We start from the raw sequence: 57,671 nt of genomic DNA, 5'->3' as shown, positions 1-57,671 counted from the left end.
AGAAAGCACTGTCGAAATCCCCTTATGGAAGTCCGGTCAGGACGACGGCGGAACGATCGAGGTGGACGACTTGGTCAGCGGCAGCCGGTTCTCGCTTACGGGGAAGTGGCAGACGCTGAGGCTCGATCCATCATATTTGCCATTCGCCATCTGGCGCGTCAGGACAGGAGAAATTTGATATGGACGACGTGTCAATGGGCGAAAGCGCCACGAAGACCGCCAGCGACACCTTGTGGTACAAGGACGCTATCATCTATCAATTGCATATAAAGTCCTTTTACGACGCCAATGGCGACGGGATAGGGGACTTCGAAGGTCTCTTCGAGAAGCTCGATCATATCGCAGCGCTGGGCGTGACGGCGATATGGCTTCTGCCTTTCTTTCCCTCACCCAGGCGCGACGACGGGTATGACATTGCAGATTACGGCAGCGTAAGTCCCGATTATGGGACGATCGACGACTTCCGTAAGTTCGTTGCCGCGGCCCATGATCGCAACATTCGCGTGATAATGGAGCTGGTGATTAATCACACCTCCGACCAGCATCCATGGTTTCAAAGAGCAAGGCTCGCCCCTGCGGATAGTCCGGAGCGCAATTTCTATGTTTGGTCGGACACGGACCAAAAGTTTCCCGAGACCCGCATCATTTTCATAGACACCGAAAAGTCCAACTGGACGTGGGACCAGACGGCCGGGGCGTACTATTGGCACCGTTTCTATTCGCATCAGCCTGACCTGAATTTCGACAATCCGCTCGTCATGAAGGAGCTCCTGTCTGTAATGCGCTTCTGGCTTGAGACGGGTATTGATGGCTTTCGTTTGGATGCGATCCCTTACCTCGTCGAAAGGGAGGGAACGATCAATGAGAATCTGCCGGAAACACACGCGATCTTGAAGCGTATTCGAGCGGCGCTCGATGAAACCCACCCAGGGGTCATGTTGCTCGCCGAAGCCAACCAGTGGCCTGAAGACACCCGTGAATATTTTGGGGAGGGAGACGAGTGCCACATGGCGTTCCATTTCCCACTTATGCCCCGGATGTATATGGCTATCGCTAAGGAAGACCGCTTCCCGATTACCGACATCATGCGGCAGACGCCAGATATTCCTGACACTTGCCAGTGGGCGATATTCCTTAGAAATCACGATGAGCTCACGCTCGAGATGGTGACGGATGCAGAACGCGACTATCTCTGGGATACCTATGCGTCTGACAAGAGGGCACGTATCAATCTGGGCATCCGTCGCCGCCTCGCACCGCTGATGGAGCGTGACCGCAGACGGATTGAGCTAATGAACGCGCTTTTGCTGTCGATGCCCGGCACGCCCGTTCTTTACTATGGTGACGAGATCGGAATGGGTGACAACATCTATCTCGGCGATCGCGACGGCGTTCGCACACCGATGCAGTGGTCTCCCGACCGCAACGGCGGCTTTTCGAAAGCCAATCCTGCGCGGCTCGTCTTACCGCCTGTATCGGACGCTCAATACGGCTATGAGGCTCTCAACGTCGAATCCCAGACCTCTGACGCCCACTCATTGTTGAACTGGACCCGCCGCATGCTAGCGCTGCGCGGCCGCCACCCGGCCTTCGGCAGAGGATCGCTACGCTTTCTCACGCCTGAGAACCGACGCATCCTTGCTTACCTTCGTGAGCACGAAGGGGAGGTCATCTTATGCGTCGCTAATCTATCAAGAGTACCGCAAGCCGTCGAACTCGACCTTTCAGCCTATGAGGGGCGGGTCCCAGTCGAGCTAACGGGAATGTCACCTTTTCCGCCGATCGGACAGCTCACCTACCTTCTTACATTGCCGCCATACGGGTTTTTCTGGTTCCAGCTCACCGATCAATCGGACGGTCCAGCGTGGCGCACAGCTCCGCCCGAGCAACTTCCAGATTTTCACACAGTTGTTATTCGCCGCAGCCTGATGGAGCTCGTGGATGAACCCCAGCACGAGCGGGTGTTGAGTGGCGATATCCTACCAGCATATCTGTCAAGGCGGCGCTGGTTCGGTGCCAAGGACCAAGCACTTCAATCGGCAAGACTGATTTCAGCCACCCCGATCCCCTTTGCCGACGGCGTGGTGTTAGGCGAGCTTGAAGCGACCCTACCTGACCACGTCGAGAGCTATCAGCTCCCGCTTGCCGTCGAATGGGACGACACCACGACCAATATCCTTGGCCAGCAGCTTGCCTTGGCAAGAATCAGACAGGGGCGGCGGGTCGGGTTCCTAACGGACGGCTTTACTGTGGATTCGATGGGACGGGGGATCGTTGAGGGCCTGAAAAACCGGTCGATGATTACCGGTCGCTCCGGCACGATCGAATATATTGGCACCGACCATCTGGACCGCCTTGATATCACCGACCAAATGGAAATCAGGTGGCTCTCGGCCGAACAGTCCAACAGTTCGCTCATTATCGGCGACGTCGCGATGATCAAGCTTATCAGGCACGTGTTCGAGGGTATCCACCCCGAAGTTGAGATGACGCGCTTTCTCACCGAACAAGGATATGAGCATACTGCGCCCCTGCTCGGCGAAATAGCGCGCACCGATGGCGAAGGTCGCCGCTCGACCCTCATCGTCGTTCAAGGAGCTGTCCGCAATCAAGGTGACGCGTGGAACTGGATGCTGGCCAATCTGCGGCGCGTCGCAGACGAAATTGTAACGACGGAAGCCGACCTTGAGCTAGCCGACGACCAACTAGACCCTCTCTTAAATTTCGTTGCCATGGTCGGCCAACGCCTCGGAGAGCTGCATGTCCTCCTGGCCAAGCCGACTGATGATCAATCCTTCGCCCCACGGCATGCCGAGCCGGCTGACGTCGCCGCGATCAAAAAGGCGGTGACCGGCGAGATCGTGTATGCCTTTTCAAAATTAGAGGAACTGAACGACACGGGTGATGACGCGGTCGACGAAGGCGTTCGTAGCTTGCTTGCCCAGAAGGACCAGATACACGAGCTTGCTGCCCAGTGTTCCGAAAAATCTGCGGGGACGTTGCTGACACGTGCACATGGTGATTTTCACCTCGGCCAGATCTTGGTATCGGAAGGCGACGCTGTCATTATCGACTTCGAAGGCGAACCCGCACGAAATCTTGCGGAGCGTCGTGCCAAGACGTCTCCGCTGAGAGACGCGGCAGGCTTGCTTCGCTCGCTTGACTACCTCGTAGCGACAGCAAGCCTTGAGAACGACGCCGTGTCAGATCATCAAGACGAGCGTCGGCGGCTGGTCATCCGCCGGTTCGGCAGCGCCGCTGAGAAGTCGTTTCTCGAAAACTATACCAAGGCGCTTTCGGACTCACGCGACCTGCCAAGCGATCCGGAAACCGTCAGCGAACTTATCGACATTTTCCTCTTAGAAAAGGCGGCTTATGAAATCGCCTACGAAGCGCGAAATAGGCCCAAATGGCTGCCAATTCCGCTTTTCGGATTTTCGAAAATCGTTTCACGTTTGCAGGAAGGTCGCGCATGATGGAGCCGTTGGTGGAAGTAACATCGGATCTCGATCCAAGCGAACTTGCTGCAATCGTAAAGGGCGCGCACGGGGACCCTTTCGCAGTTCTCGGTCCCCACTTGGCATCAGATGGCAGGGTAAAAATCCGTACCTTTGCGCCTGGAGCGATCGGGGTTGAAGTGATCGACCGTGGAGATGGATCGGTTTTGGGGGTGTCCTCGCTTGCTCACGCGCAGGGAATGTTTGAGGCGGCTCTGTTGGGAGAGGCGCCATACAGACTAAGGGTCCTTTGGCCTAACGGCCCCCAAGAGACGGACGACCCATACCGCTTTGCTCCGCTGTTGGGTGACCTCGATCTGCATCTGATATCACAAGGAACTCATTACCGCCTTTCGTCTGCACTCGGCGCCAACCCGCTTGTCGTTGAGGGGGTCACAGGCGTTCGTTTCGCAGTCTGGGCGCCTAACGCGCGTAGGGTTTCTGTGGTCGGAGACTTCAACAGTTGGGATGGTCGACGACATCCAATGCGACTGAGGCGTGACGCCGGAGTCTGGGAACTTTTTATTCCGGACCTGACGGTTGGGGATCGTTACAAGTTTGAGATCCTCGATAGTCAGGGCAACCTACTCGCTCAGAAAGCCGACCCTGTGGCACGGAGTGCCGAAGCTGCGCCATCGACTGCTTCTGTCGTGGCCTCACCTGAGCCCGTCAGATGGCAAGATGCTTCCTGGATGGAAAAACGCGCGACGACTGATGTCATGGACCGACCAATGTCCATCTATGAGGTTCATCCGGGATCGTGGCTGCGGGAGATGTCTGACGGCGGAAGGTCGCTTGATTGGTTCGAGCTTTCGCAGCGACTGGTGCCATATGTCAAAGAGATGGGCTTTACCCATATCGAGTTGATGCCGATCATGGAGTACCCGTTTGGCGGATCGTGGGGATATCAGCCCTTGGGACTTTTCGCGCCGACCGGAAGGTACGGCACTCCCGAGGACTTCGGATATTTCGTCAACCGCTGTCACGAAAACGATATAGGCGTTATTCTAGACTGGGTTCCGGCCCATTTCCCAAGTGACGTTTGGGGCTTGGCTCGCTTTGACGGCACCGCACTGTACGAGCATGAGGACCCACGAGAAGGGTATCACCATGATTGGAATACTCTGATCTATAATCTCGGGCGATCCGAGGTTAAGAACTTCCTGATTGCTAGCGCTCTCGAATGGCTGGAACGGTATCATGTCGACGGTCTGCGGGTCGATGCAGTAGCCTCAATGCTGTACAGGGACTACAGCCGTCCGGAAGGGGAGTGGATTCCCAACCGATTTGGCGGTCGAGAGAACCTGGAAGCGATTGAGTTCTTCAAGCACCTCAACAGCATCGTCCATGAACGCCATCCGGGCGTGTTGATGATTGCCGAAGAATCGACAGCCTTTCCAAAAGTAACCGGTTCGCCTGCTTATGGAGGATTGGGTTTCGACATGAAGTGGAACATGGGGTGGATGCACGACACACTTCATTACATGTCGGATGACCCGGTCTATCGGAAGTATCACCATGGCTCCATGGTGTTCGGGATGGTCTACGCCTATGATGAGCGGTTTGTCCTACCGTTCTCACACGACGAGGTGGTGCACGGCAAGGGCTCGATGCTGGGGAAGATGCCCGGTGACGACTGGCAAAAGTTTGCAAACTTAAGAGCCCTTTTCGCCTTCATGTGGGGCCATCCAGGCAAAAAGCTGCTGTTCATGGGTTGCGAGATCGGTCAGCGAAGCGAATGGAACCATGACGGTTCGGTCGAATGGGATTTGCTTGACGATCCTCGTCATCGAGGGCTCCAGAGATTAGTCAGAGATCTCAACCGAGTGTATTCGCATTTTCCGAGCCTTCAGCACGGTGATCTGCATTCAGATGGGTTCGAGTGGGCGGTCGTCGACGATTCTGAGCAATCAGTTGTAGCTATGATCCGGTATGATGAGACGCGAAGCACCGCTTGCCTGGTTGTTTCGAACTTTACCCCCGTGCCTCGCCACGCCTATAGGATAGGCGTGCCGTTCGAGGGCCTATGGCGCAGACTTTTGAGCACCGACGATAGCGTCTACGGTGGGTCGGGAGTGGATACGCTGGACGCCACCGGCCAACCCGTTCCCGCTCACGGTCGTGCAGCTTCAATCGAGACCGATTTACCGCCGTTATCAACGCTTATCTTTATCAGAGAGTGATAACTGCTGCTTGCGCCGAGGTAGACGGTCCAGTGATTTCCTTGCGCGCAGGGCCATTCGCTTCAGCTTCGTCTGTCGCATCCTGCGATCTCATCGTTACAACAGGTGCGTCCTCGTATTCAGGTCATGGTTGTGAGGCTTCCAATCTAATCGTGCCCCAAATAGTGAAGTCATTGGCCGCCATGCTGCAGCCTTGGACTTTGGATGTGCATGCTAAAGCGGCGGGCGGCGGCTTTCAGGCTTTGCTCATGTCCGTTTACGAGGAAACTTCGAAAGTGGTTGTTGGTCGCCATTTACTGGATCGGGGGTACCTGACGCCAGTGCGTCACACGAACAATCAAGGAGAGGGCCGAAGAACCGACGCCCAGCATCGGCTCTCGGCGCCTGGATAAGTGACGACTAAAACGTTTGCTCAACGTGGTCAAAGGCGTAGTCGCCAGTGCTACCCATATGTCGGCAAACCTTGGTGGCGTCACCGGCTTGCCCGGCGTCTTAGATCGTCAGGCGCGCTCAGTTGAGTGTCGCTAAGTACACGGCGGCTTTCGTTTTGGAACTCAAGTCTATTTTAGAGGTTGTTAGCAACCATTCACCCGTTGGAGACTGCCAATGACACCGTCCGTAGCGCTTTTCGATGGAGCCATATCACGGATCGATAGGGCCGCGGCGTTGGCACTTGCCGCGGAGTTCAGGGTCGCAGCACTCGGGCGCATCAGAGGTGAGATATCTTCAACGTTCGATGCAATCGCAAAAGCTAGGCGCCAACCGTTGCCCAGCACGCAGACATTTCCAACGAGCATCTCCAGCGCCGCCGTCGGGTGAAGTTGTCTTTTAACTCGGTTCGGTAGCAACGATGTCCTTCGGCCTTGCTGCGTCGCGGCCGTAATTGGTTTTCGCTGCCATTTGAGGCGCGACGACACATTTGGCAGAAAGAGAAAACCATGAGATCGAAACTTGACCGGCTTGCGGACGCACACGGGATCGGCCTCACAAGGCCAGACCCCGAGAACGCGGAGGTGGCAATCACTGAGGCTACCAAGCGGAAAATTCTTGCAGCGTTGGGGGTGGATATTGACCGCGGCGGCTGCGAAGCGGCGTCAAACACGGCACCCGTGCAATCGATGGCCAAGCCTACACCCAAGTCCTTTTTACCTGCTTGCTTGAGACGAAACCGTCTTTGGGGGATAAGCCTGCAGCTCTACGAGCTTCGTTCAGCGCGCAACTGGGGCATAGGCGACTTCGAAGATCTTGTGCAAATGATCACACTAGCCGGTTCCCTTGGCGCTGACTTCGTCGGTCTTAATCCACTGCATGCACCGTTTCTGGCCGACCCAAATCGATGCAGCCCTTATGAACCGTCGAACCGGCAAATGCTGAACCCACTTTATATAGCAGTGGATAAGGTCCCAGGTTTTGAGAGCGACCCAGAGCTAGATGCGCGATTGGGAGAGTTGAGGCGAACCGACCTCGTAGACTATGTAGGCGTCACCGAAACGAAGATCACGGCATTGCTTGATTTGTGGAAGAAATTTCGAGCATTGAGGGGAAAATTGACGAGTGAATGGAAGAAATTCAACGCTTTCGTTGAAGATGGAGGTGAAGTTCTTCGACGGCACGCTTTGTTCGAAACCTTGTCGTCGCACATGGGCACGCTGGGAAGAGGCACGGGCTGGCAATCATGGCCACTCGAATACCAGCGCGCCGATTGCCCAGAGATTGTCGTGTTTGCCAAAGAACATGCAGAAACGATCGACTTTCATATGTGGCTGCAATGGCTTTCTCATCAGCAATTGACCAGTGCCGCAGACGCTGCTCGCAAACATGGCCTCCGGATTGGCCTATATCTTGACCTAGCTGTTGGCGAAGCGGTCGACGGGTCAGCCACCTGGAGCGAACGTGAAGCGTACATCGCCGATGCTACTATAGGGAGCCCCCCTGACCCGTTCGCAACAAAAGGACAGGACTGGCGCTTGGCAGCCCTTCATCCCGCGGCAATAGCGGCAGGAGAGCGTGCACCTTTCCGGCGCATGCTTTGCACAGCCATGCGTTATGCGGGGGCCATCAGGATCGATCACGCAGCGGCTCTGCGACGACTTTTCCTCGTTCCAGTCGAATGCACGCCGGATCAAGGGGCTTATGTCGACTATCCGCAGAACGAACTGTTGCAGATCTTGTCCGAGACCTCCAAAAAGTTTCGGTGTCTCGTCATCGGGGAGGACCTGGGGATCCTTCCCGACGGCTTGCAAGAAAATCTGGCCGCGGCTCAAGTTTTGTCCTACCGCATTTTATCCTACGAGCGTGACGAGCACGGGTTCAAGCCCGCGGATACGTATCCTCGGCTGTCGATTGCGTGCATTTCCACTCATGATCATCAAACGTTGGCTGGCTGGTGGCGTGGCGCGGATATCAAGGCCCGACTGCAACATGGGATTGTGCCCCCAGATTTGACCAAGACCCACCTTGAAGAAAGGCGTCACGAACGCGAGGATCTCTGGAATGCACTCGACGATGCTGGCACACATCCATCTGCTGAACCGCCACCACCGACCGCCAGCGACAGCAAGTTGGACGATTTGGTCGTGCGTGCTCACAAATTTATTGCCAAGACTTCATCATCGCTCGTTTCCGTTCGGTTAGCCGACATGACTGCCGAAAGGCGTCCTACGAACATTCCCGGCACGAGCAACAGTTACCCGAACTGGAAACCAAAGTTGTCTCTCGACTTGGATCATCTAACCGGCCAACCGCTGCTGTTAAGGATCTGCGATGCGATGCGCGAGGAGCGATCGACGTCTTAAGTTGGTAAACGCTTCTGAGCAGATCGGCTGGCCGAGCTCTGCGATAAACTCGATGGTGCTCGACCGGCGTCCCCGAGACAGGGCTCCGGGGCGGCCAGCCGCTTCACGTGCCCGAGTTCCTTGACGTTCATTATGCCCTGAACTGCGTTCTCCTTGACGAATATCCCGGAGCCAGCAGTCGAGAGTCTGGTGAGAATAACGCCCCGTGGACGCAATGTCGTGAACCAGAAGGCCACCGCGCACAAGCCGGCGAAGCATGCAATCGCAGTCAAAGAACCAACTGATCTTATTCTCGGCAGGCAAACGTCCTACAGTCGTGACTTTGCAGCCCGAGGCTGGTTAACAGTCTCGAGCGCATTCGCTATTGTCCAGGCAGTTCTTCGGTATGCGTCGGACCGGCCGGGAGCTTTTCTTCGGAATGCTCCCTGTCCGCAGCACGGATGGGTGCTGTCGCGAAGGATGACACGTAAAGCGATACCCCAACGGCAACTGCCGCAAAGAGGAAAGCCGCGCCGATCGAAAATGCGGCACGCTTCGGATCCTCTTTCATCATTCCAAAAGCCAGTGCAAATCCCAGCAGGGCGGCACCGCCTACAACAGCGACAAGCCAGATATAATTCAAGGCCATTCTCCACTTTGTGCGACACCAGGGGCCCAGAGCACTTCGATCGGAGCCAATGCGCTCATCGCTACTGGCGTGGATTTGACGGGCTGCATTGTTGCCCTCTCAACGCGAAGGGTTGCTCGGGCTTGGGCAATCTCACCGGCCGGGCAGCGACTGCTAGCGAGCGCGCGACGTCACGGACGAGCCGGCCTTGCCACCGCCGTCCGCTCCGGCTTCCCCGTTGACGTTCCTCCTTTGCTCGAAGTCGGAAATTGCCTGCTCCCAATGATCAGCATGTCGGCCTTCGGGGCGACCTGCTTGCTCCCACAACGAGTAAGCACGCTGGCTGATCCACTCGTGACGTTCGCGCTCAAGGTCAGACACTGTTTGACCATGGCTTAAGGAAAGGCCAGTTCCGCCGGCTTGCCTCGTCGTCTCTTCGTCAAGACCAGGGGCTGTGCCTGGCTCTTCGCCCGAGGACTTTTCCGCTCGTTCCAGGTGCGAATGCTTTTTTGGTGTGTTCACGGGATTTCGAACCTTTTTCATTGGCATTCCTGTCCATTTCTTGGTGTACGTTAGAAAAGTGACCCACAGCAATCGGGCGGACGTCCCAGCGGGATCGTGCTCAATGGGGTCCGCCCCTTTGGAAAAGGGGGCCGATTTCCGTTCGTTGTTGAACCAATCAACCTCGATAGGTCCCTGTTGTTCCCAAGAAAAGCGCCTACGACGTTAACGTGTCCGGCTTTGAACCTGAAGCTATCCTGGGTCTTACATAAGCAACATCTTCACGAGCGATCCATTTGTGCGCCCTTACTGGAATTTGGCCTTCGTTTGGCTCAAGCAAGGGTTTGATTGGCCCAGAACTCAGCTTGCAAATGCAGTGGATCGTGGAGGCGGGGCTCCTGCACGGGCGCAACTTGTGCAATCCAATTAATCTGGCCGTCGCCGCTTTTTACCGCAATTGTGGGGCGGATCCAGCAACTGCGGCTGACGGAACAATTACTTGCCGGTGCGGTTTGCAATGCATCCGTTCTCAAACGACGAGAGATTTCAAGATGAGTGGATCGAAACAGCCCGGAACCGATGATAGCCGCGTCTCAGATGGTGCGGACAAGCGACGTGAAGAACTCGCGGGACAAGCCGCCAAAGGACTACGCACGGCATTGCGCGACCAGGTTTCAAGCCCGGACGCGCAGTCAGCCACGGATAAGTTGAAGAAAAGCCCGTCGTCTGAAGCGCTGGGCTCTTCTGCAGAAGAAGCAGTTGAAGACGGGGAAGGTGCAGGCAAGCAATAACCCTTTGCCAAGCGGAAAGGCAGCTGCAAACAAAATCCGGATCGGCTTGGTTTCGCAGCTGGCATGCTCGCGGGATGGACCGTCATTGTCGTTAGCAACGTCCCGCCGCCAAGCGCGTGAGGTACGGCCGACCTGCGCTTGGACCGCTGCTTGCCTTTCAGTTGTTAATCCCTTCGCGTTGAGACGGCACACTCGGCAAGGGAAAAACAGTTCCCGCTTTCAAGCGGAAGAAAATTGTAAAACGGAGGTCGACGCGCGCAAGACGTCGGATCCGCGTGAAGAAGGGTTACCGACCTGATTGCTGGGCCGGCGTTCATGTTAACGCCACGGTAACGGACAGCCGACCCAGCACCAAGCGGCGAAGGGCCGCTGCAACATAAGACCCTTCGCCATGCCGACGGGGTTGAACCGGAAGTCTCCCGCGCCGACCTGACTAAAACCTTGATGAAAGACCAGAGTTCCAAGTCTCTTTCGCCAATCTGATGCGCCGGCCACCTGCGCATCGCGCCTCTGCGGCCGTCGGCAACGAAAGCCTTTCGCCGCTCTCCGTCGGCGAGCAGCTTACGCACGCAGTCGACACCCGGGAATTTTATGCCGGCCGGAAGCTCCCCTAGTGGAACAAATGCACTAGCTCTTGGTTGGCATTAGACACTGCTAAAGAAGGAGAAGAAGATGCCTCCGATGTCTCTCAACACCCGGATCGAGAAAAGACCGGCAACTTCGAATAAGCTGACTCCCCGCTCGAAACCAAATGCTTTGCGGAACGCACAGGTGATACCTCCCTATCGAGTTGACCTGACGTTGATGCCAACCACGCTCGATCAAATAATTACCCGACCTCTCGTTGGTCGGGACCACTGATCGCTTTACATGGCAAAGCCCAGCATAAACCGCGTGTCACACAGGTACGTCTATTGCTCGATCTCGATCCCCACGAACTGGGGCGAACCGGAGCACCAGATATGACGGAAGTTCTAGGACGAGTATCATTCGCCCTCCCGCTCAGCATGACTTCGCGGTTCCGTAGCTCGGAAGCCAGTTGAACATTAAATGCCATTTGTAGACGTCTGCAAAAACGATGCCCTCGGGATAACCCGCAACTCTACGATCGAAAATTGTTCAGGCGGTGTTCGACGCGCTGGCGATTGCCCGAGGTCAGTCGGTTATGCCACGGGCAAGTTTCTGCCGTCGTATGGATTATTCGACATGCCCATTCGCCACCAGGGTGTCGCCAGCGCTTTTATCGGGCCGATGACGGACTTCCTAGCGATCTGGTTCGCAAGTTTGGTAGAGCTCCTTCGAGACGGATGCTTTTAGACGACACGATCATGCTCTCGATGGAGAGCCACCTCGGGCGAAGCGCCAACTGCAAGGCCATCTACTTCCAAGAAGCGCGGCGGGCGTTGTGCCGAGATTTGTGACTATCCGTTTAAGGCCTGCGGCTCGTTGTAGCGGCACAACTCTTTCTCAGGCGCTACTCCCCGACAGAACGCTGGATTGATGCCGAACCTAAAAACACCTTTTTCGTTTCGCCTCGTTGGCCGCCACTTTTCAAGGAGAATGATTTGCCCATCATTGCCACCGCGGGCTGGTCCATTCCAAAAAATATCGCTGACCGATTTGCAACGGGAGGAAGCAGTCTCACCAGATATGCCTCGGTACTCAATGGGGTCGAGATAAACTCGACCTTTTATCGCAGGCACAAGAGGTCCACCTTTGCCCGATGGGCGGACGCTGTCCCGGACAGCTTTCAGTTCGCGGTTAAGATGCCGAAAGACATCACCCACGCCCACGCGATGAAATGCGTTGCTGGCGCCTTCAGCACCTTCATTGAAGATATTGAGCCGCTCGGGAAAAAGCGGGGGCCGCTACTTTGCCAAATGCCGCCATCTCTCGCATTCGACGCTGGAATCGAAAGCGCGTTCCAGGCAATGCGAGACTGCGATGATGGCCCGATCGTCGTCGAGGCCAGGCATGAGAGCTGGACGTCGGCCGATGCATTGAAGCTGCTGAATACCTACGCTCTTGATCGAGTTTTCGCAGATCCTTCCCCCGTCTGGAAAGCGGATGAATTTGAAACCCCGCCAAAATACTTACGACTGCATGGCAGGCCAAAGATCTACTATTCCAGCTACACCGCAGATGAAATCAGATCGTTCTCCGACATGGTGGCGTCCGACGGCTGGTGCGTGTTCGACAACACTGCCGCGGGCGCGGCGATCGATAATGCTCTCACCGTGCTTGAAGACCTCTGACGATCGAGCGCGTCCGCATGGTACTTCCACCTCCTAAACTTCCTGGGATGCCTCCTTGCGGCCCGCCATGAAACGCGGTGGCGTCCAGTCGTCGTAAAGGTTAGAGGTCACTAGCGTAACCGGCACCCGAGATACACAGAGCTTTGAACAAGCCGACGGTTGGACTCGGTCTACGAGAGCGGCACGCTTCTAATGAAAGATAAGTGTGGCCGGTAAATCCTGTCTCGACGATCAGAGCGTCAAATCCTTTGAGTTCCAGCCAGCGGGCTGGCGCGTAGAGGTCGCCACTTCTTGGCGCTGTGTCCTTGGCCATGCCGTAAAACGGTAAGAGGACCAAAGGCCGCCGTCATCGTGATGGGCGGCCTTCGCTGTGAACCCTCAGTTGTTGTGGGCTGCGCAGGCTTCGTCTTCCGGCGTGGCGTTGCTCTTGCCACCCTGTGTCTGAAGCTTCCCGGATCCCGCGCTGCTGGCCGGATTGGCACACTTCGTTTTGTCCATCTTCATTGTGCTTCCGGTGGACGTCTTATCCACAGCCTTAGGTTTTTTCATGTCGGTGGTCGCGCCACCGCCAGTATCACCGTGGTTCTTGTCAATTGTCGAGCCAGCCGGCGCGGGGTTGGACTGAGCGAAAGCGGTGGTCGACATGCCAGCCACCAAGAGTGCCGTGGCGATGATCTTAATACGCATTGCAATTCCTCCTCAGGATTTTGCGTTTTCGACCTCAGCTTAACAACGGCTCGTTTACGTTGTTCCCAGTTTCAAAGGAAAATCTCGGAATGCTGGAATGACTAGGCTCAGCCTGGGGTTTGGCGTAGACGTGGAAGCATGGAAGGACGTTGAGCCGACATTGGGCGACGTGAGGTCATCTATAACTTATCCAAAGTGATTGCTTTCAATCGCGTCGCTCGCGGTGTGACCTCATCTAGATATGAAAACCGCGGATCGTTCGGTTCATCCATATAGACCACGGTGATATCTCGATTGACGGTTCGCTGTCGAACACAGCTCTGCCTTTTTCACCTGCCGACGTCAGTGACCGAAGCGTTATGTCGGTTCCAATTCACTGCGATCAGGTTGCCGTCCGCCGCGGTACCGCAATGAAAACGATCGCCGATACAAAAAGAACCCCGCATAAAGCGGGGTCAGGGGTGCTGCAGGAGCAGCGGACATTTTGATCATAGCACCGACCTTTTCCACTTCAAGGACTTTTCGCGTCTCTTATCGCCAAACGCCATTAACGCGGACACCGACTTGGAAAAAAACGTATCATGCCGTTAGCATGTTGAGCCGGGCCGACAATATTCCCGTTAAGTTCCCTCGGGATTTGGCCCGACGGGTTGGTGCCTGCCTTTGGCGTAATCGGTAATCACAGTCATCACGACAGTTGCTTCTGAGAGGCTACCTGTAGAGCGCCACTCGCGTGGTTGGAAGGAGGGAAGGGAGAGCCGACGAGCGCTTAGCCCTCCAGATGGTGCTTTGCTCTGCGGAGGATCGCAATAGCGCAGCTCAGCGTGACGGCTCGCTGTTCCTCTAGCCTATAGCCAGCCTACAACGGTTCATGTCCAGTTCATAGCCAAAGCGCCATGGTACTAACATTACCACTGGAAAGGCATAACCATGAATAGAATCTTTTCCCGTATCAATACAGCCGTGGTTGCGGTTGTCATGACGGCTTCGAGCTTTGGCTTGGCTGCTGCCGCTCCGCTTTCCGCGCAACACACGCAGGTGACATCGGCGGTGGAACTCGTCCAGTACCGCGATCACCATCGACGTGACTGGCGCCGACACCACCACCCGCGCGACCGCTACGAGCGTCGGCACGGCCGCCCCGGCTACTGGAACGGGCATAGAGGGTACCGTGAATACCGCAGGGGCTACCGTCGACATAGTGATGGCTATTACTACCCGCGGTCGGTATTCCAGCTTTATATCCGATGAGACGGTCTTGATATTCGCCGAATGCTTAGCCCCGTCAGCAATGGCGGGGTTTTTCGTTGGTTCATTTCAGTCGGAGAGGCTACAATGAAAGCCTTTGTCATCGTTGCTGTAGTTGTCGCTGGCGCATCCTTCACGGTCACTGCCATCGGTTGCGCGCACTACGAGCCTGCGGGCCGAGCGCTCTGGTGGGCGCCGTAGCGTTTGGCTTTCATAGCGCACGGTTTCGCCAGAACACTCGCTTTTGGGGCGCTATTTTTGTCGCTCGCTTTGCCCATCGAACGCGCTACCGAACTTCTTGTTCATGGAAAGTTTCTCACCTGAGGCTTTGACTTGAAACCTGCTCGCAACTGTTCGTCATTGCGAGAGGCGGTTGCACGACCTAAAAGCTGGATGCCAAGGCATCGACATCCTCGCGAGGCCGAATCCTTTTTTGCCGCCTGTCCCAGGAAGTGGACGGTGGCTCGATTAGTCGATTGGATTTTTTCGGTCAAGCCATGTGCTTAGACTTCCGCGCAGGGCGACACGCAAGCGGCAGCATTGAAAAAAATTCCCCCGGTGCGAGCCGGGGGATAAAGGGAGGCGACCACGGGGACACTTGACGCGGTCAATGTAAGAACCTTTCAAAGATGAAGAAGTTCCGACGCTCCTGAGGTTCTGGAGCCGCCTGTCTTTGCGCATGTTGTCACGTTTGCCGCTGAGGCCGCTCGGATCAATCAGCATGTTTTTTCGAAGCCGCAACTCTAAGTGTTCTGGTGGATCCGATCATTTCATGCGGCGCATGCCGCACCAGCCATTGCCTGACGGACCTTGTCCTACTTCGCGTCTTGGGTGAGAGCGATCGGCTCGAAGCCGTCGTGTTGCAACGGCCTTCAGGCTCTTCCGGAGTTTTTTTAACGCGGATATCGGGCTGAGAAGCTGTGGCCTCATCGCCTTTTCGTGATCGCTCACCTGTTGGATGGGCGCACATCTCCGCCCGCGTGACGACCCCGGCGACGCTCTTGCTAAGCATCGCGCGGCTGGCGCAGTGTTGAAGAGACGGTAAAAAAATCCCCCAGTCGAAACCAGGGGCTAATGGGGGAAGAGAGCCACGAAGGAAAGGCGTTCACGCGGCCCCACGCTACAACGATCGGTCGATGACAAAGTTCCCTCTCCAATAGGAAAATTGAGTGATGTCACGAAAGGGCCGGTTCCACTTGAAAAGGCAGGCCAGTTGCACTTGATCAATTGCTTCCCATGGTCCGTTCAGAGATAAGTTCAGGGGAGATTCCGATCGAGACGGTCCCAGCTATTGGCCCCGCTGTTGACATCTTGCAGTCTGGTTGGGCCGCTCACAAGATCTCACGTCGCAAGCGTTAAGGGTGGCAGCGCCAGGATCCTCGCCGATTGTAGTCGAGCACCGAGGTGCAACATAATAAAAGGGGCAGTTATCAATTACAGAAAAGCCCGCCGGGGGTGTCGGCGGGCATTTGGCATGACAGGGACCGTTTCAGTTTCTGTCAGGTAGATCACATCTGCCCGTAATGTGCATTTAGCGGAAAGGAGTAGGCCCCAGTCGTGATAGCATAGCGCCTCCCGCAATTCTTGATCACATAATCGCGCCGGCGGGTCCGGCGTGGCCAGTTCGTCGTCGGTTGCAAGCGACAATTATCGCGCTAGTTCCGCGAAACAACGTCAATCGAGAGCCCCTTAAAGGCGCTCGCCATTATCCGGGTGGTCTGGGCTGGCGTCACTTTGGACTTTAGAACTTATACCCGACCTGCACTCCAGCGCGTGTCATGCCGTTGTTGGGTCCGTCGCAGAGATTGGCGTGCGAGGAATGAGCAACTTGCGCCATGAGGTTCCAGTGGGCATCGAGGCGATAACCAACGCCGAGATATTCGTGGAAGAGGAACCGGCAGCCAAGGTTGGGACCGTCCACGCTGTTTTTGAGATCGCCATTGTGCCAGACCCCGCCAAATCCGGCCTCGGCAAACAACTTCTCGTTGAAGTTCACAGTCCAGGCCAGGCCGCCGAAGATCTGCGTCGCCTCACCGGAGGTGCCGATAGAGGTGCCGAGGTTCAACCGTGGGCGAGCCAGCGTCTGCTTCCAGTCTGTTGCCGTGTCCTGGCCGAACGGATCGAAGAAGACCGTGACTTCCGGAAAGACACCTTCTTCGTGGCTGTGACCGTCCTGGATCGACGCCGAGGCGCCAAATCGCAGTTCGTCGAAGATCTTCTCATCCGCGTGCGCGTATACGGGCAAAAGCGAGGTATTCACGACAATTGCCGCATACAGCAAGCCGTGACCGATAGATGCTTTCATATTTGTCCCCATGCGAAGCGCTCGATGTCGGCGAATCTCGCCTACCAACCCTTTGGTAGCACCGTTAAAGTTGCGGTAAACCAGCCTTTGTTCTCGACACGAGATTTCTCATCCCCTGCGGCTAATACGCAACATGTGAATAGCCGCCCTCAGGCGACCGAGACGTGCAATGTTGGTGAGAAATCCAGTTGACGCGTGCCTCGTAGTGGCCGTCGCATCAATGTATTGCGAAAATGCGCCGCACCTTAAAAGTGGTATTCCCGTGGTCTTGAATTTCGAACCGGTAGGAGTTGGCTATCTGTGCGCGAGCCCAGCTTTCGTGAGGCGCCACATGAGCGCCCGTGATCGATCGCCGACTTCAGCAGGTCCGGCTCCCTTCGCCAAGGTGACCGTCTTTCAATTAACGCCTGACCGCGGCGACTTGAACTCGTCGCTCGTCGGGCTGTGAAGCAATAGCGCAATGCTAAGACTTGGACCACGGACCATCATGCTTGGTCCTCTCAAGTCCTTAGCGGACGGGCGGTTCACCAATTGATCAGAGAAGATTGCTTTTCATCGCTGCCCAACGGGTATCGACGACGAGTTGTTGCGAAAGGGATGTGGAGAGCCGACAAGCGTTGAGGGACTTTTGGCCCTCCACACGCCGAGGAAGCATGGAAAACCTGCTCGGCGGGACAGTAACTCGCCATAGGGCGACATGTTCCGTCGCCAGCTAAAGAAGACGGCTTTAGCGGAAACAAAGCCCGTCGCCCTGTCTCGACTTTTGAGCGACACGGAGATTACGTCGACCACTCAATCCATTGGAAACTCAGACGAGGTTTCATAAGCGACTATCACTGTGCCGCCATGGCATCAGGTGGCAGTTTTGCCAGCATATCGAACCACGCGTTTTCGGCGGAGCCATAGAAATCTCCGGCAGCCGCTTCAAGGCCAGGGCGATCCACAATTTCGACATACCCACGCTTAGACCGGATCCAATGCTCACCTTCGAATACATGCAGCCATTCGGTCACGCTCGCGCGCCTGACGTTGATATAGCTACCAAGCTCGTCGTGTGTCGCCACGATCTTATCCCCATCGATCCGGTCATGCAGCATGAGCAGCTCGCGCGCGAGGTTCTGCTCGATGTTACCGGCGCGCCCGCTCGCGGCGATCATGGCGGACTGGACGTTGCGCCATGCGTCATACCGTGCAAGCCTAAACGCCAACTCTTCGTCTTGTCGCACCAGCGCCTTTAGCGCATCCGGCAGAATCTCGAGTGCCCAACCGTCGGTGCGCGCCTCAGCAACGAAACGCGCTGGCGAGGCGTCGGTGAGGAGACTGATGCCAGTCATTCCTTCTCGCCCTATCATACCGACCTCGACGTTGACGGCAGGCGACAAGGGGAAAATAACGGAAATCACGCCCTCTTCAACGAAAAGCGCGCTATGGATCATGTGAGGAGGTTGCTCGATCTTTTCTCCGCGATGAAATGATCGTCGCTTCAAAAAAGGCTGCAGCGACCGTCTCACATCCGACGACAGAACGCTCAGCAAGCGGTTGCGATATAACAGCATGATGAGTGGATATAGCGCGTTGCGCGAAAAGAAATTTTTCCGTACGCTAACGTACAAAATGCATCTTGTCTCTCTGTGTAGCGCTGAGGAGGAACGTGAGATGCCGTTTGCACTCGCATGCATATCTGAAAGCGCCCCCAGAAATACTGCTGCGTTCACCTTTCACGCCGCGATCTCTCATCGTCATACAGTCATTTTCGATCTACAAGTTCGGCCGAGCAGGTGTTAGGAAGTCAACCTCTCAAGATGCCCGCTTCCCTTGCCGCATGCACAAAAGCAAGTTTCGCCTTCGCGGTGGCCATCTTTCCGTCAAGCGCTTGTAGACAGGCTCGCCGGGCCACGGAAAACGATTTTCCACCTTTCGTCGGCCAGGACGTCATCAAAAACGCGACAGCTTCCCTGTTGCTCCCAACACAGCGGAAGTGATCGGCATTGTCCATCATGAGTTCAATAGGTTTGTCCCAGAGATCTACGCTCATCTTGGTTCCTTTTTGTTTACTCGAGAGGAAATGCATTCGGCGTGGGAGCGTTCCCCCTCTCGGACCGAAGTCCTACTCCCGGTTGCGACCAAGGACGGACGCTGCGGCGCGCTGAGGGCTTGATGACCACTGTCTTTGGCCACACCGCGCCTTGAAAGCGCATTCGACGAAATTGTTGTCGCGCGCCGGCGCCTTCTGCTTTTCCGGGCCTGCAGATTGCGCTAAAAAGGAGGGGGTTGAAATACTAATTTCACTTCCCAAATCGTGCGCCGTCAAACGCGTCTAAGAAAGGAGATGACGATGGCAAACACATTGTTTGACGCACCACTGTTTATGAAAAAACGCCACTACATTCAAGAACTGGCCAGTCTTGAGGACGTCTTCGATTTCTTGGAGGAACTCCCGGAAGAGGCGAGAGATACAAGATATAACCTGCTCGACAAGGCCTGTCGTATGGCCGCGCAAGGTATTGTCCCCCTGCCTGCGATCCGTGAAGGCGTCCGTCGGTTCTTGATTAGGCGTCATTTGCTGGCAAATATCGAGGAAGTTCCGTTGGTTGCGAAACGTCGCTCCGATCGTAACGTGGGTTCCTAAGGACCCATCACGAGCTCAATCGAATTCTTGCCCGTTCGGGGCTGACCGAGCGGGCTCGATCGTATCGACATTTGTTCTTAATCGGCGATCCATGAGCCCTTTGAGCCGGGTTCGTCAAGATAGGCTTGCTTGAACTTCTCCGCGCGGGACACTGAAACCCGCGGACTGGGGCCTATCCGTTCGGGCCCTGCGGTTCTTCCGCTATTGTCATCGTGCAAAAGGTTGCCTGCCGCTGCCCGATCGATGAAGCAATTCAAGCGACTATTCTATGCCGCCAGAACCTATCCGAAGCCAAGGTAGCAGATGAAAGATCCCTGGCGTCAGGGGAATGTAGCTTCTTGAACGAGCCACCAAACCGGCAGGAAAGCAACCGTTATCGCAATGGCCCATGCCGAAACGAATTTGATTATATACTGGCGACGAAACCGTAACTCGTTCCACTCGTAATACATTAGCATCTCCCCATTCAATCGCACACAACTGCGCTTTCGATGTAGAGTCGAGTGCTAGAATGCCACACTGCTTCACGAAGTGCGTTCGAGTGGAACGCGAGCCTTCGACCTGAAGGCTTTGGACACATTGAAAAAGAGCACCATTTCCCGGAGGAGAGACCGGAAATGATGCATGGGGGCGGCGGCTCTATTGCACACGGATCTTCGGCCGGCCACACACAAACGTCAGAACACGCGGTGGCATAAACCGACACTCTAGTTGGCCTGACACGCTAGTCGTGAGGGCGATTGAACGGCGTGGCACTCGGCACTGGTCTGAGACCAAACCAATACAGGACACCCACGCCCGCTGCTCGTTTACTCAGGCGTTTACTGTTGATTGAAACCAGGGGTTAAGATCGGGGACAAGTCACCCGCCATCTTATCGCCAGGAGCGTCGTTTCGATTCCTGATATACTCCGCTATATCGCCGCCACAGGCAGTGTTCAGTTCATCAAAAGAGTAGCCTGCGGCTTCCGCTTCCGCTCGCAGAAACTCGGCTTGTTGTTCAACGGCCGCGCTGTCGCTGGGATTCAGCTCGCGTCCCAGATTGTGGTCAAGCCATTCGTTGATAGTTTTCATCACATCCTCCTAGACAGATGGGCGAGCCCCGTGGCGCGCCTCTAGCTGTAACGTTGGACGAAGGAGGAGGTTGCGCATATTTCGCCTTTGTATTCAGCTTCGGAGGGCTTGTGGCTATTAGGACGTCTGGCTGCTTTCGCGGCTGAACACCGAATGTGGCCCCCGTGCTCGTTGCCCTTGGTCGCCCACGGCGGCCACGGTGCTTACTGTCTGAGCCTGAGCTTGCGTCTTACATGGCCCGCGGTTTGCCAGGAGCTGCGCGACTAATGCTGTGCTCAAGCATCGTAATTGTCGTCGATGCCTTCCAAAAGCTGCCGTGCAACGCACGCCGCATATGGTGCCCGCGCGAAATCGCCCAGGGACTTTGAGCTCCGCCCAACAGGTTTTGGAAAAGCGCAAAATCCAAGCAGCCGAGAAACTCACGACGCGGCCGCAGCTGAATATGAGCTCGCGTTCCTCGAACCAACGACGCTCTCAAGTTAGGCTTGCCTTCGCTCTGGTTGGCACTTTTGGAGCTGCCAGTAAACTTGCCGCCACAAACATTGAAATTGGCGTTCGCATTGCCATCACCGCGGATCCTTTGCTATACTATCGTTTTCGGGCATGAGTTTCTTCAAGGAGGCAGCTATGCAGAGCAGACTTGAAGATGACTATGTTGCCTTGACGACACGACTTCGGTCGGTCGAGGCCTTTTGTGAATTCCTCAGCCATGGCGGCATCGTTCGTGTCGCGGAAACCGAGGGCGCACCTTTCACAGAGGTGACGAAAATCATGCTCGCTCGGCACCGTCGGGAAGCCGACGCGATCCGCAAGATGAGACGGACCCTCTACCCCGATCGCGCGGATGAAGACTTTCCCCCTTTGTGCAGCCGTCACTAATGTGTGAAACCCGCGCCGGTGAGCTAGCTAGACCACCGATGGCGCTCAACTGCTCACAAGGCGATTGCGTGATGGGCGGGAGTGTTCATGGGTTTGGAGGCAAAGGTTAGTCTCGTTCTTAAACGACGCCGCCGCGTGAGGCTCCGAACCATATTCCAAGCTTCGACACCAAGCTCTTTTTAAGCAAAGGCTGCCGTCCGCCGCGCGATCGTCATCAATGGCGGCCTGGCAGCGGCAGAACCGCCTCGATTTGACTGTTGGCGCACATGGCGACCGTCGCTCCCATCACCGAGATGGAAACAAGCGTTGCGCCGGTTTTCTGCTTCTGGACTACCGATATTGTGGCAGTGCTGAACGCTTGTCCCCCGACGAGATATCTGTCGAGCAATCGTCGCTGCAACGCCAGATCCTGTGCGTCCTGGATCCTCGTCCACAACGACGCGGCCTTACCCGACCTGGGTCACATTCTAGAAAAAGCTCGATATGGCGGGCAGCCAGTGGCCAAGAGGTCCGAGGCTCCGATTATGTTTCAATCGCGTTAAGGCGGGCTCCACCGCTCTGAAGTGTCAGGTCGCTTGCTCTCGCTTGTGGCAACCGCACCTACCATTCAATCGGGCTGCCATCGTATGCGATGAACTTGCCCGTCTCAGTCTGTCTGTCCAGCGCGCGAAGGATTGAGGTGGCCGCTTCTTCGGGACTGACCGTCGGATGACCCTTTGAGTAGGGAGCAGAGAGGGGCGTTCGGACCGTTCCCGGATGCATAGCCGTGACGACGGCATTTGGATGCGTTCGCGCCAACTCGATGGAGGCGGTTCGAACAATCTGATTGAGCGCCGCCTTGGACGCGCGATACGAGATCCAGCCGCCCTTTTTGTTATCTGTAATGGAGCCAACGCGTGCGGACAGAAACACCGCCGCCGTCCGAGACCTGCGATCTAGCTGCGGCAGAAAATGCTTTGCCACCAACGCTGGGCCGATCGCATTGACGCGAAACTGCGAAAGCATGATCTCGGGATCGATTTGACGAAGAGATTTCTCCGGTGACTGACCGTGCGTCGTAAGCACGCCCGTCGCGCATATCAGCAAATGGATAGGGCCGTTCGAGATGCGACCCGCGCGATCGGCGATGTTCACCTCCAATAGCAGATCGAACCCGTCAGACCCGCGCGCAACCTCAGCCAGCTCGCCAAGCTGTTCATCGCTTCTTAAACGATCACGAAGCGCACGCCCGATCCCTCCGCTCGCACCTATGACAACGGCGCGGTAGCCTTGTGGCAGGGATCATAGATGTGAACCTGCTTCGCAACCAATGGGTCAAAATCCATTACTTGCCCTCCATTCGATTGCACCGCCGGAGTGAAGGTGTTTCGAACGCAAAGCGGCGTCACTTGAGCATTCCTACGATCCAGGCTTGGTATCAGATTACGGGAAAAGACGTTGGAATGGAATTTTGCGCCGCGGGCTCCCTCAGCGAAATCGCGAGAGGCACGATTGCTTCAGTCATCGGAAGGCCGGCCAACCAAAAGCGGAGAGGGTTGCGCCATCAAACTCGCTCTGCGAGGTTGGACGCCCGGAAAGGCTGAACCAATGGCGTTTGCATATCGATTTCGCTATCGCACGCAACCAACTCTCACAAGCTGAGCTTGAACGCACCAGTCGCAAGCCGGCTCGATTAGAATGGAACCATATGATCATCGAGAGCTTTCATATGCGCCAGCGAGATGTATGTCGCGTCGACAATATGAGGAACGTTTCAGATGCGCCTTTTGGGCCTGAATGTAGCGAGAACGACCGAGGGTACGATTACGGTAGAGTATCATGGGGAGGGCAACGAGCTCATTACCGTGCGCATGTCCGTGGATAGTGCCGTCAATGACGAACAAGCTGTCATTTTCGCTGAGAAAATGATGGACGACATGAGTGCAGCTCGGCGTGCATCAAGATCAACACAGGGCGGCCAAGACGTTATTCTCGACGGAACGCTAGCATCCGAGGCCCGTTAGCAACCCATCGCGTCAGCCTCGGTGGGTTCTCACCAGATCTATGCCAACAACTGTGTTTGCGACTGGCCCGGCAAAATCCGAAGAGCCGTAAAGGCGCTTATCCAAACGATCTGACAGTGGTTACGACAGAGAGGGTCTGCCGAAGGCGTTCCGCGATCGCGCACTCACCGGCAAACTCGCTGATCCCGGAAGGTTCATCGAGATGGCCGGCCGACTTATCGCCGTCGCGACCAATCGTGATATGGGCGCCCACTATGGTCCTCTGGGCACCGGCGTTGAACAGGCTCGCGGGGCCAAGAAAAGGCCTCGAGCCACGGACAACAATCGGTGAGCTAATCGACGGTTGGTCGCCTATCCGCCCTCTTGCGTTAGGGAAATCTTAAGGCGGTGATCACATCATCGCGGGATCGAAGGTGACTGCCTTGGCTCCTTTTAATAGAACATGGCTGCCAGGCTTGTGCGTTGTGAGGCCTAACGAGCCAATTCTCTTCCCGTCCGCAATATGCTCAGGTTTGCATGATGGCCCACTCCCTCGACGATCTGGCGAAGCTATCTCAAAGAGAGCGGCGACGCCTGATATTTCGAAAGACGGCATCGAAGTACCGAGATCTTGGGGTGCCTATCGACGGAAATTCGCGTTTCAGGGAGCTGATTGAACGATGGATCGACGGCGGAATCGAAATGAAGGACGTAGCAGCCGGCGCTAGAGAGCCGGTTTCGAACGCACCGCCTCCCTCACTTCCAGGCGTAAACCCTACATCGAACGTTGTCCAAACTTGGGACCATGGCGACGTCGAGCTTGCAAACGACGCTACCAAGGGCCAGATCTCCAAACAAGAACCGCGAGCTGTACAGGATGACCTTCCCAGGAAAATCGACGAGCTAGCACAACGCGGCTTCACTGATCACAAATAACTGCGTCAGCGTCGCTCTCTGCGGCGCGTTGCTGGATGCCCCTCGCCAAACCATTCAGCATTTTGAACGGGTAAACTCGCAAACAGCTGTTTCATGTCTGACTTCTCGAAAGTCGCCAGCCAAGCGTGGCTCCTGGGCTCAAACGCAACGAAAGGCCAAAGGTTATTACACCCTAAGCCGTACTCGTCCCGCGGCCGAAATTTGGTAGTCGGGGCAGGGATTCGAACCCCGCGTCACAGCGCGAAGGCTGGAAGCGACCTCGGTTTTCCGAGGGTAGGGAGAGCACCGCGCTCCAATTACGCTTACGCCCGACTACACCACTAACACCCGTCATGGCAAGGAGTTCCGCCACCCCAGCATATCGAACGTCTGGCATGGGCATTTTGTGTGAAGTTACAGCACAGGAGCAGCGGGAGTCAGCGATGACAATAGTTACCGCGGCTTGATAAGTTGCAAGCGCGCCAAGAGAGATCGATCTCACTCCATTCAGTATCCAGGGGTCGCGTTCGCAAATTATTCCGACAAGCGTCTTGCCGTCAGGGTGATGCAATCGACACTTTCGAAATTATGTTCGGAAACGCTGCTCAAGCGCAACCAGATTGTCTGATACCGTACGGTCATGTCGACATATTGCCCTGTTCATATGCGTGCGTGATAGTGCAGGGGCTGACTGGGTGATACGTTTCGGCCCTAAAACCAGGCATGCACATCACATCATTCAGTCAGCACCACGGGGGACCATTGTCAATTTTCAACTCAAAGCACTTTTGTGCCATACCGTACAAAGGTTGTTAAAAGTTTCAATCTCTCGAAATGAGAGTACACTACCTTTCGTCGGCGTCGAGTTGAAATGGTGGACGTCGCTTGGGAGTTGCTACTTGCTCTTGCCGAACTATCGGAGGAGTCCCGCCCATGTTGATATCCCTCATATCACTAACCGACGACCAGATCGAAACCGTTACTGCCGCCGTTCGCGAATGGTGCGCTTTGAACCACTGTGCGATCGATTCCGAGAAAGGCCAGCGAGCGATCACCGCCAGCGTCGACCTCGTTCAAATCAACTCAAGCGGCGCTTCTTGACCAACTGGTCCGGGCGCTGGGACCGTTTGAAAGCCGACCGGAGAAATTCAATGGGATTAGTCAGGCAATCGATAACGCAAGAAGGCCGACGCAAACTTGCCGCTGATACCGACAGTATCGCTCGTTCAATCGTCGAGCGAGAACGCGTAGTGCGTCATGCCAAGACCGCTCGTCTCCGTGATGCGCGTTTGAAAATGGAAGCCGAGGGTACCGAGCCTTCTATAACCGAGAGACATTGAACTTCGCAAAGGTCGTAAAAAGAGGCGTGGGCAGGCCCCTCAATCTGCATTCCCACGCTCAGGCTCATTTGGTCGAATTCCCCGGCTGTTAAGCCCCGAGGTAACCAGGTAAGTCAGACGGGTACTGCTTGCGAGAAGGCGCTCTTCTCGCCGCTTACAATCTGGCAAAGTCACGGGAAATGATCAGCACGGCCGAACCCAATTCGGACCCTTGCTGCTGGCCGAGCATCAGTTAGGAAACTTAACCGTCACCCCACGCTGGCGGAAATATGCCTTCATTCGCTTTCTGCCTCGCGATTTCCCTGCACAAGCTTGACGGGGTCGAATACGGCCTCCTTCAAACCCTCAAGCGCCAGAGCCGCCTTGAGATCTGCAATGCGCTTATCGATATCGACATTGTCCGCCTGAAGGTATTCGTAGATCCGCTTCGTCGCATCGTCGACTGTGAATTCACCCATTGTCATGCTCCTGCTTTTTGCACTGTCCTTGGCGTCAACGCGCTATTTTCAGTTCAAGCTTCCAACTATCCTCAGGATTATGGCTAGACTCGTGGATCGAAAGACCGCTGCCTTCCATGTCGATTTGCATCGTCGCCAGGAGCCAATCGGCGGGCATCACAGATGGCAGAGCTTCCCCATTGAGTATATCTAGAAGCTCATTTTCAGTCGCGAGGCCGTTACGGGACTGCTGACCAAAACGGTCTAGCGTCCATAGGTAGCGCGTGGTCAAAGTCTGTCAGTCCATATGTTTATCTAGGGCCTCTCTAAAGCCAGAGGCCGCCAAGATCAAGTTTGGCGCGTTATGAGCAATGGTAAGCTCAGATGAAGACAGAAGCGATAGAGCGCCTTCGTATGACCCGAGAACCACCGCTCGACCATCCCGAAATCGAAATGGCGTTGGAGAAGACGTCGAAAGAGACGTCCTCTCCAAGTCGCCCATTTCATGCGGTAGGCCTGTGGCGTTGGCAAACGAGATGACTAGGGTTTCAGGTGCCGCATGGCCTCCTCCAATGGGCCACCATGTGGGCGGGGGCCGGGCGGTGGGCGAAGCGCATCCGTTTTTCCGTCGCCATGCACAATATAGCTTGCGCGAAGGAACCCATCGTCAAACCTTCCCTGAACGGTGACAGGCTCGTCTAGCGCGACAAGCTTTCCATCATCTCCAGCAGGGCCGGTCTCGATCAGCGCTCGGCCGCTAGCATCCTGCACGATGAACTTGTTTCCATAGATCTCTGCAACGTTGCCCTTGATCGTCACGATGGCGTTGCTGTCTTTCAGGCTCGTGATCACGACAGGGGTCAACGGCGCCATTTCCACGTTAGGCCTGGTGAGCTTCATTGCCGTTGCGCCGCCTGCTGCACCGACTGCTAGGACAACGAACGCCGAGATGGCGAACGCCGCAAAGTGCTTGGTGGGGCGCCCGGGGGACGTGTTCTTCTCGTTCTCGCGGGGATTTGGCGAGCTATCTTCGATGGACATCACAGTGTCTCCTGTTGGTTTTGACAGGGTGACGATACGATTTTCGGTCCCCACGCAGACTGAATGACACGGTTCAGTTTCAGTTAAGCGAATTCGCCCTAGTTCATAGTGAGACTATAAACAGCTTCCGGGTATTCATGCGAATTCTCCTTGTAGAGGACGATGCCGACCTCTCCCACCAAATTGCAGCCGCCCTACGGTCGCAGAACTTCGTCGTTGATCTCGCTCGAAACGGCGAAGACGGCGAGCACGCCGGGCTCACAGAGATATTCGACGCAGCCGTCCTGGATCTTGGCCTTCCGAAGATCGATGGTGTCGCGGTTTTAAAATCATGGCGGGACGCGGGGCGTACGCTTCCTGTTGTAGTGCTGACGGCCCGTGACGGCTGGCCGGACAAAGTCGCTGCATTCAAGGCTGGAGCGGACGATTTCCTGACAAAGCCTTTTCGGGTCGAGGAGCTCGTCCTTCGGCTGCGCGCCCTCGTTCGGCGCTCGGCGGGCCACGCTGCGTCCGTCATCACCTGTGGCGACCTGTCGTTCGATGCCCAGCTCGGCACATTTGAGCTCGCAGGACTACCGTTGAAGCTAACGGCCTTCGAGTGGCGTGTACTCTCATGCCTGATGTTGCGAAAGGAGGTCATCGTGGATCGGAGAGAACTCATCGAGCGGGTCTATGAAGGCGACGCGGATGTTGATTCCAACTCAATCGAAGTCATCGTCGCGCGGGTTCGACGAAAGATTGGTACCGACAGGATCGAGACAGAACGCGGACGCGGCTACATGCTGACGGCAAACAGCAAATGATCGCGTCGCGTTTGCGAAATCCGCAAACAATTGCGGGACGCCTCATCGTTTTTTCGATATTCTATGCCCTTGCAGCACTGGTAGTTGCTTGCGTCGTCCTCGCCCTTATCGTTGCCAATGTGGTCAGGGATCAGGTCGACCAGCGGCTGAGCGTGCAGATCGAAGCTGTCAGGGGCAGTATAAAGATTGGCCTCGATGGTTCGCTTGCGGTTGACGGTAACCTTGACGGCCCGCCGTTCGATCGGCCCGGGTCTGGATGGTATTGGCAGGTGAGCACTGCTGGAAAGCGTTTGACCTCCAGTTCTCTTTCTGGAGCGAACTTGTCGAACCCTCCGCAGCCCGTTGATTGGCGCAACCTGCTGACTGGAACCCCACGAGCGGGCGCCGGACGGGACAACCGCGGGCAAAACCTGCATTTCCTGACCTCGCAGTCGTTCACGGCAGGAGGCGGGGTCGAGATCATCGCCACCGCACCGCGCTCGGCTCTTGTCATGCCCGTACTACGGGCACTGTTATTTCTCGTCCCGGCAATGCTCGTGTTGGGTGGGCTGCTCGTTGTCGGCATCCTGCTTCAGGTCCGTTACGGTCTTTCGCCTCTTCGAACGCTGGCTGAGAAGGTTGCCGACGTTTCGTCCGGTCAATCAAGGGGACTTGATGAGCCTCAGGCGGAGGAGTTGCGCCCGCTCGTTGGGGAGATCAATCGCTTGGTAGAGCGGAACCAGCTGCGGATTGCCGAAACACGGCTCCAATTTGCAAACATGGCGCATGGTCTCAAAACCCCCGTGGCGAGTCTCTATCTCGCTTTGAACGATGACGCTGATCCGACCGGAGAGGCGCGTCTGCAAGTCGAAAGGATCGACCGTCAGATCAAACATCACCTGGCAAGGGCCAGGGCAGGGGTGTCAGCGGCAGGTTTCGCTCCCACTACCCAGCTTCGCTCGCATGTCGATGATATCGTGGCGATGATGCAGAAACTGTATGTAGACAGGCAGCTGACTATCTCAAACCAGCTGGATGAGACCCTAAGTGTCGCGTGCGCCCCCGAAGACGTCGACGAGATACTGGGGGCAATAATCGATAACGCGTGCAAGTGGGCGAACTCGTCCGTTCGAATAGCCGGCGCGCAAGATCGCGGCGAAATCGCAATTGTCGTCGCCGACGACGGTCCCGGCATTAACAGCGACGACTTGACTGACGTTTTGAGCCCAGGTGTTCGCTTAGACGAGACCGTGCCGGGGGACGGCTTCGGTCTATCGATAGCCAAGGAAGTTTCGGGTCTTTACGGCGGCCGTCTCGTGCTGCAGGACATGCCCGAGGGAGGTCTGTCGGCTACGGTCGTGCTGCCGAAACCGACAAGCTGAGTCCTAGCAAGATCAGGGGTTGATCTCTCGCGCATCCACCAATTCGCTACCGGATCCATATAAAAACATCGCCCGCCGATTGCCACCGCGCTTCAATTGAAACCAATCAAGTTGAAAAGCCTGAAATACGATCACTCCAAAGACAAACTTTCCTTCTTTGCCACCAGCACTGGCCGTCTCAAGCTCAACGTCGGCCGATGACTCTCCCGGAGGGCCACCAGTGTAGGTCGATCGCGTCCATGGCGACAGCCTATCCCACGCGTCTGCCGCTTTGGGGCTCCCTCGCCCATGGCGTTCCGCCTTGCCGCGCAATCGAAGTTGCTGACCACGCGCCGCGTCAAACGCCAACACCGTCACTGCTGGATTGGCGCTCACTTCGCGCCATTTCGCGGAGCGAATATCCGTGTGGATCTCGATCGTGCGGTCTTCACGGTTCGCGGCCCGAAGGACCACCAGGCGAGCCTGCGGATGTCCGTCGCGATCGACCGTACAAAAGTTCAGGTAGCGCAAGGCTGAGCCGGAGTCCGTACCTGCTCGTTCGAGATTGATCCAAGCGGCTTTATCAAGTTCAATCAGGGTCAACTTCAACCTCCAATGAAATGGCGCGATAGTAGAACCTACGCACGACCAGCGAGCGTGAACATCGCGATCATCAGCTCGAAAAATGCTAGGTATCGATACGGTCCTCCAAGTCAATCTCGTAAGTTTCAGCCTTGTCGACGCAGTTGGTCCCGTAAGAAACTGCCACATTCGCGGCAGCCAATTTGATCGGAGCGCAGGCGCATAGTGGCTCACCCGACGGTCCAGGCTATAGGGCCCCATGCTCCAGCAAGATGGAGGGGACGGCCAGGCGAGTGATTGGCGAAGGCCAGCACGTTGTCGTCTCAGAAAGAAGGCCGGCCGGGAACTTACTTGTTTGCTGACAATTCTATTCCTGTCAAAGGAGTGGAAAATGTCAGACAGCAAGACCAAGACCGTTACAGCAACTTTCGAAACGCGGGAAGCTGCGGACCTCGCGATCGAGCACCTGGTGCAAAAAATCGGTATTGAAAGGACAGATGTGTTCGTTCGTGCCGCTGGTCGTCATAATTCCTCGGGTGTTGACGTCAGCGGTGGCGACGCTCCCTCAGCCACTGAACATGGACGAGACGATGCCAAGCTCAGCGGCGAGATCGAAGTATCAGCAGACATAACTGCGGACAATATCACCGCACTCCACCGAACATTCGGCGATCTAGGAGCGCTGCGCGTCACCGCAAAGTGACGGGTAAGCCCGAATATTTTTCAGTGTTGCACGGAGGAAATTGTGAGCAAAGACCTGAAAAAGGGTGACCATGTCACCTGGAAAACCAGCCAGGGCGAAACGACGGGCACCGTCGTCAAGAAACAAACCAGCCCAACGAAGATCAAGGGTCACGACGTCAAAGCGTCCCAAGCAGATCCGCAGATCATCGTTGAGAGTTCGAAGACCGGCGCCAAGGCAGCTCATAAGCCCAGCGCACTCAAGAAGAAGCCATAGGCCAGCCGGCCCAAATGACTAACTCTCAGGCATCTGGTGAATGAGGCGTCTTTAGTTCCACGTGGCGACTGACGACACCGCGTACAATTAGGTGAGAGGCTCTGGATAGGGAGCGCCCATTTCTTGGTCTTGGACGTCGGCCGAGGAACGCTGCTGTGCGTCGGTGTCGTGGCCGGCTGATACCGCCTCAGGGTATTCAGGCGCTGAGGGAGTGCTGGCAGGCCTATAGGTGCCTTTTTGCAAGCACTGGAGGTCCTAAATGGGCGTCAGCGCGCACGAGTAACGGATAAGCGTTCCATTTACGCGTCCATATGGCTTCCGTCTTCCTCTCCTCGGGGGCGGTTCTCGGGCAGGGGCAGCAGCTGCCTAATTGGCAGGCTCGCTAGATTCTGGTCGCCTCTGGTGAAAAAGCACATTGAGTTCGCCTGAATAAGCCAGCTGCTAGGCCAGCACTCGGATCCATCACCAAGGCAAAGCACTGAAACCATGTTTCTCAGGCGCGACATGGCTCATTTGTCGCGCGTGCATCTCATCAGAGCGAATTATCAGGGATGATGAAGTTTCCGTCCAGCCGGTCGACGTTCTCACAAAAGAGGACCGGGCATGACCGGTCTCGCGTAGGGATCCGCTTCCATTCGGCATATTCGTTTGCGTCGCAATATCGGCTATTACGCACGAACCGATCATAGAGTGGTAGGCCACGCGGCGAGGTCCAGCGAAATATTACCGCACCCTGGTCATGGACCGCGGCACGCGCCTGATCACATGTTATCTTCAGCGGGCTCAGGCGATAGATCGCTGCTGCAGGTGAGGCTGCCAACAAGATGGCAATAACGATGACTGACTTCTTGTGCATGATTGGACCTCGATTGTTTTATCTGAAACGACACCGAGGCTCAACGGTTCCAGAGACAAGATGTTTCGCCTATTCCCTCTACCTGGAGGGTAGAAATCCCCGAGCCGCTCTTGTCCCCAAGAGACCGTAGGTCGTCCGGGGCGTGGTTTGCCCCCGTCATCCCGGAGGGGTAAACGTGGTTGGCCTCTGCTTGGCTCATCGTTCCTGAAGAGTTCAACACTCCCGCCACCACAATGCCACACATTAAGAGGCGAAAAGCGTATCAAAGGGCGCGGCGGGACGACCTCCTGTTCGTGATCATCAAGTTCGAACGACTGGGCCGCCTATCGACTTTGTGACGGGCGGGTGTGATCAACAACTGCGCTTTCGCTGCCACCTTCTTCGGTGTTGGGACGCGCCGCCAAGCTATGCTTGAGGGCCGCGGTGGTCATCTTGCCTTGCTTGTAAACTTCAATCATTTCCGCGTGTCGTTCGGTGGCAGCAGCGATTGAAACTGGATCGACAATACCCAGCTCCGCCATGACTGCATGTATCAAATCTGACGTTGTTTTCGTAGGCTCTGCCATTGAGGCCTCCTTGTTGCTGAACGGTCGCAAACGACGATGTCACTTCATCCACAACGACCAGTCGGCTCCATCGTTCCGATACTTGCTCCGTCCGCGGTCGCGGTGTTCGGTCCGAGAAACCGATGAAGGTCAGGAGGCCGCGCGGCGGATGCAGTTGGGCCACCCGAAGTGGCCGTGCGATGGATCCGCGTTGCTGGGATACATGCTGCACTCCGTCGCTTCCATCATGCTTTCTGGCTGTCGATCTGGAAGATCGCTGCGTTATCCTGGACCTCACGCAAGCCCTTGTACGACGCGTGACGAAGATTGCCATCGTCCGTCCATCCACGAAAATTGATCTCGGCAATGAGCGTCGGCTGTGCGAAGACCAAATTCTTCCCCCTGATCGGAACCGCCGGCCTTTTGGTCTTCAACCTGTCGAGGGTCTGCTTGAGATAGAAGGCTTCAGCTTCCTTGAAACCAGTCCCAACCGAACCGACGGACTTCCATCCTTCTCCATCACGAGCCGCGAGGAGCAAGCTGCCGATACCACCTCGCGCGGCGCTGCTCTGCTCATACCCGATTACAACGAAACTTTCACTTTGAACGCATTTGATTTTAAGCCAGTCGCCGGTACGCCCAGAACGATACTTGCTCTCTCGATGTTTGGCGATAAGGCCTTCGAGCCCGTGTGCGCAGGCGGCTTGACGCAGCGTCTCACCGTCGCCCTCGAGTTCTTCCGAGAGCTGTACCGCGCCGTTACTTCTGGCAAGCAGGTCGGCCAGTAAGTGACGCCGGACGGACAGCTCAGTGTTTGTCAGGATATGTCCATCAAAATACAACAGATCGAAGGCAAAAAACACGGCTTCCTCCGACGCTCGCTTGCCTCCCCGGCCGCCCAGTGAACGCTGGAGGGCTCCGAAATCCGATCGACCTCTGTTGTCCAGAACAACCGCCTCGCCGTCAAGTATCGCCGTGCCGACCCCGAGTTTTCTGGCTGAGGCAGCGATGGCCGGGAACCGATGCGTCCAGTCATGGCCTCCGCGCGTCAAAATGCGGACACCACTGGGCTCGATGTGCACCGACACCCGATAGCCATCAAATTTCACCTCGAAAGCCCAGTCGGGGCCGACGGGCGCTTTCGATTTGAGAAGTGCTAGAGCCGGTTCAATCCGGGAGGGCATTTCATCAAACGGAAGGTTTGGTTGCGCAGGGTCGCGCGGCCGCTTGGGCCTGGATTTCGCGACCTGATCATCGCGAAGGAGCGGCTTCGATCGACTACGCATAAGAATGATCCCTGTCGAAGACTTACCCTACTGCGACTCAATCATTTCGGAGGTGATTCGTTCCGCAGCGCGAAGTCTGCTGGGAGGCGTCGTTTCCAGTCCATCCCTTTCGATCTGCAAGCATTCTTACGCTGGCTTGCTCGGGCGACCCAATGTTGCCCAGAGCTCGGTGCATGCAAATCCGCCAACACAGAGCTCGAACCGGCTTGACCGATGCTGGCTTCCGCCTCCTTTTATGACGACCATTGCTGTCACGAATTTGTCACGCAGCATGAAAGTTGCCGCCGCCCAAAGTCGAACGTCTTGCCAGGAATCGCAGTTTTCTCTGAGATAGGCGGACAAAAATCAGGGCACTTGGAATGTTGAAGTTGATCGAAGGTGGATTAAGCCAATCCAAAACTCAGGCTGCAGGTGAGAAGGAGCAAATCCAGGCCGAAGGTCAAAGGCGCATGCGGCAGGCGGGCGTGGACCGTTTTTTGGCACGCGAGAAACTGACGGGCATCGCTATGCCCAGCACAATCCGGGTGTTCATGCTGCAAGTGGAGTTTGCGGTCGAAGCTTTATCCAGACTATCTCCCATCCCGAGCAACATAATGGACGATGGGTACTGGCCTACATGCAATAGGGCTGCCCCGTTCGAGGCAGCCCTGATCAGGCGTTAGGCTGCTTTGGCGCCCTTCGCGTTCGCTGCCGTCTCGGCAAGCTGCGTCAATTTCTGATCCGTCGCTTCCTCTTCTTCGAGGTTTGCCTGGAGGAGCGGGACTGCGTCCTTCAAGCCAAGCTGGGTGGCCCAGGCGATCAGAGTGCCGTAACGCGCGATCTCGTAGTGCTCTACCGCCTGAGCCGAGGAAATCAAACCAGCGTCCAGGGCAGGGGAGCCCTTGAACTCTTCCATGATTTCCTCGCCCTCGGAGATGATCCCCTGGATCGCTTCGCAAGTCTTGCCACGGGCAGGCTTGCCAAGAAGTTCGAAAACCTGTTCCAGGCGTTCGATCTGACCCTGGGTCTCATCGCGATGCTGAAGGAAACCCGCCTTGCCTTCTTCGGACTGCGCAGCGCGGGCCATCTTTGGCAATGCCTTCAAAATCTGCTTCTCGGCGAAGTAGATGTCCTTGAGCGTATCAAGAAACAGATCATCAAGCGTTTTCGTGTTGGTCTTGGTGGTAGCCATCATGTCCTCCTTTGAAATGACGTTGGAAAACACGTTTGGCGAGAAGCGGTTCCAATGCTACCGCCAAATCCAGCGCGTATTCTCGCCTCTGTACCTTAGCGTACATAAGGTTACAGCTCGCAGATGACCGTCCCTGATGCTCGAATTGCGCCTTCGATCGCGCACAAAGACTGGCCGTAACAACGGCATCCACAACCTTGGGTAATCTACACCTGACGCATATCAACATTCCCTCAGGTATTTAGTCTGGTCGAGAGTTCGAATTTCTTTTGATTAACTCCGGTCATGCATTACCTAGTTTCGAAACCGGAATCTGATCGGATCACTAACTTGACAGACATTGAAGTTGACCGCCCTCTTATCAACTTTTTCGAGAATTCCTCGATCGCACTCGCTCTTGCGGAGGCAAGCGAGGATAACCTGCTCCTTTTGGTAAACGATCGCTTTTCCGAGCTTACAGGATACGGCGCTGACGAGGTGCTGGGCAGAAACTGTCGCTTTCTCCAGACCAATCCAGACGGTCGGCAAGGAGACAATCTGGAGGCCAAGGCGAAAATCCGGCAATTTCTTTCCGGCGAGGGCACGTCTGTTAGGACGCCGATCGTCAACTTTCGAAAAGATGGAAGACCGTTTGTGAACCTCCTGTTCATGTCCCGTCTAACGACGTCAGGCGAGGTGACCCGTTACATTTTCGCATCGCAGTTCGATATCAGCAGATCGAGTCCACATTTGCTAGATCAATACGACCATGAGCTGGGGGGCGCGCTTTTGCGGATAAGGCCATTGCTCGAAGGACACAACGTGATGCTGGAAGGTACCCTGTCTACTGTCGCAAATTCCACAAACGCCATCGCACAGGCAAAGGTCACCCTCGCCGAGCTTGATCGCAATCCCAGCCACTAAAGGTCAACTGTGCTGCACGTAGAAATGAACGACCAAACAAGCGCCGACGGGTTTGTACCAGTCGTCGGGATCGGGTCCTCCGCTGGTGGTCTCGAGGCTCTGCGCGACCTGTTCTCCACTGCGGTCTTGCCAACTGGATTGGCCTTTGTCGTGGTCCAACATCTGGACCCTCACCATGAAAGCATGCTCGCACAGCTGATAGCACGGCATACCAGCCTAAAAGTGCTTCAGTGCGAGGGCGGTGAGCGGCTGGAGGCGGAGTGTGTCTACATTATTCCCCCAGGTCAGGGTCTCTCAATCCGAGAGAGCCGCCTGGAGTTGGCGTCGTTTACGCAACCTCGAGGTCTCCGTCGCCCAATTGACGACTTCTTCATCTCCTTGGCGAACGATCAGCATGCGAATGCCGCATGCGTCATCCTGTCCGGGACTGGCGCCGACGGAACAACGGGCCTGCGGGCGGTGAAAGAAAATGGAGGACTGTGCGTTGTCCAGGAACCGGAGACCGCGAAGTATGATGGGATGCCGACATCTGCGGTCAGCACGGGCTTGGTCGATTACATAAGAGCGCCATCCGAGATCCTGGACTGCCTGAACCAGTTCTTCTTCAGGCGGCCGGCCGGGACCAGTGCTGGCCAGGTCATTGCAGATCATATTGACGATTTATGTCGCGTCCTACGTTCGGCCATCGGACACGATTTTTCCAATTACAAAAGGTCGACCGTCATACGTCGGGTCGAACGCCGAATGCACGTCCTAGGCATTGATAAGGCGGCCGCTTATCTGCAGCGGATTAAGGGCGACAATGATGAATGCGAAGCTCTTTTCCGAGACCTTCTCATCAACGTCACCAATTTTTTCCGCGACAAAGCCGCTTTTGATGTTCTCGTCGATAAGGCAGTGGTCCCTCTATTGCGCGAGGCAGAGAGAAGCGACGACGAAATTCGGGTGTGGGTGCCTGGATGTTCAAGCGGTGAAGAAGCCTATTCAATCGCAATGCTTTTCGCAGACGCTGCGAACGTTCTCGGGTTGAAATGCAATGTCCAGATTTTCGCGACCGACATTGACGAAAGCATGCTGCAGATTGCCAGAGAAGGAATTTACCCGCTTGCCGGGCTCGCGGATATTCCCTTGAATTTCCAAGAGCAGTTCGTCGTCCCGCAAAAGGATCGGTTTACATTCAATTCAGCAATTCGAAGCATGATCCGCTTCTCGGCTCACAGCTTGATCAAAGACCCGCCATTTTCGAAGGTCGACCTCGTCTCCTGCCGCAACTTGCTGATCTATTTCGACGACAAACTGCAGCAGACGGTGATGCCGCTTCTCCATTATTCGTTGAGGCCAGGCGGGTTCTTATTTCTGGGGACGTCGGAGAGCGTTGGACGTTTCGAAAAGCTGTTTTCTGCCGTTGATCAAAAAACCCGCCTTTTCGAGCGCATGCCAGGCTCACCTGCGTACCCAATTCCGTTGCCAGCGGGCAACCGGCGCGAATCCACCAGACGAGAAACGCCCTCGGCCGTTCCTACGAGGACGCGCGCCGACGACAGCCTTGCGGTCACTAAAATTGTCGACCGTTATGTTCCGGCCTGCCTGGTGCTCGATACAGATGGCCAGATCGTAGCAGCCTACGGGCCTCTCAGTCGCTTTTTCGAATTTCCCGTGTCTCGTTCGAATGAAAGCAGTGCAACTGCGTTGGCGCGGCCGGGGATTAAAGAGAATATAGGACCGCTTCTTAGGCAAGCTGGAAAGGCGGGCAGGCGGGTCATTGCTCGGGACGTCGAAGCTGTCACGGACTTTGGTACCCTCACGGTTGACATCATTTGCGATCCTTTGAGCGACGGCACACTGCTCTTCGTGTTCCAAGAGAAGGGCAAGCTCACTGTGCCTGTCGATAGCGATCTGATCGAACTCGAGCCGGGTGACGGTCATGTGGAGGCATTGGAGAGCGAGCTTCGCTTTACGAAGCATCGACTACGAACGGCCATTGAGGAGCTTGAAACCGCGAACGAGGAATTGAAAAGTTCCAACGAAGAAATGATGTCGATGAATGAAGAGCTTCAATCGACAAACGAGGAACTGACAACAGTCAATGACGAGCTGAAAGGCAAGATCGACCAAGTTACGACGGCAAACTCCGACCTCAAGAACTTTTTCGATTCGACCAGTCTGGCCGTCGTGGTTCTTGACAAAGATCTTCGCATCAGGTCCTTCACACAAGCCGCAACGGGTTTATTTCCGCTGCAACCTAGCGATAAGGGGAGACCCTTTTCGGATGTCGCCAGCCATGTTCTCGATTTTGACTACGTGGCCAACGTTCGAAAGGTCATGGCGGAAGGCCGCGATGCCTTCGAAACCGTTCCCGATCGCACGCACGCACGCACGTTCACGTTGCGCATTCTTCCGTACCGCACGTCAGACGGAACGATTGACGGCGCCACCATTGTTCTGACTGACATAACCCAAGCACTGGATGTGCAAAACGAGCTTGCTGCCGAGCAGGAGCGTCTCGATCTGGCCGTTCACTCCGCCGGGATCGGCGTGTGGGAGTTTCTGCCTGACGATGACAGCATCGCGTTGAACAGCACCATGCGCGATTTCTTCGGCTTTAGGGCCGAGAACGTGAAGTTTCAGGAATTCCTCAGCGCCATCCCAGAGCCGAGAAGAGAAGAGGTCGCTGAAGCAATCAGAATGGCCTCCAACACGCACAAGGGCTTTGATCTCACGCTTAAACTGGAGCCCACATCATCGATAACCCGTTGGCTAAAGGTTTTCGCCAGACCGGTTACCCATCGCAGGCGCGGGCGTGTCATGGGCGTTTGCGTGGACGTGACGGCTGAAAATGATCGTGCCGAAGCACGTGACCTCATGCTCGGGGAAATGAACCACCGTGTGAAGAACCTGTTTGCGATGATCGCCGGGATCATGCGCGTCGCCTCGCGTAACCACACTTCCGTCCCATCTTTTGTAGCCAACATGGAAGGGCGCATCTTAGCATTGGGGCAGGCACACTCGCTTGCGACCCGTCAGGATCGAGAAAACGGAGTTCCCCTCGATGAATTGCTGAATGTCATGCTCTCCCCATATTCACAGCAAAGTTCAATGTCGGTTCACGGGCCGAATCTCACTATTCGCCAGGAGTTTATCACGCCTTTAACCCTTATCCTCCATGAATGGGCGACCAACGCCGTCAAGCACGGCGTGCTGGGCGCCGTCGACGGACAGCTATCCGTTCGATGGGATTTTGATGAAGCCTTTCTGGTGATGACCTGGGAGGAGCATAGAGAAATTGAAGTGGGCCAACTGGATCGGCAAGGGTTTGGCACTGTTCTTCTTTCGACGGCCGCTCGCCAGCTGAGGGCAACGCTCGTAACAGATGGAGACGGACATATCCTTCGTCACCAATTAAAAATGCCAATTTCCGTAGGTGCAAATGAATAAAACGGTTTTGCTTGTTGAAGACGAGATGTTTGTTGCGCTCGATTTGCAGATGATTTTCGAGGATGAGGGCTGGGATGTGGCTGGACCCTATCCCTCTACGCAGGAGGCTCTCGAATATCTGGCAAATAACCGTCCAGATTGCGCGGTTCTCGATGTCAGACTCGTAGACGGCGATGTTTTCCCTGTCGCGGACGCACTGACCAACATCCAGGTACCGTTTGTTTTTCACTCCGGTCACGCTGACCACGCCCAGCTGAATAAAAGATATCCGGCCTCCAAGCTCTATTCAAAGCCATGCAGGCCTTTGGATCTTCTTCAGGAAGCGCAGCGTATGGCAGCCTAGTCGCTCATGGCGGCAAAGCGGCCCGGTCCACGCCTAAATACCCCATCAGGGACATCGCTCTATCTTATGCGGCGCGCAATACAAGAATTGGATATCCTATGCACGGATGCATCGGCCGCCCCGTAAATTGAAATCGGCACGCCAGCGTAGGAGCGACCTGAACGGCTAAACAGGCGGCTGCATCAACTCGATGGTGATACCATCCGGACCGGAGATGTAGGCTACCATTGTGCCGCATCGCGGACCGGCTGGTATCGACTGCGGCGAGCCCTTTATTGCCCACCCCGCCGTCTCCACCCGCGAGATGGCCGTGTGGATATGCGTAACCACGAGAGCAATGTGCGCGGCGCCGATCGCACCCGCGCTACGAGGTGTCTGGCCCAGCGTACCGCCCGTGGAATATTCGAGAAGCTCGATCGGGTAGCCATTTGGAGCCGTCACCACCGCCATTCGGCAGCGCGGATCGTCAACCCCTGTGGCCTCCCGTAGGAACTCACCACCCATCTCGCCTTGGCGAGTAAGGTCGAAACCCATCGCCTCAGTCCAGAACTGGATCGCCTCCTCCAACGAGGTGACCGAGAATCCCGTATGGTCTACAGCTATCACGCCAGCGTCTTCGGCCATTTTTGTCCTTTCATATCGACCAGCTAGCATTCTTCACGAGCTATTGATGGCTTTGCGGCCTTCACCGTCCGCCTGTGACTGGATGGCAGTCACTGATGCGGATGGTCCGAAACCCCTGATTTGATGCGATGGGGGGACCACTCGCAAAGCCGCCGTGGAAACGGCAAAATTTCGCAAATACTCGTGAGGGGAGCTTTAGCCGATAAACTCTTCGGCGTCTAAGTTAATGTGAACGGGCAGCGCCGATGCTGATTTCTCGCTTCCAAGCTGGTGCACTAACTTTTTTCGCGAGTTGCTTCACGGCTTCAGCCCAGCGACACCGAGAGCCTCTAACAGCGCTTTCTGCGATATCGGCTTCAACAAGAATTGCGCCCCTTGTGGGAGGGAGCCTTGAGCGGGATGGTAGCGACCAGAAATAACCATTATCTGGCAATCGCTGTAACTTGAAGCGACGTAATGTGCTAGCGCGATTCCATTCATGCTTCCTGGCATGTCGATGTCTGTGAGCAGAGCCGCAAATTGTCGGTTTTTGCCAAGAGCAATAAGCGCTTCGTCAGCGTTCCCGGCCTCGGCGACCTCAAAGCCAAGATCCGTTAATGTGTCGGCGAGGTCCATTCTGATGAGGCCATCATCTTCGACGACAAGAAGGGATCGCGTCATTAGTGTTCTTTCTGAAAAGTTTGAAGATCGGCTTCGATACGAAATCTTAGGCCAGTTGGCGCATAGTCAAATTCGACTGCGCTATCCAATGCGCCGTTCAGTCCTGCCGAGATTAGTCGCGTGCCAGAACCGCTAGCCATCGGTTTTACGACGGGAGGCCCTCCTGTTTCCCGCCAGGTCATTTCGAAGCGGTCTCGCTCCACCCCGGATACACACCACTCTATTTCCACCCGGCCAGCTGGTTCTGAAAGCGCCCCGTGCTTGAGAGCGTTCGTTGCCAGCTCGTGCAAGATGAGGGCGATTGACAATGATGGTCTTGACCCAACCCGCAACTCGGGACCCTTGATGATAAACCGAGGATTGTCCGGATCATCGTGAAGCGCGATCATCTGCTTCACCAGACGCCGGACTTTTGACGTTCCGGTGCCGCCTTCTAAAATAGTGTCGTGTGCGGCGCTCAAAACAGCGATACGATCCGAAAGGCGTTGTCGCGCTGTCACGATGTCAGGCGCATTGCGAAGGGTTTGAGATGCGATAGCTTGAAACATGGCCAGCTGGTTCTTCAGTCGGTGGCCCAGCTCATGAGAGAGCAACTCCTGGCGGGCTTCCTCGGCTCTAACGTCCGTGACATCACGCGACTGAACAAGGATACCGGTTATCGCGCCAGCGTCATCCCTCATCGGCTGATACACCAGGTCAATCAATCGCGACTGCTTCTCCCCGTCTGGGCCACGATTGAGTTCTACGGCGAGACCTTTGGCGACGAAGGGCTCTCCGGTCACATACACCCTGTCTAAAATATCTATGAAACCCTGCCTTACGACCTCGGACACGGCCTCACGAACAGGCTTGCCAATGATATTCCGTCCAGCTCCCACCATCGACTGATATTCGAGGTTGGCATACTCGAATTCATGAGACGGACCCACGAGCATGGCAATTCCCCCCGGGCTGAGTTCAAACACCTGAAGCATGCGTTCCCGCTGCGTCTTCTCAGCCTTTCTCATTGCAACTTGGGCGGTGATTTCCGTGCAAGCACAAAACATACCGAGAACGGTGCCCCAAGGATCTCGGACAGGGGTGTACGAGAACGCAAAATGGGTTTCTTCTGGAAAGCCGTTACGGTGCATGAGGAATTCGATGTCGTCCATCGCTGTTCCATGACCGGCGTACGCGGCTGTTATGATCGGCTCTACCTGATCCCAGATATCGTGCCACAGATCTTGAAAGCTGGCGCCGAATGCAGCCGGATGCCTTGCCCCACACATTTGCGCGTAGCCGTCGTTGTAGATGGTGATCTGGGCGGGGCCCCATACAAGCAACATCGGCTGCAGCGAACCCATCATCACATTGACAAGTGTGCGAAGCTCCACCGGCCATTGCTGGACCGCTCCTAAAGACGAAGAGGTCCAGTCATAATCATTGAGAAGCTTCGAACACTCAGGGTTGGGCAGATGCATACAGTTGAAGTTCCCGCTGATTTGAAAACGTTAAAGTAGCGGGCAAGGAAAAGTTTCAAATACCGTCAGGTATTTTTGTTTTCGTCGCGTCAGTGCCTGTCAGTTCTTGGCGTCGCCAACCCTACCTTGTGTGGCGCTGGTTCCTCACCGTCGTCGCTGTGGACCTAAATCAGTTTGGCCAGATCAACCAAAAACCGGTTCCGAAAATCACGATAAACGCGACCACCAACAACAACAGGCGGCCGATTCCAGCATTGACGTTCCCTTTCCCGACGATTGTTTCGAAGAAACCCTCACCGCGTGCAATCTCGTCATCTTTCATGTTGATTCTCCGCCATGTTGCCTTGCCAAACAGACCGTCGACCAAACTCCGGACTGCGACGATCGTTCGATACTAATTCCGCAATCGTATCAGTTAGGATTATCACTATTCATTCGGATAAACCTGACGGGGCGCACCTTCCTTGATGCGGAACGTGTTCACCGATGTTACTTCGAATTGCGATCCGGCCTTGCCACACCTCCGGTTGCGGCTGTGTGCCGATGCTGATCTCGACATGACTGCCCGCGTAGACCACGAAATGTGCGTTTGCGGGCCGTAGATTTCGGCTTGGAACGCGCTCTCTGCACGTAGGTTGTACCCTAAGCCGTGAGAAAGGGATCGCTGATTTTAGTGGTTATAGACGTCGACTTAAACCTTCGATGGGCGTCAATGCAAGGGCGCACGATCGACAGGCACCGCGTCCAGATCGACGAGCGATCGGCGGCCTCGATGATCATGCGATGCTGCGAGCCCTTAAACGAAGGACCGAAACTCCGCTTGGCGACAGAAAGCTACGCCAAGGCCATCCAAGGAGATGGCATTGAAACCCACCCTTGGGAGGGCTCCGTCGGCGTCGCAGTCTATGCAAGGGTGCCCGCATGACCCTCTCCTCGGCTTTTACTCTAAACTCGGCAATCATCCTTGGGGCGGTCGCGTTGCTTTGTTGGATGGCAGCGGGGTTCACAGCTGTCTTAGGAACGAAAAGCGAAATCAGGCATGGGGATGCAGGTCGATCCTCGAATTACGTTACGACCGGATTAGCAGTCACTGGTTTGACCGCCCTCGTTGCGATGAGCGCCGTGCTAGGCCTAGCTCAATAACTCGCGGTGCCAGGCTCCAGCCTAAAGGAGAGTTCTATAAAGCTGCCGGCAGGGCGGCCTAGAGGGGCCAGTCTTGACCAGATCACCTTGGCTGGATGTACCGACTATCGCGATTGAACCGTACCGGTAATCCGACCGTCGATGTTCTGGCCGAAGGGATTGATCGCGACGAGGACTGTCAGCGTGACGATAAGGGCTGATAAAGCCGCTAACTGATACTTCATTCGATGCCGATCCCTGGATACGCGAACGCAATACCTGTCGCGCGGCCACAGACTGCCATCCGAAGCTCAATAAATTATGAATTATCGAATGCTGGATATCGACAAATGTGAGCCAGATCGGCCGGTTCGCCTTAATGATCTTGGTTGCCGTTGATGCTGCGGGACCACACGCAGGCCGTAACGAAGAATAACGACGCAGCGACTTTCATGTCATGAGTGAGACGGACACACCGACCAGTGGTCGTGCGGTCACTGTGGACACGGCATCTCCTCCACGACTTGATGAACTGGCTACCCGGAGATTATCGACGGTGGCATCGTCTTTTGAAACGAATCTGGAAAAAAATCCTCCGGTAGCAGCGAACCCCGGAAAAACTGCGCGCGATATTTCGCCCGTGGGGGACCCTCCAAGGATAAGCGCTTTAGCTCGCCGCGAATTTTTTGGCGACACTCGCCGGCTTAACCGCCTTGCTACCTTGTAGAAGAGGTAAAGAGTTCAAAGGATCCTCAGTCCGCAGCGATCAGCCAACCCGTTATTGTCGCCAGCATACCTGCCAAGAATGGCCGCAGCGCACCGGAAATTCTTGCCGAGACGCGCGGCGATCGAACTAAGGCGGGAGATGTCGCGAGCCGTCTCAGCAAGTTCGAGGACGTCGCGGGCAGCTCTATAACCGCGCGAGCCGCAACGACCCCCGATCCTTTTAGACGGTGCGGAGTGTCCGCAGCGGAGCCGCCCGGAGCAAGCGGGACAAGGTGGCGCGGGCGGCCCTGCAGCTTACCGCAGCGGTGTAAGGTCAGCGCCTCCACCAACACCGGGCGATCAATGAGATCGCTGGCAGCCGTAACCACTGGCGATTGCGTCCTTACCGAAAAGACGGGATGAAGTTTCCGTCGGATCGAGTTGCTCGATGAGCTTTCAACTCGACCTGAGGGCGATAACGCGCTCGACTGAATAACCCAAGATCGATTGTGGGGAGATCCTGATCATCCGTCGCGAGGCCCGGGCTCCATACGACAGCGCAAGCAAGGTGTGTTTGCCTGAGAAAATGAATAGGATTTTCTAGAAAAGGAGCAGGCAGCGTCCGGCTCCTCTGTTAAAGGTTCAAACAGGCGAACGGTGTTTGGGTGCGGCTTACCGAGACAGAAAATTCGACACCGTAAGATCAACGAGTTTATCGCCGCGCCCGTTCATCACTGCTTGGATCGCCCACAGTCCAAACCCTTTCACTTGAGCGGCCTCTATTTTCGGCGGTATCGAAAGTTCTTGGGTGTTGGTCACCACGTCCAGCAAAGCAGGGCCTGGATGAGACAGGATTTCCCGGATCGCCTCTTCGAGTTCTGCCGGGTCTTCGACCCGGATACCATGAACACCGGCGGCGCGCGCAACTGCTGAGAAGTCCGGATTTTTTAGATCAGTGCCCGTCTCCAGGAAGCCCGAGGCCTTCATTTCCATCGCAACGAAGCCAAGTGTTGAATTGTTGAAGATCACCACCTTAACCGGCAAGTCCTGCTGGACGAGCGTTAAAAAATCTCCCATCAGCATTGCAAAGCCGCCATCGCCGGACATGCTGATGATCTGCCGATCGGGGTATGCCGCCTGGGCGCCGATCGCCTGGGGCAAAGCATTGGCCATCGATCCATGGACCAACGATCCGATCAAGCGCCGCTTCCCATTCATTTTCAGATAACGCGCGGCCCAGATGGTCGGTGTCCCAACGTCGAACGTGAACACAGCATCGTCGGAGGCTTGCTCGCTGAGGAGGCGGGTAACATATTGTGGATGTATCTTTCCACCACGTTTGCCAGAAGCCAGATCGTCGAGACCCTCCCGCGCCTTCTTGTAGGCTGCTAGGCAATCTCTGAGATGCCCATCTTCTGACCGATCCCTGAGCATCGGCCAAAGTGACGTGATCGTCGATTTGACGTCACCGACAACGGCAAGATCCAGCGGCGTCCGCCGACCGAGGTTCTCGGGCCGGATATCAACCTGAATAATTTTAGCGTTGGTGGGATAAAACTGTCGGTACGGGAAGTCGGTTCCCAGCATCAACAGCGTATCGCATTCGAGCATGGCCTTGTAGCCGGATGAGAATCCGATCAGTCCGGTCATTCCGACATCGAAGGGGTTTTCCCACTCGACGAATTCTTTGCCGCCCAGAGCATGGACGATCGGTGCCTTCAACTTGTCGGCGAGAACGATCAGCTCATCATGGACGCCCTCGCATCCACGACCGCAAAGCAACGTCACTTTCGCGCTGCCGTCGAGAAGCTGTACCATCTGTTCGATCTGCTCTTCGGCTGGCACCACAGTCGGCTGAGGCAGAGCAAGAGCAATAGATTGTGAGATTTTAGCATCAAGTTCACTCAATGCGACATCGCCCGGAATGACCACGACGGCCACGCCGCGCTTGCCCACAGCCGCTCGGATCGCGGACTCCAGGACGGCGGGCAGCTGCTCTGGACGACTCACTAGCTCGCAGTAGTGGCTACATTCGCGAAATAGGTGATCCGGGTGGGTTTCCTGGAAGTAGCCTCTGCCGATCTCGGCCGACGGTATCTGGGCAGCTATGGCAAGGACCGGCACGCGTGAGCGATGGCAGTCGAACAATCCGTTGATGAGATGGAGATTTCCAGGGCCACAGCTTCCGGCGCAGACAGCGAGCTTTCCAGTGAGATGTGCCTCGGCGCCCGCTGCGAACGCCGCCGTCTCTTCATGGCGCGTATGGATCCATTCGATGTCGCCACGTCGACGCAGCGATTCCGTCAGCCCGTGAAGACTGTCACCGACGACGCCATAGATCCTTTCGACGCCAGCTGAATGCAGCACCTGGGTGAGGACATCGGCAACTTTGTTCTTCATGAAAAACTCCCGGTTTGGTGACTTTGAGACCACATTGCGAAAAGTAGGCCGCTTTGCTGTGATCTCAACAGTAGCGTCAGTCAGTGACGGCCCGCGCGGCAAATGACCCCGCCGAGCAGTCCTTCCGCGAACGACACGCTCCTAATGATCTGAGATATATGGGCTTGGATGTTGGCCCAAACTGCTGGAAAGCCGCATCGTCTGCCCTTCCATGGGTTACTTCGTGAAATATAAATGACTTGGCCGAGCCGACGATGAAACTGTATCTAGATATTGAGGTTAGATACGCGGGTATGAGACCTCAGGGACGGGAGCGCTTTTTTGGCGTCCCATTCCGCAATCCTTACCCACTCGCCCATTGTCGGTAGCGCTCTACTTGATGGTAGCGAGCACAGTTTCAGATCTCACATTCAACGTCGGAGTGGTCACCATGGAATATCGCCGCCTAGGAAAGTCCGGACTGAAAGTCAGCGAGTTTTCGTTTGGCTCCTGGGTCACCTTTGGCAGACAGGTTGATGGGGGCAGCGCCGTCGAGTTGATGAAATACGCGTATGACAACGGTGTGAACTTCTTCGACAATGCCGAGGGCTATGAAAAGGGCAATTCCGAAGTGGTCATGGGCGAGGCACTCAGAACTCTTGGTTGGAGCCGCGATAGCTATATCGTATCGAGCAAAGTCTTCTGGGGCGGAGAAAAGCCCACTCAACGCGGGTTATCGCGCAAGCACGTGACCGATGCGGCCCATGCAGCGCTGAAGCGGTTGCAGGTCGAGTATCTGGACCTTTACTTCTGCCACCGCCCGGATAGCGACACTCCCATTGAAGAGACTGTCCGTGCGATGAACGACCTGATCGCCCAGGGCAAGATCCTATACTGGGGCACCTCGGAATGGTCCGCCCAACAGCTGACGGAAGCCTACGCCGTCGCGAAGGATTTGCGCCTAGCGCCGCCGACGATGGAACAGCCTCAATACAACATCTTCGAGCGACAGAAAGTGGAGTCCGAATACCTGCCGCTCTACGACCTCATCGGACTTGGCACCACAATCTGGTCACCGCTCGCATCAGGGATGCTCACTGGCAAGTATAACGACCAAGTTCCGGCCGATAGCCGCATGAACCTCCCCGGCTACGAGTGGCTAAAGGAGCGGCTCAACAGCGACGGTGGCAAAACCCAGGTTGAGCAGGTACGTCAGCTGTCTGAGCTTGCCAGAGAGCTTGGGATGTCCATGACCCATTTTGCGCTGGCATGGTGCTTGGCGTGCAAGCACGTTTCAACCGTCATCCTCGGAGCGTCGCGCCTCTCCCAACTTCAGGACAATCTTGCAGCGCTCGATCAGCGGTCGAAGCTCACGCCAGATGTGCTTGAGCGTGTCGACCAAATCGTTGGCAACAGGCCGTTGGAGCCTCGACGCTTCTAAAAACACCTGAGGAGCCCCGCCTCGGCCTTCCCATGAATCCAGCAGATGGGAAGCGGATGGAACAGTTCGGTCGACCGGGAGATGTGTAGCGATAACAGTTACGGTTTGGACGACTATCGCGACGCTGGCGCGGTTATAAAGGGTCCATTTTGTCGTGCCATGAGACGCGGACCCGACCCGGTGCTCGTCATGACAGCATCTGCCTGATTGTTTCCACGATCTGTTCCTCCCGGTAAGGTTTGGAGAAAAACACCGTCTCAGCCGGGATCACGTCTCCGGGATCCTCGACGTGGCCGGAGACCACGATCACTTTGATTGGCGGCCATCTGTCTCGGATGATTGCAGCCAGACGCATTCCGTCGACACCGCGCGGCATATCGACATCTGTGAAGACGATACGGATGTCATTTCGGGATTCGAGTATTGCGACCGCTTCGGTTGCGTCCGACGCCGCTACCGCCTGATATCCTGCAGCTTCGATGAGGTCTATGCCGGCGAGGCGAAGGAGCGGCTCATCTTCAACGACCAGAACAATCGCGACGTCCTTGGAGATATCACTCATGGTCATTACGACTGCCTCAACTGGGAAATCAGCCCGCGCATCTTAACCTTCAGCCCGTCAGGGGCATAATCCACGTCGACACCGCCGGTTCCCGTCAAGCCTAGGCGTATGAGCCTCGATCCGAATCCCTTGCCCGATGGGGTGGCCACTGGGGGGCCTCCATGCTCGTTCCACACAAGAACGAGCGCACTGTCTTCGCCTCCGCCTTCCATCGTCCACGAAACGATGACCTTGCCTGCCTCGTTCGACCAGGCTCCATATTTGAGCGCGTTGGTCCCCAGTTCATGCATCAGCAGCGCCAGGGACAGCGCCGAGCGCGGTCCAAGTTCGAGGTCCGGACCTGAGATCGAATAACGGTCCGGCAATGAGAGCTGACCGAGTACGGAATCGATCACGGCGATCATACGCGCCGACGACCAGTCCTGGCCGAGCAAAACCTCGTGTGCTTTCGAAAGAGCGTGAAGTCGGCTGGTAAAAGCTTCCACAGGTGCCCGATCGGTGACAGGGCGCAGCGTCTGCGTGGCGATCGCCTGAACCATCGCCATCGTGTTTTTCAGGCGGTGACTGATCTCATGGTTGAGCACCTGCTGTTCCTGCTCCGCACGAATTCTTGAGATCGCCTCACGTGTGCGATCTGCGATCGTTCGCACGAAGTCGCGTTCCTCCACGGAGAAATCATGAGGTCTGTCGTAGTGGACGAACATGACCCCTACAAACGCACCGTGCTCGATGATCGGCACGTTCACCAGCACGGAAATTCCGATCGAATGGAAGAGGTCGGCTGACGCAGATGTCCGAGGATCCTTGGCCACGTCTGGAATGATGACCGTCTCCCCGCGTTTGAGATCTTCGATATAGCAGCCGTAATCTCGGAATTGATGTGAGCCGGCGACAGTCGAGATTCCTTCGGCGCACCAATCGGGTAGCATCTGCACGGTCTCGGCGATCGGATCGACGACGCCATAGCCCGCTCTTGTCGCGCCCTCCAGGTTGCGGGCCATGATCTCTGCTGCGGCAAATGCAACATCTTTGACATCGTCGAGTTCTCGAATTCTGTCGCCGAGCTCGAGGAATGCCATTTGCCGATTTTCGGCGATCTTCTGAGATGTCGCGTTCCTGGCGACCTTGATGAAGCCGGGCACCTCCGAGCCAGACTGGCCAGGAAACGGGCGTATCGTCCCGTCTAGGAAAACCCGTGTTCCGTCGGCCGCCTGGTGCCACCTTCGATCAAGTGCAACACCTTCCGCTGCAGCTTTGCGGACTTCGGTTTCTGGGACGCCGGCCGCGCGGTCTTCCTTCGTGAATATCTCCGCGAACCCGCGCCCAAGCATTTCGGCCTCCGTCCAGCCAAAAGTCTCCTCCGCTCCGCCAAACCAGCTCGTGATACGCTGTTCGTCGTCAATGGTCACGATGACATAGTCTTTCGCACCCTCGACGATCAGCCGCAGCTTTGTCTCGCTGCCCCGAAGGGCTTCGACAGCCTCCATTCGGTCTGTCACATCGACAAAAATGATGATGAACTTGTCATTGCCTGTCGCCTGCACGTAGCCGTCGACCCAGCGTCCGAGGGCGGAGATATGCCGAGTAAAACGCCTGCTCTGTCCGCTTTCGACAACGAGCGCGACGTCCGATACCCACTCCTCTCCAAAATTCGGAAAGATCTCTCGCATGGTGCGACCGGTGGCGTCCTCGACTGGGTGGTCTAAGAGATTGCTCCAAGCCGGATTGACGCTGTCATGGCGCCAATCGACGATGGTCCCGTCGAGGTCGCGAATGACCGAACCGACGATAATCCCTTCCTCGAGCTGCTCGAAAAGCGAACTCCACCGGCGTTCTGATAGAAAAGTGGCGATCTGGTTCGAGGCGACCTTGCCGATGCGGCTCAGCAGGTCGAGCTCTTGTCTTGTCCAGGTTCTGGGTTCCCCGTCGATCGCGGCCAACGCTCCGATGACCAGACCATCCGGCATTGTGACGGGTACGCCCATGTAGGAGATCACGCCCAGATCCGGGATGGCCAGGTTATCTTTGACGAGATCATGGATCGTCGCGTCTCCAATGATCAGGGGCTGCTTGTCCCGAACCACGTGTTGGCAGAAGGAATGGGTAAGCGGGGTCTCGGCAGCCTCGGCCCATTTCTCCGGAAGACCGAGATGAGCAATGAAGACCTGCCTGTCCTCATCGAGAATGGAGACGAGCGCGACGGGGCAGTTAAGCCCGGCCTTCACGACCTCGATAATGTCCTGAAATTCCGACTGGCCTTGAACGTCAAGCAGACCAGAATTCCGAACAGCGCCGATGCGCTTTGATGGTGAACTCACTGAGGTTCCTTCACGCGAGATCGCGCAGTTGATCATGCCGCAAGGTTGGCGCGTGCGGCAGGGGAGAGGACAAGGCTAGGGGGCGCGACGAGCGCACCATGGCCGCCATCGACGATGGTCTGCAGAAACTGCAAGGCGTTCTGCAGACCGTTGACCGTATAGGGCTTCTCGATCGCCCCGAGCGCACCAGCAAAATCGTCCGGTATGCGCTTGAGATTTCCCGATACGAACACGAACGGAATTGCCTTGGCCGAAAGGTAGCGTCCGACGTCGATACCCGTTGGGCCATCCAGCAATTGAATGTCGACGAAGGCAAATTGCGGCGAGGTCGCATCAATGATCTCTATCGCCTCGCGACTATCGGCTGCCGTCCCAACAACGAGATGACCGGCGCCTTCCACTTCGCTTTCCAGCTCCATGGCAAGAAGGACTTCATCTTCCACAATCAGAATATTCAAATCGGATCCTTTCAGTCCTTAACGGACAGCGTGACTGTAACGTCTGTCCGGTGGCCCTGCACAACTCGGTCGATCTTGGCTCGAAGTTGCTTTAGGCAAGCCTCGAGCATGGCCTGGCTAAACGCAGCCTCCTCTTTGTCCACGTCAACCGGCATGACAGTATCCGCGACCCGAATGAGGAAGTGCCCGTTCAGCCGTCTGATCTCCAGATGGATCTCGCCACCGCCGTCGCTCAGCCCCCGCCTTATCGCATCGCCGACCAGTTCGTTGATAATGAGAGCCAACGGCGATGCCTTGGTAGCAGGCACCACGACCTCGTGCAGATCGGTTGTCAGCTGTATGTCCGAACGCTTCAATGCGCCGATTTTATCGATCATGAGGGTGTTTGCGAAATCGGCTACGTCGAATTGTCCCACTTCCTCGTCGTTCAAGAGTTTGCGCTGTACGGTGCTGAGCGCTTCGACGCGATTGAGAACAGACGTCAGTGTACGCTCGACAACGTCGTTTTCGGTCATTCGAGCCTGCAGTTTGACGATGGATGCGATCGTAAGCAGGTTGTTCTTGACCCTATGATCGACCTCGTGGACCAGCGTTGTCTTTGCACGCAGGGCGTCGGTCAGGTCTGCCGTTCGCATCGCCACTTCTTCCTCGGCGAGGTGACGCGCGCGCGCCAGTTCCGCTTCCTTGCTTTTGATGTTTGTAAAGTCGAGCTGAGAGGCAAAAAAGTAGATCACCGCGCCTGAGGCATCCCGCACCGGGCTGACGAAGAGCGCGTTCCAGAAGGCCGACCCGTCTTTTCGGTAATTGAGAATGTCGATCGCGAGATCTTTCTGGGCAGCAATGGCGTCACGAAGCCTTGAAACGGCATCCGGATCGGTTTCCCGCCCCTGAAGGAGGCGACAGTTTTTGCCAATGAGCTCTTCGTTGGTGTAGCCCGTGAGCTTACAAAACGCTGCGTTACAGAAGATGATCGGATTGTCCGCTTGACGTGGATCGGTGATCAGCATCGGCATGCGTGTGGCTTTAAACGCTGCCGCAAAGGGGTCTTCCGAAGCGTGAGCAGCAACCAGACGCTCACCGGCGTCCCTGGCGTCCTGCATGCTATTATTGTCTTCTGTCATCGATATTCCCGGATGCTAACGCAATGAAATGCGCGAGCAGCGATTTCGTTCCACTAGCAACTATGTTTCTAACATCAGGCGCCTTTCGCGGTCTTCGCTATGCTTCAGAGATTATCTCCGTGCTGGCGCCGACTTCCTTTCGATGAACGATTTCGTCGAGCGAAACGGGCCGGAGTTCCTGTGCATCGACGCCGACATCGAACTGCCGGGGGAGTGGCTTCAGGCGGCCATGGGAGTGGCCATGCAGATTGATCGACTTCTTGCCCATCTGGTTCCAGGTCCTGAACGCGTAGTGGCACAAAATGAGGTGATATCCGTCTTCTCGAAGCTCGACATAGTGATGAACGCTATCCCATCCCTTCGAAGCGGTCGTTGCTTGCGTGTCGTTGTTGCCGACGATCAGGTGCTTGCGCCCGTTCAGCTGTGCCAGCAGCTCAGTACAGTCGCCGGCCCTTGCCGACATCACGTCGCCGAGATGCCAGACTTCGTCAACCCGGCCCACTGTTTCGTTCCAGTTTCGGATCAGCGCAGCGTCATGTTCGGCCATGCTGGAAAAAGGTCGCCGATCGAGGCTGAGAACGCGCCGATCGCCGAAATGTGTGTCGCCAGTAAAGTAGATCATCGGCGATATCTGGGGCTCCTTGCTCCAACGTCCACCCGTGAGGAACGCGCATTGAGACGCTGAGCGAGAAGGCGCGGAAGTTTCGATAGACAGGCGCTCTTGGACACTGCCCACAGGCGCACTAGATACCGCCGACCGAAAGACGGGACCACGAACTGAATGTCGAGAACCAGCCGCCTCCTTGAAATGCTTGGCATGCTTCGAGCAAGACGAACGCCGGTTACCGCGTTGCAGCTGTCGCAGGAACTGGGTGTCTCCGAAAGAAGCGTTTATCGAGACATCGAGACGCTTCGCATGCTCGGAGCGCCGCTTGACGGGCAGGCGGGGGTCGGTTTTGTGCTGCGCGACGGCTTCTTCCTGCCGAACTTCGCATTTTCGGCCGAAGAAGTGGAGGCTGTCATTCTCGGCCTGACCTGGGTGAAGCAGAGGGCCGATCCGGCTCTGTCTCACAGCAGCGACAGCGCTTTAGCCAAAATACTGTCGAGCCGGACCGACCGGCTGCACGACGAGAATGCGCCGGCACTCGTGTCGGCGGCGTCCTTGTCACAGCGTTCCGATCCGCCGCAGGTCGGAGCCCTTCGCGATGCGATCCGTCGTCTAAGGAAAGTCAGGATGGCATATGAGGACGCTGTGGGCGCTGCGTCCGAACGCACCGTCTGGCCGATCACGATCGTCTATTTCGACGATGTTCGCGTCCTTGCTGCGTGGTGCGAAAGCAAGTCGGCGTTCCGTCACTTCCGCGTCGACCGTGTACGGTCCGCGTCTGTCCTCGACGAGCGGTATCCAGAGCGCCGGTCCCTGCTTATGCGGCGTTGGCGCGAGCAGGATCGGGACTGGCGTTCCTTCCTGACAGTTTCTGACGGAGCGCCGGGCTAAACTTTCTGAAGGCGTCGCAAGGACGCCAATATGAAAGGAGAGCTTAATGGTCGCGTTTTCACCCGATGTTTTTGCCAGGTTCATGGCTGAAGAGGACGACGCTCCCGTCGTGATGTTGAACCTTTTAAGGTTCGTCCCCGAGGGCGGGCGAGAACGACATCTGGAATACCTGAAGATGGCGGAACCTATTCTTGTCCGCTTCGGCGCACGGATCCTATTTCGTGGCGACGGCCTCGACGTCCTTACCACCGGGCAGGTGGAAGGGTGGGACGCGGTGCTGCTCGTACAGTATCCGCGGCGGACGGCAATCCGTGAGATGGTGGAAGACGCCGAGTACAAGAAGGCGTTTGAAGTGGGAAAGTCGGCGCTTGCAGATATCATCCTGCAGCCTTTGCAGATCGCGAAAGGACTTTGATTGCAGCACGACCGGCTGGCGCGCGTTGATGACGCGGCAGCCGCCCCCCCCCGGTGGATAGCTTCATGTCGATTGCCCGATGTTGGGCATAATCTTTCGGTCGTTTACGCGCACTCTATCAACGATCCGGTCGCCGGGACCGGTTGCCAGCCGAAGCGTCGACACAGAACCGCATTTGGTCTATTTGTTGAGCGGCTCGGTCATCGCTGGTGGTATGAGCCGCGTGACCACTTTCAGCGTCCGGTGCGCTATCGTACAGCTCCCCGAACTCCTTGTGCGGCTAGACCAGCCACCCCATATATTGCCTGCCACCCCACCATCGCGTGAGCATGCGCAGCGGCATCCGCCGGCTTCTGCGTGAGGGCTTGCGCGCGGGGTGAGACGGCCGCTCCCTTCCTCAAAGGTCGAGCGCCGTCTGGCCAATTTGAAACCTTCAGGATCATCATGTCATCTCACGACCACCTCGTCATCTTCCTGCATGGCATCGGCGCGTCGGGCGCCCAGCTCATGCCGCTTGCCTCGTCCTGGCGCGCCGGGTTACCCAACACCCGGTTCACCGCCCCGGACGCTCCCATGAACCACCGGTACGGGCATCAATGGTTTTCGACAGAAGGAAACCCACTTGATCCGGCAAACGTCTTGGCCGCTCGCAGAGCATTCGACGAACTGATGGACGACGTCCTTCGACGCGAAGGTTTTGCAGACACGCACGACAGGATTGCCTTCGTCGGCGTCTCGCAGGGCGCGATCGTTGCCCTCGACGCCGTGGCTTCCGGCCGCTGGAAGGTCGGCGCGCTCGTGTCCTTCGCGGGGCTCCTCCCGCCGCAGCCCATCTCGTCATCAAGCAAGGGGACGCCGGTCCTCCTCGTGCATGGTCAGGCCGACACGACGATCCCCGCCGCCGCCTCGACGCTGGCCGCAGCAACGCTCCGGGCGGCTGGTTTTACCGTTAAGCTCGATGTCGAGCCGGGCGTCGGACATACGATTTCGAGCGCCGGTGCTGCCAAAGCGTTGTCCTTCCTCAAAACGTCTCTCCTATAGGCGAAACCACACGACCTCCCGACCGTTTTCCTGCCATGACCGATGATCGCAACGAAGACAAGCAGGCAGTCGACCCGCCCCAAGAGACGGTCTCGTTCGCCTTCGACCGGATGACTGTGGCGCGGATACGGCAAGTGTTTCCCAATGCGCGATGGTCAGACACGCTCCAGGCCTGGACGGTTCCCGGCAAGACGGCGCGCAAACGCATCGACCGTTGGCTCGCCTGCGAGGCGGACCGCAGGACACCCTACGAGGAGGACCGCGGCCGCGACGCCTACCAGTTCGAGCCCATCCTCAGCCCCTATCTGCAGGTCTACGACCGTGGCTTGCGCATCAATACGCCGTTCTCTCGGACGGTCGTCGACGAGCTGCGGCAGATACCCTTTTCCCGGTGGAACGGCGCCGACAAGGTCTGGGAGATCCCGTACGCCTCCTATGACGATCTCCAGCGCCACTGGAGCGCCATCGAGGAGGCGGCGAAGCGGGCGGAGCCGGACGAGCGGCGCAAGCGCGCAGAGGCGCGCAAGGGCACCGACGAAGAAGCAAAGGCCAAGCGCAGGATCTCCGAGCGTCGGAAGAAACGGCTGCCCGTGCCGAGCGACGATCTTCCACCACTCGATCGGCCTGTGGCGACAACCGCATTCGGTATCGTCGTCATCACCGAGATCACCGGCGAACTCGTCGTCGCGAATGCGATCGCCGAACACCATCCGGATGCCGATGGCGAGCATGTCTGGGCCGGTTGGCGGGCCGCGACACTCGAGGAGCTCGTCCACACGTGGCCGGCCCCAAAAGATCGGGGCGAGTATGGGAGGCTGCGAGGATGGTGGCAGCCGACACTCGAGGAGCTGAGAGCCGCCAGACGCGCCGCAAAGGGACGCGAAAGGCGCAGACAACGCTCAGCAGACAATGAGACCAAGAGTTCATCAAGTCTGAAGTAACCGTTGCCTGGTGTCTCAGAAATGTGAGATTTCGCTTGCATTAGGAACCATATGGTTCCATATTAACTCTATGGCAAAGCGTACTGAGACATCACCATCAGTTGGACGGCCACGCGAATTTGAACTCGATGACGCTGTTCGCAAGGCGATGAGCGTTTTCTGGGACCGTGGATACCACGATGCATCGCTTCCCGACCTGCTCGAAGGCATGGAGCTGTCGCGAGGGAGCTTCTACAAGGCTTTCGTAGACAAGCGAGGCGTCTATCTCCGCGCGCTTGATGTCTATATAGGAGACGCCATTCGCAAGACGGGCGAAATCCTGCATGCCAACCCATCGCCCAAATCTGCAATCAAGGAAGCCTTTTCGCGTCACATTGAAGAGTCCTCTGGCACGGAAGGACTGCGTGGATGTTTTGTCGTGTTGTCGGCTGTCGAAATGCTTCCTGCGGACGACCACGTCTCCCAACGTATCGCTCGCCTGTTTCGACGTCTGCAGGATCTTTATGCGGCCGCGATTATTCGAGCTCAAGCCCTGGGCGAGATCGATCCTGCGGCAGACGAGCGAACACTCGCGAAATTCCTCGTATGCCAGATCCAGGGAATGAGAGTGCTCGGGAAGGCAGGAGCTGATCGCGACGCCACCAAGGCAATGGTCGACTTCGCCCTGAAATCGCTTGACTGAGCTTAATTAGGAACCAAAAGGTTCCTAAATTATTATCGGCTGATCGCTCGGTTCTGCCGATCGACATGGAGAGACATATGGACTTTGTCCCCACCCTTGAACAAACCCCTGATCCGCGCAGATGGATCGCGCTGGCTATCCTGTTGACAGGCGCATTCCTCCCACCACTTGATTTCTTCATCGTCAACGTGGCACTTCCTTCCATACGCGAGGACTTCCATGCCTCCGCCTCAACGATGCAACTGATCATCTCCGGCTACGCCACCACCTACGCGGTCATGCTCATCACCGGTGGGAGGCTTGGAGACCTATACGGTCGACGAAATGTCTTCCTTGCTGGGATGATGGGGTTTGCCGCCGCCTCCGCCCTTTGCGGCTTCGCCTGGTCTCCATTGGTTCTGGTCGTCGGCCGGGTACTTCAGGGCCTCGCCGCCGCGATCATGGCGCCGCAGGCTCTGGCGTCGATAAACGCCATCTTTCCCGATGGGGAAAAATCGAAGGCGCTGAGCTTTTACGCCCTCACATTCGGGGTGGCGTCGATGGCCGGGCTGTTCCTGGGCGGAGCGCTGATCGCGCTCAATGTCCTTGGTCTCGGGTGGAGAGCCATATTTCTTATAAATCTCCCAGTGATCGCCGTAGCCGCACCATTCGCGATGGTGATCCTGCGCGAAACACGCTCAGACCATCCTAGCAGGCTGGATCTGGGGGGCGCCGCGCTGATCGCCGTTGCGCTTTTTGCGCTGATAGCGCCGCTCATCGAGGGGCGCGAGCAAGGGTGGCCGATCTGGTCACTTTTAATGCTTGCCGCATCACTGCCACTTCTCCTCCTGTTCTGGAAACATGAGCAGAAACTGGAG

Annotated in this window: 49 protein-coding genes, 1 tRNA gene and 1 pseudogene (2 of these 51 cut by a window edge); 24 read left to right on the top strand and 27 right to left on the bottom strand. The window is 56.4% G+C overall.

Features of this window, described 5'->3' with window-relative positions; all coding sequences use genetic code 11:
- The 4 genes from D460_RS0125440 to malQ form a co-directional block, all read left to right on the top strand.
- On the top strand, nucleotides 1–178 hold the final stretch of the coding sequence (locus tag D460_RS0125440; RefSeq protein WP_018901428.1) for a maltotransferase domain-containing protein. It extends 3,026 nt beyond the left edge of the window; only the last 178 of its 3,204 coding nucleotides appear in the window; its start codon lies beyond the left edge, outside the window; its stop codon occupies nucleotides 176–178.
- 16 nt (nucleotides 179–194) lie between these two features.
- Entirely contained in the window at nucleotides 195–3,476 is a 3,282-nt protein-coding gene (gene treS / locus D460_RS0125435) for a maltose alpha-D-glucosyltransferase (RefSeq protein ID WP_026283529.1), read from the top strand.
- Nucleotides 3,473–5,680, top strand: a complete 2,208-nt coding sequence (glgB, locus tag D460_RS0125430) for a 1,4-alpha-glucan branching protein GlgB (RefSeq protein WP_018901426.1) — start codon at nucleotides 3,473–3,475, stop codon at nucleotides 5,678–5,680. Before treS ends, glgB begins: the two co-directional genes overlap by 4 nt.
- Before the next feature lie 938 nt (nucleotides 5,681–6,618).
- A complete protein-coding gene (malQ, locus tag D460_RS0125425; protein ID WP_018901424.1) occupies nucleotides 6,619–8,475 on the top strand; it encodes a 4-alpha-glucanotransferase in 1,857 nt (618 codons plus the stop codon).
- A 361-nt stretch (nucleotides 8,476–8,836) separates the two neighbouring features.
- On the opposite strand, the gene D460_RS0125420 is transcribed toward malQ, so the two are convergent.
- Both D460_RS0125420 and D460_RS33815 read right to left on the bottom strand, forming a co-directional pair.
- A complete protein-coding gene (locus D460_RS0125420; protein ID WP_018901423.1) occupies nucleotides 8,837–9,103 on the bottom strand; it encodes a hypothetical protein in 267 nt (88 codons plus the stop codon).
- 153 nt (nucleotides 9,104–9,256) lie between these two features.
- The gene (locus D460_RS33815; RefSeq protein WP_018901422.1) at nucleotides 9,257–9,625 is read right to left on the bottom strand and encodes a DUF2934 domain-containing protein; all 369 of its coding nucleotides are present in this window, start codon (nucleotides 9,623–9,625) and stop codon (nucleotides 9,257–9,259) included.
- A gap of 509 nt (nucleotides 9,626–10,134) precedes the next feature.
- Here D460_RS33815 and D460_RS36155 point away from each other — a divergent pair.
- Both D460_RS36155 and D460_RS0125405 read left to right on the top strand, forming a co-directional pair.
- Nucleotides 10,135–10,374 carry a hypothetical protein gene (locus tag D460_RS36155; protein WP_155947853.1) on the top strand — a complete coding sequence of 80 codons (240 nt, stop codon included), beginning with the start codon at nucleotides 10,135–10,137 and terminating at the stop codon, nucleotides 10,372–10,374.
- A 1,565-nt stretch (nucleotides 10,375–11,939) separates the two neighbouring features.
- Nucleotides 11,940–12,629: a DUF72 domain-containing protein gene (locus D460_RS0125405; RefSeq protein WP_018901419.1), complete on the top strand. Its 690-nt coding sequence runs from the start codon at nucleotides 11,940–11,942 to the stop codon at nucleotides 12,627–12,629.
- A 378-nt stretch (nucleotides 12,630–13,007) separates the two neighbouring features.
- Here D460_RS0125405 and D460_RS0125400 read toward each other — a convergent pair whose 3' ends face one another.
- The 4 genes from D460_RS0125400 to D460_RS0125385 all read right to left on the bottom strand — a co-directional run bounded on the left by D460_RS0125400 (nucleotide 13,008) and on the right by D460_RS0125385 (nucleotide 18,904).
- Nucleotides 13,008–13,316, bottom strand: coding sequence for a hypothetical protein (locus tag D460_RS0125400; protein WP_018901418.1), 309 nt, complete (start codon nucleotides 13,314–13,316; stop codon nucleotides 13,008–13,010).
- 2,989 nt (nucleotides 13,317–16,305) lie between these two features.
- The gene (locus D460_RS0125395; RefSeq protein ID WP_026283527.1) at nucleotides 16,306–16,869 is read right to left on the bottom strand and encodes an acyloxyacyl hydrolase; all 564 of its coding nucleotides are present in this window, start codon (nucleotides 16,867–16,869) and stop codon (nucleotides 16,306–16,308) included.
- 833 nt (nucleotides 16,870–17,702) lie between these two features.
- Complete coding sequence (locus D460_RS33805; RefSeq protein ID WP_155947852.1) at nucleotides 17,703–18,584, bottom strand: Crp/Fnr family transcriptional regulator; 882 nt, start codon at nucleotides 18,582–18,584, stop codon at nucleotides 17,703–17,705.
- A 74-nt stretch (nucleotides 18,585–18,658) separates the two neighbouring features.
- Nucleotides 18,659–18,904, bottom strand: coding sequence for a DUF982 domain-containing protein (locus D460_RS0125385; protein WP_018901414.1), 246 nt, complete (start codon nucleotides 18,902–18,904; stop codon nucleotides 18,659–18,661).
- Nucleotides 18,905–19,204: 300 nt separating this feature from the next.
- On the opposite strand from D460_RS0125385, the gene D460_RS0125380 reads away from it, so the two are divergent.
- Nucleotides 19,205–19,498, top strand: a complete 294-nt coding sequence (locus D460_RS0125380) for a DUF982 domain-containing protein (protein ID WP_018901413.1) — start codon at nucleotides 19,205–19,207, stop codon at nucleotides 19,496–19,498.
- A gap of 821 nt (nucleotides 19,499–20,319) precedes the next feature.
- On the opposite strand, the gene D460_RS0125375 is transcribed toward D460_RS0125380, so the two are convergent.
- Nucleotides 20,320–20,571, bottom strand: coding sequence for a hypothetical protein (locus D460_RS0125375; protein WP_018901411.1), 252 nt, complete (start codon nucleotides 20,569–20,571; stop codon nucleotides 20,320–20,322).
- A 627-nt stretch (nucleotides 20,572–21,198) separates the two neighbouring features.
- On the opposite strand from D460_RS0125375, the gene D460_RS0125370 reads away from it, so the two are divergent.
- Nucleotides 21,199–21,450: a hypothetical protein gene (locus tag D460_RS0125370; RefSeq protein WP_018901410.1), complete on the top strand. Its 252-nt coding sequence runs from the start codon at nucleotides 21,199–21,201 to the stop codon at nucleotides 21,448–21,450.
- A 600-nt stretch (nucleotides 21,451–22,050) separates the two neighbouring features.
- On the opposite strand, the gene D460_RS0125360 is transcribed toward D460_RS0125370, so the two are convergent.
- Both D460_RS0125360 and D460_RS36150 read right to left on the bottom strand, forming a co-directional pair.
- A complete protein-coding gene (locus D460_RS0125360; protein WP_348625659.1) occupies nucleotides 22,051–22,584 on the bottom strand; it encodes an SDR family NAD(P)-dependent oxidoreductase in 534 nt (177 codons plus the stop codon).
- Between the two features lie 1,986 nt (nucleotides 22,585–24,570).
- Nucleotides 24,571–24,682, bottom strand: a tRNA-OTHER gene (locus D460_RS36150).
- Between the two features lie 598 nt (nucleotides 24,683–25,280).
- Here D460_RS36150 and D460_RS36525 point away from each other — a divergent pair.
- Nucleotides 25,281–25,448, top strand: a complete 168-nt coding sequence (locus D460_RS36525) for a hypothetical protein (RefSeq protein WP_196809371.1) — start codon at nucleotides 25,281–25,283, stop codon at nucleotides 25,446–25,448.
- A gap of 467 nt (nucleotides 25,449–25,915) precedes the next feature.
- Here the strand turns inward: D460_RS36525 and D460_RS33795 are convergent.
- From D460_RS33795 to D460_RS0125325, 3 genes and pseudogenes are all read right to left on the bottom strand, one after another.
- Nucleotides 25,916–26,145: pseudogene (locus D460_RS33795) on the bottom strand (hypothetical protein).
- A gap of 34 nt (nucleotides 26,146–26,179) precedes the next feature.
- Nucleotides 26,180–26,416 (bottom strand): hypothetical protein, encoded by a 237-nt coding sequence (locus D460_RS35425; protein ID WP_081619975.1) that lies wholly within the window; start codon nucleotides 26,414–26,416, stop codon nucleotides 26,180–26,182.
- Between the two features lie 248 nt (nucleotides 26,417–26,664).
- The gene (locus D460_RS0125325; protein ID WP_018901401.1) at nucleotides 26,665–27,165 is read right to left on the bottom strand and encodes a hypothetical protein; all 501 of its coding nucleotides are present in this window, start codon (nucleotides 27,163–27,165) and stop codon (nucleotides 26,665–26,667) included.
- A 137-nt stretch (nucleotides 27,166–27,302) separates the two neighbouring features.
- Between D460_RS0125325 and D460_RS0125320 the strand changes: the two genes are divergently transcribed.
- Both D460_RS0125320 and D460_RS0125315 read left to right on the top strand, forming a co-directional pair.
- Nucleotides 27,303–27,968 carry a response regulator transcription factor gene (locus D460_RS0125320; protein WP_018901400.1) on the top strand — a complete coding sequence of 222 codons (666 nt, stop codon included), beginning with the start codon at nucleotides 27,303–27,305 and terminating at the stop codon, nucleotides 27,966–27,968.
- Nucleotides 27,965–29,329 carry a HAMP domain-containing sensor histidine kinase gene (locus D460_RS0125315; RefSeq protein ID WP_018901399.1) on the top strand — a complete coding sequence of 455 codons (1,365 nt, stop codon included), beginning with the start codon at nucleotides 27,965–27,967 and terminating at the stop codon, nucleotides 29,327–29,329. Before D460_RS0125320 ends, D460_RS0125315 begins: the two co-directional genes overlap by 4 nt.
- A gap of 12 nt (nucleotides 29,330–29,341) precedes the next feature.
- Here D460_RS0125315 and D460_RS0125310 read toward each other — a convergent pair whose 3' ends face one another.
- Entirely contained in the window at nucleotides 29,342–29,911 is a 570-nt protein-coding gene (locus tag D460_RS0125310) for a pyridoxamine 5'-phosphate oxidase family protein (RefSeq protein WP_018901398.1), read from the bottom strand.
- Between the two features lie 370 nt (nucleotides 29,912–30,281).
- Here D460_RS0125310 and D460_RS0125305 point away from each other — a divergent pair, with 370 nt between their 5' ends.
- Together D460_RS0125305 and D460_RS0125300 are read left to right on the top strand one after the other, a co-directional pair.
- Nucleotides 30,282–30,593, top strand: a complete 312-nt coding sequence (locus D460_RS0125305; RefSeq protein ID WP_018901397.1) for a hypothetical protein — start codon at nucleotides 30,282–30,284, stop codon at nucleotides 30,591–30,593.
- Between the two features lie 42 nt (nucleotides 30,594–30,635).
- Nucleotides 30,636–30,848, top strand: a complete 213-nt coding sequence (locus D460_RS0125300) for a DUF2945 domain-containing protein (protein WP_018901396.1) — start codon at nucleotides 30,636–30,638, stop codon at nucleotides 30,846–30,848.
- A 532-nt stretch (nucleotides 30,849–31,380) separates the two neighbouring features.
- On the opposite strand, the gene D460_RS36890 is transcribed toward D460_RS0125300, so the two are convergent.
- The 3 genes from D460_RS36890 to ligD all read right to left on the bottom strand — a co-directional run bounded on the left by D460_RS36890 (nucleotide 31,381) and on the right by ligD (nucleotide 33,535).
- On the bottom strand, nucleotides 31,381–31,704 hold the full coding sequence (locus D460_RS36890) for a hypothetical protein (protein ID WP_081619974.1): 324 nt from the start codon (nucleotides 31,702–31,704) through the stop codon (nucleotides 31,381–31,383).
- Between the two features lie 323 nt (nucleotides 31,705–32,027).
- Nucleotides 32,028–32,270: a hypothetical protein gene (locus tag D460_RS33790; RefSeq protein ID WP_018901395.1), complete on the bottom strand. Its 243-nt coding sequence runs from the start codon at nucleotides 32,268–32,270 to the stop codon at nucleotides 32,028–32,030.
- A 224-nt stretch (nucleotides 32,271–32,494) separates the two neighbouring features.
- A complete protein-coding gene (ligD, locus tag D460_RS0125290; RefSeq protein WP_018901394.1) occupies nucleotides 32,495–33,535 on the bottom strand; it encodes a non-homologous end-joining DNA ligase in 1,041 nt (346 codons plus the stop codon).
- A 359-nt stretch (nucleotides 33,536–33,894) separates the two neighbouring features.
- Here ligD and D460_RS33785 point away from each other — a divergent pair, with 359 nt between their 5' ends.
- Complete coding sequence (locus D460_RS33785; RefSeq protein ID WP_018901393.1) at nucleotides 33,895–34,197, top strand: hypothetical protein; 303 nt, start codon at nucleotides 33,895–33,897, stop codon at nucleotides 34,195–34,197.
- Here the strand turns inward: D460_RS33785 and D460_RS0125280 are convergent.
- A complete protein-coding gene (locus D460_RS0125280; RefSeq protein WP_018901392.1) occupies nucleotides 34,194–34,706 on the bottom strand; it encodes a ferritin-like domain-containing protein in 513 nt (170 codons plus the stop codon). The two genes, D460_RS33785 and D460_RS0125280, sit on opposite strands and share 4 nt — an antisense overlap.
- Before the next feature lie 330 nt (nucleotides 34,707–35,036).
- On the opposite strand from D460_RS0125280, the gene D460_RS0125275 reads away from it, so the two are divergent.
- From D460_RS0125275 to D460_RS0125265, 3 genes are read left to right on the top strand one after another with little or no spacing between them, the layout of a single operon-like run.
- On the top strand, nucleotides 35,037–35,609 hold the full coding sequence (locus tag D460_RS0125275; RefSeq protein ID WP_245267804.1) for a PAS domain-containing protein: 573 nt from the start codon (nucleotides 35,037–35,039) through the stop codon (nucleotides 35,607–35,609).
- Nucleotides 35,610–35,633: 24 nt separating this feature from the next.
- Nucleotides 35,634–39,044, top strand: a complete 3,411-nt coding sequence (locus tag D460_RS0125270) for a CheR family methyltransferase (RefSeq protein ID WP_018901390.1) — start codon at nucleotides 35,634–35,636, stop codon at nucleotides 39,042–39,044.
- Nucleotides 39,037–39,387: a response regulator gene (locus D460_RS0125265; protein WP_037112114.1), complete on the top strand. Its 351-nt coding sequence runs from the start codon at nucleotides 39,037–39,039 to the stop codon at nucleotides 39,385–39,387. Before D460_RS0125270 ends, D460_RS0125265 begins: the two co-directional genes overlap by 8 nt.
- A gap of 165 nt (nucleotides 39,388–39,552) precedes the next feature.
- Here D460_RS0125265 and D460_RS0125260 read toward each other — a convergent pair whose 3' ends face one another.
- The 5 genes from D460_RS0125260 to poxB form a co-directional block, all read right to left on the bottom strand.
- Nucleotides 39,553–39,993, bottom strand: coding sequence for a VOC family protein (locus tag D460_RS0125260; protein WP_196809370.1), 441 nt, complete (start codon nucleotides 39,991–39,993; stop codon nucleotides 39,553–39,555).
- 315 nt (nucleotides 39,994–40,308) lie between these two features.
- A complete protein-coding gene (locus D460_RS0125255) occupies nucleotides 40,309–40,671 on the bottom strand; it encodes a response regulator (RefSeq protein ID WP_018901387.1) in 363 nt (120 codons plus the stop codon).
- Nucleotides 40,671–42,131: a PAS domain-containing protein gene (locus D460_RS33780; protein ID WP_018901386.1), complete on the bottom strand. Its 1,461-nt coding sequence runs from the start codon at nucleotides 42,129–42,131 to the stop codon at nucleotides 40,671–40,673. The genes D460_RS0125255 and D460_RS33780 overlap by 1 nt, the downstream gene beginning before the upstream one ends.
- A 169-nt stretch (nucleotides 42,132–42,300) precedes the next feature.
- On the bottom strand, nucleotides 42,301–42,453 hold the full coding sequence (locus D460_RS36145) for a hypothetical protein (RefSeq protein ID WP_018901385.1): 153 nt from the start codon (nucleotides 42,451–42,453) through the stop codon (nucleotides 42,301–42,303).
- Nucleotides 42,454–44,630: 2,177 nt separating this feature from the next.
- The gene (gene poxB / locus D460_RS0125235; RefSeq protein WP_018901383.1) at nucleotides 44,631–46,358 is read right to left on the bottom strand and encodes a ubiquinone-dependent pyruvate dehydrogenase; all 1,728 of its coding nucleotides are present in this window, start codon (nucleotides 46,356–46,358) and stop codon (nucleotides 44,631–44,633) included.
- A 430-nt stretch (nucleotides 46,359–46,788) separates the two neighbouring features.
- Between poxB and D460_RS0125230 the strand changes: the two genes are divergently transcribed.
- Nucleotides 46,789–47,778 (top strand): aldo/keto reductase, encoded by a 990-nt coding sequence (locus D460_RS0125230; RefSeq protein WP_018901382.1) that lies wholly within the window; start codon nucleotides 46,789–46,791, stop codon nucleotides 47,776–47,778.
- 187 nt (nucleotides 47,779–47,965) lie between these two features.
- On the opposite strand, the gene D460_RS0125225 is transcribed toward D460_RS0125230, so the two are convergent.
- From D460_RS0125225 to D460_RS0125205, 5 genes are all read right to left on the bottom strand, one after another.
- Nucleotides 47,966–48,346, bottom strand: a complete 381-nt coding sequence (locus D460_RS0125225; RefSeq protein WP_018901381.1) for a response regulator — start codon at nucleotides 48,344–48,346, stop codon at nucleotides 47,966–47,968.
- On the bottom strand, nucleotides 48,346–50,658 hold the full coding sequence (locus D460_RS0125220; RefSeq protein WP_018901380.1) for a GAF domain-containing protein: 2,313 nt from the start codon (nucleotides 50,656–50,658) through the stop codon (nucleotides 48,346–48,348). The genes D460_RS0125225 and D460_RS0125220 overlap by 1 nt, the downstream gene beginning before the upstream one ends.
- Before the next feature lie 32 nt (nucleotides 50,659–50,690).
- The gene (locus D460_RS0125215) at nucleotides 50,691–51,116 is read right to left on the bottom strand and encodes a response regulator (protein ID WP_018901379.1); all 426 of its coding nucleotides are present in this window, start codon (nucleotides 51,114–51,116) and stop codon (nucleotides 50,691–50,693) included.
- A gap of 11 nt (nucleotides 51,117–51,127) precedes the next feature.
- Nucleotides 51,128–52,237, bottom strand: a complete 1,110-nt coding sequence (locus D460_RS0125210; protein WP_018901378.1) for a PAS domain-containing protein — start codon at nucleotides 52,235–52,237, stop codon at nucleotides 51,128–51,130.
- A gap of 97 nt (nucleotides 52,238–52,334) precedes the next feature.
- The gene (locus D460_RS0125205) at nucleotides 52,335–52,859 is read right to left on the bottom strand and encodes a metallophosphoesterase family protein (RefSeq protein ID WP_018901377.1); all 525 of its coding nucleotides are present in this window, start codon (nucleotides 52,857–52,859) and stop codon (nucleotides 52,335–52,337) included.
- Between the two features lie 159 nt (nucleotides 52,860–53,018).
- Between D460_RS0125205 and D460_RS0125200 the strand changes: the two genes are divergently transcribed.
- From D460_RS0125200 to D460_RS0125175, 6 genes are all read left to right on the top strand, one after another.
- Entirely contained in the window at nucleotides 53,019–53,735 is a 717-nt protein-coding gene (locus tag D460_RS0125200; RefSeq protein WP_026283523.1) for a YafY family protein, read from the top strand.
- Between the two features lie 46 nt (nucleotides 53,736–53,781).
- On the top strand, nucleotides 53,782–54,150 hold the full coding sequence (locus tag D460_RS0125195; protein ID WP_018901375.1) for a DUF1330 domain-containing protein: 369 nt from the start codon (nucleotides 53,782–53,784) through the stop codon (nucleotides 54,148–54,150).
- A 444-nt stretch (nucleotides 54,151–54,594) separates the two neighbouring features.
- Entirely contained in the window at nucleotides 54,595–55,191 is a 597-nt protein-coding gene (locus D460_RS0125190) for a dienelactone hydrolase family protein (protein ID WP_018901374.1), read from the top strand.
- A 35-nt stretch (nucleotides 55,192–55,226) separates the two neighbouring features.
- Entirely contained in the window at nucleotides 55,227–56,132 is a 906-nt protein-coding gene (locus D460_RS0125185) for a hypothetical protein (protein ID WP_018901373.1), read from the top strand.
- A gap of 148 nt (nucleotides 56,133–56,280) precedes the next feature.
- Entirely contained in the window at nucleotides 56,281–56,814 is a 534-nt protein-coding gene (locus tag D460_RS0125180) for a TetR/AcrR family transcriptional regulator (protein ID WP_018901372.1), read from the top strand.
- Between the two features lie 77 nt (nucleotides 56,815–56,891).
- Nucleotides 56,892–57,671 carry the 5' portion of an MFS transporter gene (locus tag D460_RS0125175; RefSeq protein WP_018901371.1) on the top strand. 672 nt of this gene lie beyond the right edge of the window, so only the first 780 of its 1,452 coding nucleotides appear in the window; it begins with the start codon at nucleotides 56,892–56,894; its stop codon lies off the right edge, out of view.

The organism is Rhizobium sp. 2MFCol3.1 (genome assembly GCF_000377565.1).
Lineage (GTDB): Bacteria > Pseudomonadota > Alphaproteobacteria > Rhizobiales > Rhizobiaceae > Rhizobium.
This window is presented reverse-complemented; position numbering and strand designations above follow the sequence as displayed.

Excerpts from the sequence above, each read along its gene's own strand:
- treS (WP_026283529.1), top strand. The coding sequence starts at position 195 with ATGGGCGAAAGCGCCACGAAGACCGCCAGCGACACCTTGTGGTACAAG.
- D460_RS0125370 (WP_018901410.1), top strand. The coding sequence starts at position 21,199 with ATGCAGAGCAGACTTGAAGATGACTATGTTGCCTTGACGACACGACTT.
- D460_RS0125420 (WP_018901423.1), bottom strand. The coding sequence starts at position 9,103 with ATGGCCTTGAATTATATCTGGCTTGTCGCTGTTGTAGGCGGTGCCGCC.
- D460_RS0125265 (WP_037112114.1), top strand. The coding sequence starts at position 39,037 with ATGAATAAAACGGTTTTGCTTGTTGAAGACGAGATGTTTGTTGCGCTC.
- D460_RS0125315 (WP_018901399.1), top strand. The coding sequence starts at position 27,965 with ATGATCGCGTCGCGTTTGCGAAATCCGCAAACAATTGCGGGACGCCTC.
- D460_RS0125180 (WP_018901372.1), top strand. The coding sequence starts at position 56,281 with ATGAGCGTTTTCTGGGACCGTGGATACCACGATGCATCGCTTCCCGAC.
- D460_RS36145 (WP_018901385.1), bottom strand. The coding sequence starts at position 42,453 with ATGAAAGATGACGAGATTGCACGCGGTGAGGGTTTCTTCGAAACAATC.
- D460_RS0125210 (WP_018901378.1), bottom strand. The coding sequence starts at position 52,237 with ATGACAGAAGACAATAATAGCATGCAGGACGCCAGGGACGCCGGTGAG.
- D460_RS33790 (WP_018901395.1), bottom strand. The coding sequence starts at position 32,270 with ATGGCAGAGCCTACGAAAACAACGTCAGATTTGATACATGCAGTCATG.
- D460_RS0125385 (WP_018901414.1), bottom strand. The coding sequence starts at position 18,904 with ATGAGCGTAGATCTCTGGGACAAACCTATTGAACTCATGATGGACAAT.
- D460_RS0125185 (WP_018901373.1), top strand. The coding sequence starts at position 55,227 with ATGACCGATGATCGCAACGAAGACAAGCAGGCAGTCGACCCGCCCCAA.
- glgB (WP_018901426.1), top strand. The coding sequence starts at position 3,473 with ATGATGGAGCCGTTGGTGGAAGTAACATCGGATCTCGATCCAAGCGAA.
- D460_RS0125255 (WP_018901387.1), bottom strand. The coding sequence starts at position 40,671 with ATGACGCGATCCCTTCTTGTCGTCGAAGATGATGGCCTCATCAGAATG.
- D460_RS0125200 (WP_026283523.1), top strand. The coding sequence starts at position 53,019 with ATGTCGAGAACCAGCCGCCTCCTTGAAATGCTTGGCATGCTTCGAGCA.
- D460_RS33780 (WP_018901386.1), bottom strand. The coding sequence starts at position 42,131 with ATGCATCTGCCCAACCCTGAGTGTTCGAAGCTTCTCAATGATTATGAC.
- malQ (WP_018901424.1), top strand. The coding sequence starts at position 6,619 with ATGAGATCGAAACTTGACCGGCTTGCGGACGCACACGGGATCGGCCTC.
- D460_RS0125195 (WP_018901375.1), top strand. The coding sequence starts at position 53,782 with ATGGTCGCGTTTTCACCCGATGTTTTTGCCAGGTTCATGGCTGAAGAG.
- D460_RS0125280 (WP_018901392.1), bottom strand. The coding sequence starts at position 34,706 with ATGGCTACCACCAAGACCAACACGAAAACGCTTGATGATCTGTTTCTT.
- D460_RS33785 (WP_018901393.1), top strand. The coding sequence starts at position 33,895 with ATGTTGAAGTTGATCGAAGGTGGATTAAGCCAATCCAAAACTCAGGCT.
- D460_RS36525 (WP_196809371.1), top strand. The coding sequence starts at position 25,281 with ATGTTGATATCCCTCATATCACTAACCGACGACCAGATCGAAACCGTT.
- D460_RS0125325 (WP_018901401.1), bottom strand. The coding sequence starts at position 27,165 with ATGTCCATCGAAGATAGCTCGCCAAATCCCCGCGAGAACGAGAAGAAC.
- poxB (WP_018901383.1), bottom strand. The coding sequence starts at position 46,358 with ATGAAGAACAAAGTTGCCGATGTCCTCACCCAGGTGCTGCATTCAGCT.
- D460_RS0125400 (WP_018901418.1), bottom strand. The coding sequence starts at position 13,316 with ATGCGTATTAAGATCATCGCCACGGCACTCTTGGTGGCTGGCATGTCG.
- D460_RS0125205 (WP_018901377.1), bottom strand. The coding sequence starts at position 52,859 with ATGATCTACTTTACTGGCGACACACATTTCGGCGATCGGCGCGTTCTC.
- D460_RS0125190 (WP_018901374.1), top strand. The coding sequence starts at position 54,595 with ATGTCATCTCACGACCACCTCGTCATCTTCCTGCATGGCATCGGCGCG.
- D460_RS0125230 (WP_018901382.1), top strand. The coding sequence starts at position 46,789 with ATGGAATATCGCCGCCTAGGAAAGTCCGGACTGAAAGTCAGCGAGTTT.
- ligD (WP_018901394.1), bottom strand. The coding sequence starts at position 33,535 with ATGCGTAGTCGATCGAAGCCGCTCCTTCGCGATGATCAGGTCGCGAAA.
- D460_RS0125380 (WP_018901413.1), top strand. The coding sequence starts at position 19,205 with ATGGCAAACACATTGTTTGACGCACCACTGTTTATGAAAAAACGCCAC.
- D460_RS0125270 (WP_018901390.1), top strand. The coding sequence starts at position 35,634 with ATGAACGACCAAACAAGCGCCGACGGGTTTGTACCAGTCGTCGGGATC.
- D460_RS0125395 (WP_026283527.1), bottom strand. The coding sequence starts at position 16,869 with ATGAAAGCATCTATCGGTCACGGCTTGCTGTATGCGGCAATTGTCGTG.
- D460_RS0125320 (WP_018901400.1), top strand. The coding sequence starts at position 27,303 with ATGCGAATTCTCCTTGTAGAGGACGATGCCGACCTCTCCCACCAAATT.
- D460_RS33815 (WP_018901422.1), bottom strand. The coding sequence starts at position 9,625 with ATGAAAAAGGTTCGAAATCCCGTGAACACACCAAAAAAGCATTCGCAC.
- D460_RS0125225 (WP_018901381.1), bottom strand. The coding sequence starts at position 48,346 with ATGACCATGAGTGATATCTCCAAGGACGTCGCGATTGTTCTGGTCGTT.
- D460_RS36155 (WP_155947853.1), top strand. The coding sequence starts at position 10,135 with ATGAGTGGATCGAAACAGCCCGGAACCGATGATAGCCGCGTCTCAGAT.
- D460_RS0125375 (WP_018901411.1), bottom strand. The coding sequence starts at position 20,571 with ATGAAAACTATCAACGAATGGCTTGACCACAATCTGGGACGCGAGCTG.
- D460_RS0125305 (WP_018901397.1), top strand. The coding sequence starts at position 30,282 with ATGTCAGACAGCAAGACCAAGACCGTTACAGCAACTTTCGAAACGCGG.
- D460_RS36890 (WP_081619974.1), bottom strand. The coding sequence starts at position 31,704 with ATGCACAAGAAGTCAGTCATCGTTATTGCCATCTTGTTGGCAGCCTCA.